42 protein-coding genes and 1 pseudogene (2 of these 43 cut by a window edge) are annotated in these 57,671 nt (G+C 70.4%); 19 read left to right on the top strand and 24 right to left on the bottom strand.

Annotated elements, in window-relative coordinates; genetic code table 11:
- The 3 genes from QSK05_RS23505 to QSK05_RS23495 form a co-directional block, all read right to left on the bottom strand.
- Nucleotides 1-1,263 carry the 5' portion of a carboxylesterase/lipase family protein gene (locus QSK05_RS23505; RefSeq protein WP_285599464.1) on the bottom strand. The gene continues 138 nt to the left of window position 1, outside the view, so only the first 1,263 of its 1,401 coding nucleotides appear in the window; it begins with the start codon at nucleotides 1,261-1,263; the stop codon falls past the left edge of the window.
- Between the two features lie 68 nt (nucleotides 1,264-1,331).
- On the bottom strand, nucleotides 1,332-2,282 hold the full coding sequence (locus QSK05_RS23500) for a hypothetical protein (RefSeq protein ID WP_285599463.1): 951 nt from the start codon (nucleotides 2,280-2,282) through the stop codon (nucleotides 1,332-1,334).
- Between the two features lie 38 nt (nucleotides 2,283-2,320).
- Nucleotides 2,321-3,262 (bottom strand): MBL fold metallo-hydrolase, encoded by a 942-nt coding sequence (locus QSK05_RS23495; RefSeq protein ID WP_285599462.1) that lies wholly within the window; start codon nucleotides 3,260-3,262, stop codon nucleotides 2,321-2,323.
- 159 nt (nucleotides 3,263-3,421) lie between these two features.
- Between QSK05_RS23495 and QSK05_RS23490 the strand changes: the two genes are divergently transcribed.
- Nucleotides 3,422-4,327 carry a helix-turn-helix domain-containing protein gene (locus QSK05_RS23490; protein WP_285599461.1) on the top strand — a complete coding sequence of 302 codons (906 nt, stop codon included), beginning with the start codon at nucleotides 3,422-3,424 and terminating at the stop codon, nucleotides 4,325-4,327.
- Between the two features lie 5 nt (nucleotides 4,328-4,332).
- Here QSK05_RS23490 and QSK05_RS23480 read toward each other — a convergent pair.
- The 4 genes and pseudogenes from QSK05_RS23480 to QSK05_RS23470 all read right to left on the bottom strand — a co-directional run bounded on the left by QSK05_RS23480 (nucleotide 4,333) and on the right by QSK05_RS23470 (nucleotide 6,726).
- Nucleotides 4,333-4,994, bottom strand: a pseudogene (locus QSK05_RS23480) (SDR family NAD(P)-dependent oxidoreductase).
- Between the two features lie 70 nt (nucleotides 4,995-5,064).
- The gene (locus QSK05_RS36445) at nucleotides 5,065-5,280 is read right to left on the bottom strand and encodes a DUF397 domain-containing protein (RefSeq protein ID WP_352302338.1); all 216 of its coding nucleotides are present in this window, start codon (nucleotides 5,278-5,280) and stop codon (nucleotides 5,065-5,067) included.
- 153 nt (nucleotides 5,281-5,433) lie between these two features.
- On the bottom strand, nucleotides 5,434-5,661 hold the full coding sequence (locus QSK05_RS23475; RefSeq protein ID WP_285599458.1) for a DUF397 domain-containing protein: 228 nt from the start codon (nucleotides 5,659-5,661) through the stop codon (nucleotides 5,434-5,436).
- 192 nt (nucleotides 5,662-5,853) lie between these two features.
- Nucleotides 5,854-6,726: a helix-turn-helix domain-containing protein gene (locus QSK05_RS23470; RefSeq protein WP_285599457.1), complete on the bottom strand. Its 873-nt coding sequence runs from the start codon at nucleotides 6,724-6,726 to the stop codon at nucleotides 5,854-5,856.
- 474 nt (nucleotides 6,727-7,200) lie between these two features.
- Here QSK05_RS23470 and QSK05_RS23465 point away from each other — a divergent pair, with 474 nt between their 5' ends.
- Nucleotides 7,201-7,359 (top strand): hypothetical protein, encoded by a 159-nt coding sequence (locus QSK05_RS23465; protein WP_285599456.1) that lies wholly within the window; start codon nucleotides 7,201-7,203, stop codon nucleotides 7,357-7,359.
- A gap of 40 nt (nucleotides 7,360-7,399) precedes the next feature.
- Here QSK05_RS23465 and QSK05_RS23460 read toward each other — a convergent pair whose 3' ends face one another.
- From QSK05_RS23460 to QSK05_RS23450, 3 genes are all read right to left on the bottom strand, one after another.
- Entirely contained in the window at nucleotides 7,400-8,188 is a 789-nt protein-coding gene (locus QSK05_RS23460) for a GNAT family N-acetyltransferase (RefSeq protein WP_285599455.1), read from the bottom strand.
- 132 nt (nucleotides 8,189-8,320) lie between these two features.
- Nucleotides 8,321-9,916 (bottom strand): glutamine synthetase family protein, encoded by a 1,596-nt coding sequence (locus tag QSK05_RS23455; protein WP_285599454.1) that lies wholly within the window; start codon nucleotides 9,914-9,916, stop codon nucleotides 8,321-8,323.
- A complete protein-coding gene (locus QSK05_RS23450; RefSeq protein ID WP_285599453.1) occupies nucleotides 9,909-11,255 on the bottom strand; it encodes an aromatic ring-hydroxylating dioxygenase subunit alpha in 1,347 nt (448 codons plus the stop codon). The genes QSK05_RS23455 and QSK05_RS23450 overlap by 8 nt, the downstream gene beginning before the upstream one ends.
- Before the next feature lie 192 nt (nucleotides 11,256-11,447).
- On the opposite strand from QSK05_RS23450, the gene QSK05_RS23445 reads away from it, so the two are divergent.
- From QSK05_RS23445 to QSK05_RS23435, 3 genes are all read left to right on the top strand, one after another.
- A complete protein-coding gene (locus QSK05_RS23445; protein ID WP_285599452.1) occupies nucleotides 11,448-12,167 on the top strand; it encodes a GntR family transcriptional regulator in 720 nt (239 codons plus the stop codon).
- Between the two features lie 68 nt (nucleotides 12,168-12,235).
- On the top strand, nucleotides 12,236-12,592 hold the full coding sequence (locus QSK05_RS23440) for a cupin domain-containing protein (RefSeq protein ID WP_285599451.1): 357 nt from the start codon (nucleotides 12,236-12,238) through the stop codon (nucleotides 12,590-12,592).
- The gene (locus QSK05_RS23435; protein ID WP_285599450.1) at nucleotides 12,589-13,266 is read left to right on the top strand and encodes an alpha/beta fold hydrolase; all 678 of its coding nucleotides are present in this window, start codon (nucleotides 12,589-12,591) and stop codon (nucleotides 13,264-13,266) included. The genes QSK05_RS23440 and QSK05_RS23435 overlap by 4 nt, the downstream gene beginning before the upstream one ends.
- 98 nt (nucleotides 13,267-13,364) lie before the next feature.
- On the opposite strand, the gene QSK05_RS23430 is transcribed toward QSK05_RS23435, so the two are convergent.
- The 5 genes from QSK05_RS23430 to QSK05_RS23410 form a co-directional block, all read right to left on the bottom strand.
- Nucleotides 13,365-14,291 (bottom strand): PDR/VanB family oxidoreductase, encoded by a 927-nt coding sequence (locus tag QSK05_RS23430; RefSeq protein WP_285599449.1) that lies wholly within the window; start codon nucleotides 14,289-14,291, stop codon nucleotides 13,365-13,367.
- A gap of 89 nt (nucleotides 14,292-14,380) precedes the next feature.
- Nucleotides 14,381-16,294, bottom strand: a complete 1,914-nt coding sequence (locus QSK05_RS23425; protein ID WP_285599448.1) for a primary-amine oxidase — start codon at nucleotides 16,292-16,294, stop codon at nucleotides 14,381-14,383.
- On the bottom strand, nucleotides 16,291-17,406 hold the full coding sequence (solA, locus tag QSK05_RS23420) for an N-methyl-L-tryptophan oxidase (RefSeq protein ID WP_285599447.1): 1,116 nt from the start codon (nucleotides 17,404-17,406) through the stop codon (nucleotides 16,291-16,293). The genes QSK05_RS23425 and solA overlap by 4 nt, the downstream gene beginning before the upstream one ends.
- Nucleotides 17,406-18,641, bottom strand: a complete 1,236-nt coding sequence (locus QSK05_RS23415) for an aminotransferase class V-fold PLP-dependent enzyme (RefSeq protein ID WP_285599446.1) — start codon at nucleotides 18,639-18,641, stop codon at nucleotides 17,406-17,408. Before QSK05_RS23415 ends, solA begins: the two co-directional genes overlap by 1 nt.
- A 240-nt stretch (nucleotides 18,642-18,881) precedes the next feature.
- Complete coding sequence (locus QSK05_RS23410) at nucleotides 18,882-20,342, bottom strand: aldehyde dehydrogenase family protein (RefSeq protein ID WP_285599445.1); 1,461 nt, start codon at nucleotides 20,340-20,342, stop codon at nucleotides 18,882-18,884.
- A 232-nt stretch (nucleotides 20,343-20,574) separates the two neighbouring features.
- Between QSK05_RS23410 and QSK05_RS23405 the strand changes: the two genes are divergently transcribed.
- On the top strand, nucleotides 20,575-23,604 hold the full coding sequence (locus QSK05_RS23405) for a ricin-type beta-trefoil lectin domain protein (protein ID WP_285599444.1): 3,030 nt from the start codon (nucleotides 20,575-20,577) through the stop codon (nucleotides 23,602-23,604).
- Nucleotides 23,605-23,695: 91 nt separating this feature from the next.
- Here QSK05_RS23405 and QSK05_RS23400 read toward each other — a convergent pair whose 3' ends face one another.
- On the bottom strand, nucleotides 23,696-25,453 hold the full coding sequence (locus tag QSK05_RS23400) for a Rossmann-fold NAD(P)-binding domain-containing protein (protein WP_285599443.1): 1,758 nt from the start codon (nucleotides 25,451-25,453) through the stop codon (nucleotides 23,696-23,698).
- 192 nt (nucleotides 25,454-25,645) lie between these two features.
- On the opposite strand from QSK05_RS23400, the gene QSK05_RS23395 reads away from it, so the two are divergent.
- The 4 genes from QSK05_RS23395 (at nucleotide 25,646) to QSK05_RS23380 (ending at nucleotide 29,435) form a co-directional block, all read left to right on the top strand.
- Nucleotides 25,646-26,527, top strand: a complete 882-nt coding sequence (locus QSK05_RS23395) for an urea amidolyase associated protein UAAP1 (protein ID WP_285599442.1) — start codon at nucleotides 25,646-25,648, stop codon at nucleotides 26,525-26,527.
- Complete coding sequence (locus QSK05_RS23390; RefSeq protein WP_285599441.1) at nucleotides 26,527-27,216, top strand: urea amidolyase associated protein UAAP2; 690 nt, start codon at nucleotides 26,527-26,529, stop codon at nucleotides 27,214-27,216. Before QSK05_RS23395 ends, QSK05_RS23390 begins: the two co-directional genes overlap by 1 nt.
- Complete coding sequence (locus QSK05_RS23385) at nucleotides 27,213-28,967, top strand: allophanate hydrolase (RefSeq protein ID WP_285599440.1); 1,755 nt, start codon at nucleotides 27,213-27,215, stop codon at nucleotides 28,965-28,967. Before QSK05_RS23390 ends, QSK05_RS23385 begins: the two co-directional genes overlap by 4 nt.
- Before the next feature lie 69 nt (nucleotides 28,968-29,036).
- Nucleotides 29,037-29,435, top strand: a complete 399-nt coding sequence (locus tag QSK05_RS23380) for a hypothetical protein (protein ID WP_285599439.1) — start codon at nucleotides 29,037-29,039, stop codon at nucleotides 29,433-29,435.
- A gap of 21 nt (nucleotides 29,436-29,456) precedes the next feature.
- Here QSK05_RS23380 and QSK05_RS23375 read toward each other — a convergent pair whose 3' ends face one another.
- Together QSK05_RS23375 and QSK05_RS23370 are read right to left on the bottom strand one after the other, a co-directional pair.
- Entirely contained in the window at nucleotides 29,457-30,302 is an 846-nt protein-coding gene (locus tag QSK05_RS23375) for a calcium-binding protein (RefSeq protein WP_285599438.1), read from the bottom strand.
- A 189-nt stretch (nucleotides 30,303-30,491) separates the two neighbouring features.
- Complete coding sequence (locus QSK05_RS23370) at nucleotides 30,492-31,373, bottom strand: sulfotransferase family protein (protein WP_285599437.1); 882 nt, start codon at nucleotides 31,371-31,373, stop codon at nucleotides 30,492-30,494.
- A 209-nt stretch (nucleotides 31,374-31,582) separates the two neighbouring features.
- Here QSK05_RS23370 and QSK05_RS23365 point away from each other — a divergent pair, with 209 nt between their 5' ends.
- From QSK05_RS23365 to cheB, 7 genes are all read left to right on the top strand, one after another.
- Nucleotides 31,583-33,019, top strand: coding sequence for a flavin-containing monooxygenase (locus QSK05_RS23365; protein ID WP_285599436.1), 1,437 nt, complete (start codon nucleotides 31,583-31,585; stop codon nucleotides 33,017-33,019).
- Nucleotides 33,020-33,095: 76 nt separating this feature from the next.
- Complete coding sequence (locus QSK05_RS23360) at nucleotides 33,096-33,572, top strand: chemotaxis protein CheW (RefSeq protein WP_285599435.1); 477 nt, start codon at nucleotides 33,096-33,098, stop codon at nucleotides 33,570-33,572.
- Between the two features lie 35 nt (nucleotides 33,573-33,607).
- Entirely contained in the window at nucleotides 33,608-35,017 is a 1,410-nt protein-coding gene (locus QSK05_RS23355; RefSeq protein WP_285599434.1) for a CheR family methyltransferase, read from the top strand.
- Nucleotides 35,014-35,490 carry a chemotaxis protein CheW gene (locus tag QSK05_RS23350; RefSeq protein WP_285599433.1) on the top strand — a complete coding sequence of 159 codons (477 nt, stop codon included), beginning with the start codon at nucleotides 35,014-35,016 and terminating at the stop codon, nucleotides 35,488-35,490. Before QSK05_RS23355 ends, QSK05_RS23350 begins: the two co-directional genes overlap by 4 nt.
- Nucleotide 35,491: 1 nt before the next feature.
- On the top strand, nucleotides 35,492-37,042 hold the full coding sequence (locus QSK05_RS23345) for a methyl-accepting chemotaxis protein (protein ID WP_285599432.1): 1,551 nt from the start codon (nucleotides 35,492-35,494) through the stop codon (nucleotides 37,040-37,042).
- A 3-nt stretch (nucleotides 37,043-37,045) separates the two neighbouring features.
- Nucleotides 37,046-39,181, top strand: a complete 2,136-nt coding sequence (locus tag QSK05_RS23340) for a hybrid sensor histidine kinase/response regulator (RefSeq protein ID WP_285599431.1) — start codon at nucleotides 37,046-37,048, stop codon at nucleotides 39,179-39,181.
- Nucleotides 39,178-40,293 carry a chemotaxis-specific protein-glutamate methyltransferase CheB gene (cheB, locus tag QSK05_RS23335; protein WP_285599430.1) on the top strand — a complete coding sequence of 372 codons (1,116 nt, stop codon included), beginning with the start codon at nucleotides 39,178-39,180 and terminating at the stop codon, nucleotides 40,291-40,293. The genes QSK05_RS23340 and cheB overlap by 4 nt, the downstream gene beginning before the upstream one ends.
- Nucleotides 40,294-42,113: 1,820 nt before the next feature.
- On the opposite strand, the gene QSK05_RS23330 is transcribed toward cheB, so the two are convergent.
- Nucleotides 42,114-48,239, bottom strand: a complete 6,126-nt coding sequence (locus QSK05_RS23330; RefSeq protein WP_285599429.1) for a hypothetical protein — start codon at nucleotides 48,237-48,239, stop codon at nucleotides 42,114-42,116.
- Nucleotides 48,240-48,390: 151 nt separating this feature from the next.
- Between QSK05_RS23330 and QSK05_RS23325 the strand changes: the two genes are divergently transcribed.
- Nucleotides 48,391-50,142: a hypothetical protein gene (locus QSK05_RS23325; RefSeq protein WP_285599428.1), complete on the top strand. Its 1,752-nt coding sequence runs from the start codon at nucleotides 48,391-48,393 to the stop codon at nucleotides 50,140-50,142.
- Nucleotides 50,143-50,159: 17 nt separating this feature from the next.
- Here the strand turns inward: QSK05_RS23325 and QSK05_RS23320 are convergent, their stop codons facing one another.
- Complete coding sequence (locus QSK05_RS23320) at nucleotides 50,160-51,176, bottom strand: sensor histidine kinase (protein ID WP_285599427.1); 1,017 nt, start codon at nucleotides 51,174-51,176, stop codon at nucleotides 50,160-50,162.
- The gene (locus tag QSK05_RS23315; RefSeq protein ID WP_285599426.1) at nucleotides 51,173-51,865 is read right to left on the bottom strand and encodes a response regulator transcription factor; all 693 of its coding nucleotides are present in this window, start codon (nucleotides 51,863-51,865) and stop codon (nucleotides 51,173-51,175) included. Before QSK05_RS23315 ends, QSK05_RS23320 begins: the two co-directional genes overlap by 4 nt.
- Before the next feature lie 126 nt (nucleotides 51,866-51,991).
- Here QSK05_RS23315 and QSK05_RS23310 point away from each other — a divergent pair, with 126 nt between their 5' ends.
- A complete protein-coding gene (locus QSK05_RS23310) occupies nucleotides 51,992-53,104 on the top strand; it encodes an Hsp70 family protein (RefSeq protein WP_285599425.1) in 1,113 nt (370 codons plus the stop codon).
- Here the strand turns inward: QSK05_RS23310 and QSK05_RS23305 are convergent.
- The 3 genes in view from QSK05_RS23305 to QSK05_RS23295 are tightly spaced (at most 4 nt apart) and all read right to left on the bottom strand, a layout consistent with a single transcriptional unit that may run on beyond the window.
- A complete protein-coding gene (locus QSK05_RS23305; protein WP_285599424.1) occupies nucleotides 53,101-54,150 on the bottom strand; it encodes a hypothetical protein in 1,050 nt (349 codons plus the stop codon). The genes QSK05_RS23310 and QSK05_RS23305 overlap by 4 nt on opposite strands.
- 4 nt (nucleotides 54,151-54,154) lie before the next feature.
- Nucleotides 54,155-57,571: a right-handed parallel beta-helix repeat-containing protein gene (locus QSK05_RS23300; RefSeq protein WP_285599423.1), complete on the bottom strand. Its 3,417-nt coding sequence runs from the start codon at nucleotides 57,569-57,571 to the stop codon at nucleotides 54,155-54,157.
- Nucleotides 57,568-57,671 carry the end of a hypothetical protein gene (locus QSK05_RS23295; protein WP_285599422.1) on the bottom strand. 3,358 nt of this gene lie beyond the right edge of the window, so only the last 104 of its 3,462 coding nucleotides appear in the window; its start codon lies beyond the right edge, outside the window; it ends in the stop codon at nucleotides 57,568-57,570. Before QSK05_RS23295 ends, QSK05_RS23300 begins: the two co-directional genes overlap by 4 nt.

Below are 57,671 nucleotides of genomic sequence, written 5' to 3'. Positions count from 1 at the left end.
CCGATCGCCGCGCAGGTCCGCGGCACCGGCCCTGCCGAACACGAACGGCAGGTCCACCCCGTGCGCCGCGCCGAGGGTTCCGCCGATCGCCGCGGACGGCCAGGTGAACTCGTACTCGAACGTGGGATTCCGGGCCTCTACGGACGCGGCGCTCAGGGCCCGGGTGCCTTCCCGGAACACCGCCTCGGTGAGGATCGCCGATCTCAGCTCGTCCCAGTTCGTGTGCGGGGGGTCAGCCGGTCCGGAGCCTCCGGGCGAGGCGGCCGCGGCGACGGCGAGTGCTTCTGCCTCACCGCCGGGGACGGGTGCTGTGTAGAGATTGCCCTCGTGGGTGGTCGCTCCCAGGAGAAGTGCTGCCGGTATTCCCCTCCCGGCGCCGATGGTGACGGCGGGCTGCTCGTCCAGCACCGGCGCGAACGGGGTGATGCCGGCCAGGGGATGGCGGACGCCGGGCAGTCGCAGGTCGAGGCCGGTCAGGCAGGACAGGGAGTCGATCAGGGTGGCGTCGTCGATCGTGGCAAAATCACTTGCGGTGGGCCCAATCCCAAGGTGGTAAGCAACACGCTCGGTGACCAGCGAGGCTTGCGCGGGCAGGAGGGCGCCCAGGCCGCTGCCGCTGGCCACGATCGCCTGGCCGAACGTTCCGGCGAAGCGCTGGTCGGCGAGGGCCGCGGCCACGATCATCGCGCCGGCCGACTGACCGGCGAGCGTCACCCGACCCGGATCACCGCCGAAGGAACCGATCTCGCGCTGCACCCAGCGCAGGGCGGCCAGAACATCGAGGAGCCCGCGGTTGGCCGGTGCATCGGGAAGATGGAGCCATCCCGGTACCCCGAGCCGGTAGTTGACGGTCACGCACACGATCCCGGCGCGGGCGAAGGCCGCGCCGTCGTAGAGCGAGGCTGCGGTGGAGCCGGCGACGAATGCTCCACCGTGCACGAACACGAGCACCGGGAGGGGCTCGTGGGAGGGGACCGACGGCGTCCATACATTGACCGTCAGTGGAAGATCGCCCGCTACCCAGCCGGGACCGAAGAACGGGGTCAGGTCGAGGGGGTCGAAGGCACCACCCCGGTCGGGCTGGGGCGAGGTCGGGCCGAAGGCTCTCGCGTCGCGCTCGCCGCTCCAGGCCGGGAAGGGGATCGGTGCAGCGAACCGGTCGGCGCCGGAACTGTTCGTGGCGTAGGGAATTCCCCGGAACGCGAGAACGCCGTCGGCGGCGGTGCCCCGGACGCGGCCGAGCGTGGTCTGTACTGAGCTCATGACGAGATCCTGTCCTGATGGGTGGTGTCCGGCACCGAGCAGATCAGTGCCGGACACCACCGACCGCCTCAGTGCCGGGCGAGATGGGCGACGAGCAGGTTGGGGTCTTTCTGGGTGGTGTAGGCGGCGCTGGGCACGTAGACCGTCGTGCCGCGGACCGCGACCGACGTCGGGTTGGAGAGGCCGTCGTCCTTCGTGAGTACGGTCTTCTTCGTGCCCTTGCCGCTGACCAGGACGACCTCGTTGCTCGGGTTGATCGTGGCCAGGAACTGGTTGCCCCGGCCGGTGAAGGCGAAGTCGTCGATGCCGGTCAGACCGGTGGCGACCGTCGTGAACGTGCCCGCGCCCGCACCGGTGAGCGGACTGCTCAGGACGGTGCCCTGGTCGAGGTTGGTGACGTAGAGACGCTGACCGCGGATCTTGGCGCCGTTCACGCCCAGGAGCCCGGTGGCGGCCAGTTCCTCACCCTGGCCGAACACCTTCACCTCGCCCGCCGGAGTGACGCTGTACACCGCTCCCCCGACCGAGTCGGTGACGTAGAGCACGCCGGTGGCGCGGTTCATCGTCAGGCCGTTGGGCAGACCACTGGCCGGCAGATCGGCCATCTTGTGCGGGGCCTGGCCCTCGGTGAACTTCCAGATGCCGTTCTCGGCCTTGGTTCCCGTGGCGTAGGCGACGTAGAACGTGTCACCGTCGCGGACCAGCCCGGTGGCCAGCGGGAAACCGAGAACCGGGGTCTTGGCCTCGGTGTCCTTGGGTGCCGGGAGGGTGGCGAGGACGTGGGTGACGCCCTGGCTGTCGATCCGGGCGACCTGGCGGCTGCCGGCGAACGTGACGTCGACACTGCCGTTCCGGTCCAGGACGACGTTCTCCGGCATCTGACCGCCGCTCAGGTCGAAGTGCACCTGGACGGAAGCTTTCGAGATGGGTGCCGATGCCGCCTGGGCGCCGATGGCACCCGATCCGAGAACGGCTGCGGCGAGGACGGTACCGGCGATGGTGCGGGTAATGCTACGCATGATGATTTCCTCGGGAAGTGATGACGAAAGGGGTGGTTTCAGGCGCTGGTGAGCGGGGCCCAGTGGTCGAGGGAGAAACCGTCGGCTTCGGCCCTCACGGTGAAAGCGCCCTGGCCGGTGAAATGGGCCGGGAACATGAGAGTTCCGTTGGCCGCGGCCTCGGTGAACACCCTTCGGCGGGTCTGCACGGCCAGGTCCGGGTCTTGGCAGAAGCAGCTGTTCACGGCCGGTTCGCCGACCTGGAGCGGGGTGTGCAGGATGTCGCCGATGAAGAGAACCTCCTCGTCCCCGGAGGTCAGGCGCAGGATCGAGGAGCCGGGCGTGTGGCCGGGAGCTGCTTCCAGCACGAGGTTCTCGTCGATCCGCTCGGTGCCGCTCCACTGCTTCACCTGACCGGCGGCCAGGATCGGGGCGATGCTGTCCTCCCACATGTTCTGCGCGGCCGGGCCGAGCACGCTGGGGTGCCCGTTGGCCGGGTTCCAGAACTCCAGGTCCTCGGTGGTCATGTAGTAGGTGGCGTGCGGGAAGGTGGAGGTCCAGGCGCGGTCACGCAGCACGGTGTTCCAGCCGGTGTGGTCGGGGTGGATGTGGGTGTTCACCACCACGTCGACGTCTTCGGGTCGTACCCCGGCGAAGGCCAGCCGGTTCAGGAAATCGCTGTCGAGGTGCGACCACAGGGGCACGTAGGGGCGCTCCTTGTCGTTGCCGACGCCGGTGTCGACGAGGACGACCTTTCCGGCACTGCGGATGACCCAGGTCTGCATCGCGACCCGGTGAGTGTGCTCGTGCACCGATTCACCGCCCGGGATGAGGAACTCCGGCGCGTTCCAGATGCCCGGGTTCTCCCACATGTGCGGCTGCGAGTTCGGGAAGAACTGCGAGGGCGTCATGTACAGGTCACCGGCGCTCTCGATCACGCGGGTCACGGTGACGTCACCGAAAACTAGCTGGTGGACGTCGGTCACGGCGGGGCTGTTCACGAAAGTCTCCTGGGGGCCGGGTCAGCGGAAGTTCCGCGATGACGACTGATGACGACTGATGACGACTGTGCAGCCCCCGGGCGGTCGGCAGCCAGACCGGCGTGTGGGTACCCCTGGCCGGGATAGGCAACCCGGCCCGGCGGGAGCGATGCTGGTGCCATGAGTCATGACTCCCCGGGATCGCTCGGCGAAGCGTTGCGGGCCTGGCGCTCCCGCGTCAGCCCGGAGGACATCGGGCTGCCCACCTACGGGGAGCGCCGCCGGGTGGCCGGGCTGCGCCGTGAGGAACTGGCCCTGCTCGCCGGGGTCAGCGCGTCGTACTACACCCGCCTGGAGCAGGGGCAGTCACGGAACGCGTCCCCGGAGGTGCTCGACGCGATCGCCGGGGCATTGCGCCTCACCGACGCCGAACGTCAGCATCTGAGCGCTCTGGCTGCGGGTACCCGGCGCCGCACGGCACCGAAGCGCCCCCCGGCCGAGCACGTCGACCCGGCCCTGGCCGACCTGCTGGCTGTGCTCGGCGACGTGCCCGCGATCGTGCTCGGACGGCGCAGCGACGTGCTGGCGTGGAACGCGATGGGCCACGCCCTGCTGGCCGGGGACGTGCCGCTGACCGCCCCGCAGACACCCGGCTCCCGCCCGAACATGGTCGAGCTGATCTTCACCGACCCGCACCACCGGGAGCTCTACACCTGCTGGCCGGTCAAGGCCCGAGCCGTGGTGGGGAACCTGCGCGTGGTGGCGGGGCAGCATCCGGACGATCCGGTGCTCGCCTCTCTGGTCGGCAACCTGTCGATGTCCAGCCCGGACTTCGCCCGGCTGTGGGCCGATCACCGCGTGCAGCCGTGCGCCACGGCCGACTACGAGCTGCAGCATCCGCTGGTCGGCACGCTGACGGTCACCCAGCAGTCGCTGCGGTCCCTGCAGTCGCCCAGCCAGGTCCTCGTCACGTGCACCGCCCCGGCCGGTTCACCGTCGGCCGCGGCCCTGACCCTCCTCGCCCAGCTGGTGCACGCAGGCGGTCACCAGACGCCGGCCACCCGTCCGGCCCCGGCGCGTCCCTGACGGCGTCACCGGCCCGGCAGCATCGACAGGGCCTGCGAGCGCTGGGCGACCAGGTCGGCGTAGGTACCGTCGCGCTCGGCCCAGCGGTGCCTGAGCACACCCTTCACCAGTACCTCGTGCGGTGTGGGCTCGACGGCGAGCAGTTCCATCACCTCGTCCGCGAAATTGGCTACCCGCAGGGCCTCGGAGTACGCGTGCACCGCGGCCTTGGACGCGGCATAGGTCGGCATCGGGGGGGGAAGGGCAGGAACCCGATCCCCGAGCTGACCGTGACGAATGTGCCCGCGCCGCGGCCAATCAGGTGCGGGGTGAAGGCATCGAGGACGCGGATGGTGCCGTACAGGTTGGTCTCGATGGTGGTCGTGGCCGTCTCGAAGTGGGCCGGATCGCGAAGATCCTCGATCAGCAGCACGCCCGACATCGTCACGACCACGTCGAGGTCAGGATGCCCGGTGAGCAGGGCGTCGCGGGCGCTCAGAACCGGCGCCGGATCGGTCACGTCGATGTCGACCGTGCCGAACGCTTCCGAGGCCAGCTCGGCAAGCCTCTGCGCGCGCCGGCCCCCGATGACGACACTGCTGCCGGCCGCCCGGAACCGCCGGGCCAGCTCCAGACCGATGCCTGAGGTGCCGCCGACCATGAGAACGGTGCGAGATGTGATGTCCATGCCCCGATCCTCGGGCCGCACCGCTCTGCGTGGGACGGCCCTGTGGAGACAGGGAGTGGCAGGACCCCCGTCAGCGACCGCTCAGAACGTCCAGTTCCCCGGAGCGACCCGCCTCCAGAAGGGCCGCCCAGGCCGAAGATGCGCAGAGCAGTATCCCCAGGTTCGGCCTTTTCGAATCCCGGAGTACCACGGAACCATCGGGCAACGATGCCATCTGGACACAACCGTTCAGTCCGGAGAACGACGATTTACGCCAGACCAGACCCGCAAGATCAAGGTTTTCCATGATCACTCCACCCTCCGCACCGGGGCTCCCCCATCCCGTACAGAGCCCCGACTCCCAAGCGCAAGGGTAAGCGACGTTCGATCGCCTGCCTATTGCCGGCGGAGGAGAGTGCCATTCGCATGTCTCCTCCGCCGAGGAGTTCACGTGAGGAAACTACTCGTTGCGCGGCAGGAGGAAATCAAACTCACCCCGGGACAGCCCCGCCAGAAACGAACGCCATTCGAATTCATTATACGAAAGGTGGCCACCAGTCGGGTTCTTAGAATCTCTGATCAAAATAGATCCATCGGGCGCAAGCGCAGCTTCAACACAACCGTTGATTCCGGAGAACGAGGACTTCGTCCATTCCAGATCGGCATCGACCGAAACACTCTTATTCATGCCCTGACCATCCATGGTGACCCCCGATATGACAGCCACAACCTCATGTCGTGGCCAGGTGTACTCACATCGGCGCGCTGGCCCGAGGCACCGCACCCGCAGCCAACATACTTCACCCTGGTGGAGCAGCATCAATCCCTGACAAAGCCCGGATCGGGACAAGCCCTTTGTCCCCATCTGAGTCCGCCGCCGTCAGGCCTGATAGGCAGCCAGCCTCGCGGTTAGCAACTGGATCGACTCCGAAGCGTCAAGCGCCTCCGCCCGGAGGTGCGCAAGAACTCGTTTATGCAGGTCAACTTCACTTTTATTGAGATTGAAATCCTGTCCTCGCAACGTATCTGTGTAGACAACGTCCGTGACCCCGTCCTGTGGGAGCGTCAAGGCGGTGAAGGGGCCCACCGGACCGGCCACCGCACCTTTATCCATGGGGAGAACATAGACTGAGACCCATGACTCCTGAGCGGCACTGATGAGCCATTGAATCTGCTCCCGCATCACCGCAACGCTTCCGACAATTCGCATCAGGACAGCCTCATCCAGAATGACGCTGTAGTCCACGGAACCGGCCCGGGCCGTCAGATGACTACGGCGGAGTTCACGGACATCGATTCGCTCATTGTTCTGCCGATCCGTTGGAATGGATTTCCAATAGAGGCGCACTACGTCACGAAAGTAGTGCCAGGCATATGAACGCGTCTGCAGCAGAGCCGGCATGGTGGTGTTCTCGAACTGCTCGATCCGGGTTGCAGCTTCTTCATATCCGATGAATGTGCCGTATTTTTCATCGATCACCTCGTACTCCTCCCACCACCCTGACGCCCGTGCGCCCGCGACCAGAGCCGCCAGCTCCGCAATCCGGTCGTCATTCTGCAGACCGTAGTACCGGCACAGCTCCCGGACGTCGCGGGCCCGGGGGATGCGCCCACCCGTCTCGATGCGGCTGATCGTTGCCGTTGACACCTCGAGGACGTCGGCGGCGTCTTCCAGCGTCTTGCCGGCCTCCAGCCGTAACTGCCGCAGGGTGCTGGCCAGCTCCACCTTGCTGACCAATGGGTTGTTGGGCACGCTCAAAGGTCTCGCCCCCTGAACCGAACGTATGCGTCAATCACTCTTCGTGTGCGCAACTTGCGTTTGGTAGGCCTTCAGTCTGCAATGCGCCGATTTGAACCTTGCTCTCCGCAAGACTACAACGCACTATGTGAATTAGCGGGGTATCGGTAGATCTAGGCCATCAGTGTCCACTGCACGATGGACTCCAGCACCCCGCCTCCGAGGGAGGTGGTGCGCGGCCCGACCGGCCGAGATCAACTGCCCGGCGCCGGTTCATGACTGACCGACGTCTGAGGGCTCTCGAACAAAGCGCTGGGCCCGAAGGTGCTGCAACACCTGGGCCCAGCTGAACTCCACTGGGGAGCACGCAATGACTAACTGTACTCCAGTCCTCTCAACTGAACAGAGGCTGATATCGACGAAGGGGACTGATCTTTACCGGTTCAGTTCCCGGGCCGACTCGTTGAGACCGATCCGGAGGGGTGCCCGATGAGCAACCTCTTCCTGGTCTGTCTGCTGCTCGGCGGGGTCGCGTGTGTGATGTGGCGCGAATTCCTCTATCTCCTGATGGTTCTCGGTGTCGCCATGTTCTGCATGGCGTTCATCTTCATCGCCCTGGGCGTGCAGTCCGTCGTCCAGGCGTCCTGAGGGAGGGCCTTCATGGGTGGGCGACCGCCCATGAAGGTACTCACCCGCTCGGGGGCCGCTGCGCCTGGATCTTGTGTTCGGCGTCCTCGAATCCCAGGGCCCGGTACATCCCGATCGCGTGGTAGCCGGGATCGGCGACGATCACCAGCTTTTCGGCGCCCATGGAGGACAGGCCCCACTCGCCCAGGCGATGCACCAGGGTGGAGGCCAGGCCGCGGCGGCGGTAGGCCGGGTGGGTCTCGACGTTCTGGAAGCGGGCCACGCCGCTGCCGTCGGTGAACAGCCCTGCACCACAGCGCATCTCACCGTCGACGAAGGCGCCGAACCAGACTCCGTGGCCGGCCTGCGTCATCTGCCGGTACTCCGCCGCCTTGCGGTGGACGAACTCGGCGTGGTCGTCGGCCGACGACTCCTCGAGCGACAACCGCAGCAGCGCCATGCTGTGCCAGTCGTCGGAGCTCTCGAGTGGGCGGATCAGCAGATCGGCGGGCGCCGGTGGGGTCAGTTCCGTGGCGGTCAGCACGGCGTCGACCATCACCTCCAGGCCGAGCGCGGCGGCACCCTCCGGGTCCGGGACGGCGCCGTCCACCCCGTCGAGGCCGAGGGCGATGTGGTCGGCGCCCGGGAACTCTCGCTCGAACTCGGCCACCCAGCCGGGCCACTCCCCCACCCCGGGCTGCTCCCGCAGCAGCAGGAAGTTCCCCCACCAGTAGCCGGGGTTCTCCGGTGTCCGCACGACCAGGTGAGACCCGCGGTCGGAGACCAGCGACCCACCCAGCCGGCGCAACACCAGGTCGGTACGGAATCCCAGGGATGCAACGTCGTCCACCCGGAGAAGCCTAGTGACCCCCACCCCTGGGTGATCAGGCCCGGTGTCCCCGAAGCCGGAGAACTACGAGAGTGCGAGTTCCCGATCTTCGGGGACACTTTGCATGATCACGAAAGGTTGAGGGCCGGTGGGTCAGAACATCCCGAGGTATTCGCGCTGCTCCCAGTCGGAGACGTGCATCAGGTAGCGATCGAACTCGCTGCGCTTGATCGCGCTGTACCAGCTGATCACGTCGGCCCCGAAGGCGTCGGCGAAGACCTGGTCCTGTTCCAGCGCGTCCACCGCCTCGCCGAGGGAACGGGGTAGGCGGGGGGCCTCGTTCTCGTACGGATTGCCGGTCGGGGCGCGCAGTTCCAGATTCCGCTCCAGCCCGTCCATCCCGCTCACCAGCTGCGAGGCGATGTACAGGTACGGGTTGGCGGAGGGCTCGCCGGAGCGGTTCTCCAGCCGGGTCGCCGGATCGCCCGGCCCACCGACCGCACGCACCATGGCGCCCTTGTTGTCGATGCCCCAGGCCACCCGGTCCGGCGCCAGCGAATAGGCCTGGTAGCGCTTGTACCCGTTGACCGTCGGGGTGCTGAACGCGGCCGCCGCCCGGGCGTGGGTGAGGATGCCCTCCAGATAGTGCGTCGCCACCGGCGACAGCGTCCCGGTGCCGTTCGGCGGGACGAACACCGGTTCGCCGGAGACTGCCGAGGTCAGCGACTGGTGCAGATGCCAGCCGGTGGAGGCGGTTTCCGCCCCCTGCGGCCGGGACATGAAGGTGGCCTCGTAGCCGAGCCGGCGCGAGATCTGCCGAACGGCGCTGCGGCACAGCACCACCGCGTCGGCGGTGAGCGCGGCGTCGGCGGCGTCCATCGTCAGTTCCAGCTGGCTCGGCCCGAACTCCAGCTCCAGGGAGCGCAGCGGCAGGTCGAGCGCGGTCAGCCCGCGGTAGAGCGCCTGCACCAGGTCGTCCAGGCCGTCCAGGGCCTCCTCGTGCAGCAGCTGGGCGCCCGGGGTGGTCGGGTGCATCGTGCGCGGACGCCCCGGAGCGCCCGGCCGGCCGATGTTCTCGGCAGCGAACGGGGCCTCGTCGGCCCGGAAGACGTGGAACTCCAGCTCGGCGCCCACCGTCATCCGGTAACCCGCGTGCTCCAGCTTCTTCAGGGAGCGGCGCAGCAGGTCACGGGTGCTGAACGCGACCTCCGAGCCGTCCGGGAAGCGCAGGTCGCAGAGGATCCAGCCGGTCCGCTTCGCCCAGGGCAACACGCGGAACGTGGTCGGATCGGGCACCAGGACGATGTCACCGGCACCCGAGAAACGCTCCAGTCCCAGCCCGGCCCCCTCGGTGAAGACCGGGAACACCGACTTGCCCGAGGTGTCTTTCAGCAACAGGGAACTGGGCGCGGTGACGCCCGAGCGCATGGCCGAGGCCACGTTCGAGCGGGTGATCGTCTTGCCGCGCAGCAGGCCGTGCTGGTCGACGAACGCGAACCGGACCATCTCCAGGCCGATCTCGTCCATCACCCGGCGCATCTGGGCCGAGGCCGCATACTGCGCGTCGGTCCACAGGTCGTGACGGTCGATGAACCCGCCGCGGTCCTTCGCCAGCATCGGCCGGGCGTTCCGGCCTCCACCGGCCTCGGCCACGTCGCGCTGGTCCTGGTTGCGTAGCGATGGATCAAAGGACGACAGCACTGCTGGGGGCACCTCCCGGCCCCCCTGGGGCTGGGGGACCTCAAGCATCTGCGTTCTCCTGCGAAACAGCCGGCGCTGTGGTGGCGGCCCACGGGGACGCCTGACGGCGCTCGTCCTCGGCGAACAGCCAGTCGGACTGCCAGTTCTCGTTGGTGGCGAGGGTGTCGACGGCCAGAGGGCCGGTGAAGGTGGCGGCCTCGGTCTCGTCCAGCGGGTGCGCGGGCAGCTTGCCACCGGCGGCGAACGCCTCGATCGCCTTGAGCAGCAGGCGGCGGTTCGCGGTGACGGCACGGTCGGAGACGCCCAGCCGTTCGAGGGTGCGGTCCTGGATCGGGCCCATGCTCTCCACCGCCCACTGGTCGTGGACGTTGATGTCCAGGCCCATCCCGGTGTAGGTCACGTTCTTCTGCTCGACCGGGTCAAAACCCCAGTTGTTGGAACGGTTTCGCAGTGGCCGGTAGTCGGGCAGCGAGACCTCCTTCAGGCGTTGCTGGAGCAGGGTGTCCTTGTCGGTGACCTCGGCGTAGTCGTACCAGATCATGAACCAGTAGTGGTTCTCGTCATCGATCGGCACGTGCCACTGGGCGAACACCTTGGTCTTGCCGAAGGGCACCACGAACGCGTTGGGGAACATCAAATTGGTGACGCGCACATGCTTCAGTTCCTCGGTCAGCTGGCGCACCGCGAACACCCGCAGGCCGTGCTCGGCACTCTCCACCTCGATGTCGGGACGGAAGTTGTCACCGACGAGCTTGGACAGCTTCTGGCCGGTGCCCTCGACCTCCTCGCTGAACTGCTGACCGTAGGTCTCGCGGGGGTCTTCCTCGATGAAACGGTGCAGGAAGGAGACGTGGCTGGGATCGATGCCACCCTCGACGCCCTGCAGCCAGTTGCACTCCCACAGGCCCTTGAAGGCGAAGGTGTACTCGTCCGGCGCCTTGAAGCAGTCGTAGTCGGGGAACGGGGGCGGGTCCCCGGCGCCGAGGTAGGCGAAGATGATGCCGTTCTTCTCCACGCACGGGTAGCTGGCGATGCGGATCTTGTCGGCGAACCGGCTGTGCTCGGGTTCGGCCGGCTGATCGACGCACTGGCCCTGGGAGTCGTAGAGCCAGCCGTGGTAGAGGCAGCGCAGGCCACCGTCCTCCAGCCGCCCGTAGGACAGGTCGACACCCCGGTGCGCGCAGAACCGGCTGATCAGGCCCCACGTGCCGCCGGGCTTACGGAAGAGCACCAGGTCCTCGCTGAACATCCGCACGGCCTTGACCGGTTTGTCCTGCGACATCTCCGAGACCAGGGCCGCCGGCTGCCAGTACGCCCGCATCAGCCCACCGAGCGGGGTACCCGGCCCGGTCTGGGTCAGCTTCTCGTTGTCCTCGCGCTTGAGCACTGACGCTCCTCCGGATAGCGGCTCAGAATGGATCCCAACTTAGCATTGATGGATCCCATCTGACTGGATTCATAGCCAGAACTGTTGGAACGGGGTCCATCTGTGGGTGTTCTGCTAGCGTTTTGACTTCACAGGCGCCGCAGGAGGCGCGCAACGTCGCGCCGGACCGCGCGTGAGGGGAGAACCGCGATCATGGTGGACGCCGCCGATCTGACCGGCACGGAAAAATCCGGCAACGCCCTGGTGGACGATGTCGCCGCCCGGATCCGCGAACGCATCATGTCGGGCGAGATCCCGATCGGCGCCCAGCTACGACAGGCCGAGCTGGCCAGCGACTTCGGCGTGAGCCGCACCCCGATCCGCGAGGCCCTGCGCCAGTTGCAGAGTGGCGGCCTGATCGAGGTACTGCCCAATCGCGGCGCCGTGGTCCGGGTTCCGGCCCCGTGGGAGGTGCGCGAGGCCTACGAGGTGCGCGCCGAGCTGGAGTCCCTGGCTGCCACCCGCGCAGTCAGCCGCATCACCGAGGCCGAGCTGGACGAGCTGCGTCGGGCGAATCAGTCGATGTACGAACACTCCTCGGCCCTGTCCCGCGGCGAGAACCCGGCCTCGACCGATCGCCCGGCGAACGACGTGTTCCACACGCTGATCCTGACCATCGCCGCGAACGCCCGCCTGGCCAAGGCGGTGAACGACATCAACGAGACCTTCCCGCGCAACGTCTCGTCGGCGCTGATCGTGAACGACGCCCGGCAGCGCGAGGAGAACCACCGCGAGCACGAGCGCATCATCGCCGCCCTGGTCGCGGGCGATGTGGAGACCGCCGGGCGGGAGATGCGCGATCACGTGCTGAAAGCCGGCGAGCACCTGGCCCACTGGTACGAGCGGCGGTCGTCCACGATCTTCCGCGGCTGACCCTTACCGCAATGGATCCAATCTGTTAGCTTCGGGATGCATCGTTCCCGCGTCCCCCGGAGCAGCTGATGACCAGTACCAACGTTCCCCTCGACGTCACCGATCTGGCCGAGAAGCCGCTCGGGCCGCCCAGTGCCGAGCCGCTGAGCGGTGAGATCCTGGTCCGCAGCCGGGTCGACTTCGCCACCGACGACCGCAAGGTGGTCTCCGGGATCTGGGAGAGCGACCCGGGCACATCCCGCTGGGAGTTCCTCACCCGTGGCGAGATCATCCACGTGATCGCCGGGCACATGACCGTGCACGAGGACGGCGGCGAGCCGGCCGAGATCACCGCGGGCACCACGGCCTACTTCCCGATCGGCTGGGTCGGCACCTGGACCGTGCACGAGCCCGTACGCAAGGTTTTCGTGGTCTACAAGCCGTGAGTCTTCTTCTGGTGCACGGCGCCTGTCACGACGGGGCCAGCTGGAGCCCGCTCGTGCAGGCGCTGGCCTCGCTGGGGCTGAAGGCGCACACCGTGGACCTGCCCAGTGCCGCCGGGCCGGGAACTCCCCCGGCCGGGGTGGCCGACGACGTGCGGACGATCCGCGAGGCGCTGGCCACCCACCGTCCGCGCGTGGTGCTCTGCCATTCCTACGGCGGCGTGCCCACGACGGCGGCGGTACGGGCCTCGGACGGTGTCGAACTCATCATCTATCTGGCCGCTTTCATGCCGGACACGGGTGAGTCGCTGAACACCGTGGAGGCCGGGGACGAGGAGGACGACGCCTGGGTGGTCTCCGGCGACGAGCTGTACATCGAGGCCGTCGACCCCCTGCATACTTTCTACTCCACCTCTCCGGCCGGCCCCGCCCGGGAAATGGCGGCGACGCTGCGCCCCCATTCCCTGCGGGCCTTCCTGGAAGAGGTGGAACACGCCGCCTGGCGCGAGATTCCGGCCGTCTACGTGGTGACGCGCGACGACGAGGCGATCCCTCCGGCCCGTCAGCGCGCGATGGCGGCCCGGGCCGGTGCGGTGTACGAGATCGACGGCGATCATTCGCCGTTCCTCGGACGCCCGGCCGAGGTCGCCGAATTGGTCACCACCCTTTGTTCGTGATCATGCAAAGTGCCCCCAGCGTTCTAGAACTCTCGAGCCAGGAGTTCTAGAACGCTGGGGACACTTTGCATGATCACGGGAGGTTTTTTGGGGGCCCGTCAGAGGTCGAGTACCAGCAGGCCGGACGCTCTCGACACGCAGACCATCATGCAGTCGCCCGCCTCTTTCTCGGTCTTGGTCAGGACGTAGTCGCGGTGCTCGATGTCTCCCGACACCACGCGGGTCTCGCAGGTTCCGCAGATGCCTTCCTCGCAGTCGCGCAGGATGTCGGCGCCCGCCTCGTCGGTGAGCACGTCGAGCAGGGACCGGTCCGCGTCGACGGTGAGCTCCTTCCCGGAGGCGGCCAGTCGCACGGTGAACGCACCGCTTTCGGTCTCCTCGACGGCGGCCGGGGCGCTGAAGTACTCGACACGCAGATCATCGCCACGCCCCTGCGCCTCGAGAACCTCGCGGACACCGTCCATCAGGCGCGCGGGACCGCAGGTGTAGACGAGCGTCCCGGCCTCGAGTGAGCCCAGAAGATCCGTGAGCGCAGGACGATCGGGGGCGTCAGCGGGCAGGAGGCGCACCTGGTCGCCGTACCCGGCGAGACGGTCGCGGAAGGGCATGGCCGACAGCGTGCGCCCAAAGTACAGCAGCTCCCAGTCGGTCGCCTTCTCCAGCATCGGCAGCAGCGGGGTGATGCCGATGCCGCCGGCCACGAACACGTGGCGCTGGGCCGGTTCCAGGGCGAAGTGGTTGCGCGGACCGCGAACCTGCACGGTCCAGCCCGGGCGCAGCGTGTCGTGGATCCAGGCCGAGCCGCCCTTCCCCGGCATCTCCCGGCGCACGGCCACCGTCAGCGAGCCGGAATCCCCGCCACAGATGGAGAACTGGCGGGTGGTGCCGTCGCCGACCATCACGTCGAGGTGCGCGCCGGGCTCCCAGACCGCAGCAGCCTCCAGGGGTTCGAGCTCGACGAGCATGACCTCGTCCGCCGCCATGCGCATGCCCCGCACGAGATACGGGGAGAACGTCTCGTTCACGTCGAATCCTTCACAATCGCAGACCGAAACAATAGGGGACGCCGGCCCGCTCGAGTCGAGCGGGCCCGCGTCCCCCATTCGTCAGAAAGTCAGTGGCAGCAGGCATCGCCCTCGGACGAACTGCTGTGGCTCATCGGAGCCGGCAGGTCGAGCGAGGGGTTGCGGTCGAAGAAACCGTCCGGCTCCAGGCGCATGCCGATGCGGTGCACCGGCATGATCGGCCATTCCTCCGGGCGGGGCGTGTGGTGCACGCCGATGACCGGCCAGAGCACGAGTTCCGCACCGTCGAGGGAACGGTCGGCCTGCTGGAAGGTCTGCACCCCGTCGGCCCCCAGGTCGGCCTGGTTCGGGTACTCCCCCGCGATGAACCGCTCGTTGCCGTCGAAGACCGTGGCCCACAGGTGCTGGGCCACGAACGGCGCCTTGCGCTCGACGATGCTGCCCGGCTTGGCATACAGGCGCGCGGTGTTCTGGATCGACACCCGGTAGGCCGTCTTGTCACCGAAACGGTTGACGGTGTCGTCGCTCTCGACCAGCCAGTGGGTGGCGGCGGCCGGGTTGGCGCGGCGCGCGGCGGCCTTCTCCGTCAGCAGCGGGGTGCGGACGGTCTTGCAGGCGTTGCCGTACGGGTTGAGCGCCTCGTCCTCCTCGATCTCCGAGTGCACCTCGTACAGCCGGTTGACCGGACCGTCGACGCCCATGTCCAGGCGCATGCCGAAGTAGTGCTGGTGATTGGGAGCCTGCACGTTCGGGCTGACCAGACGCCCGTAGGCCGGCTTCTCACCGTCGGCGATGCCCGAGACCGACATGACGCCGGTGAGCTTGATCTCCAGCTCGATCATGCCGTCTTGGTAGAACGACCAGTAGAAGCCGTAGTCGTAGTTCGCGACCGTGGCGAAGAACGAGACCACCATGCGCCGGGCACGACGCACGTCGGCCTCACCGGTGCGGGTGTTCACGTGCTTCCAGAGGATCGAGTGGTCCTCCTCGTGCATGCAGATGGCGTTCTTGATGGTGCGGGCCTCACCGTGCCCGTTCACCACCGCCGCGTCGTAGTAGCGGATCTCGCCCAGGCAGTCGCAACCCAGCTCGAGCGAGGCGGTGAGCGGGCCGGCGCCGTACTCGCCCCAGTCGAAGAAGTTCTTGCGGTAGGCCGTCGGGTCGGGATCGAGGTAGGGCACGTACATCTCGTTCACCGCGGCGCGCTTCATCACCGGGCGGACCTTGCCGTGGTCGTTGTAGGTGACGTCGTGCAGCACCATGCCCTCGCGGTGCGTGAAACCGACGCGGAACGACCAGTTCTGCCAGGTGACGAGCTGCCCGTCCTGGGCGAAGCCGGGCCCGTCGGGCTGGGTGATCTCCAGGGCCGAGACCTCGCGGTCCGGACCCCAGGTGCCCGAGCGGTAGTTGCCGGTCTCGGAGGCCATCGGCAGCACACCGTGGTCTTCGATCGAGATGACCTTCAGCGTCTCCAGGTCGACGATCGGCACCAGGCCGGCCACCGGGCGGGCGTAGCCGTTGTCGTCCGCGGTCTCGCGGTGCCACACGGTGCCCCACGAAAGGCGGCGGTCTTCCAGGCCTTCGGGCTCGAAGCCGGTGATCGACTCGGGGTCCACCCAGACCAGCGAGACATCGTGGATGCCGCGCTTGGCCAGCGCGTCCTTCATCCCCTGGTCCTCCCGGCAGGCCTGCGCGACCATCCGGGCCTCCTCGCTGGAGACACCGGGGCGCTTGGCATCGACATCCCGCCAGGCCGAGATCGAGGCTTCCCGGTCCGAACCCGCCGTCCAGGCCGCCACCTCCCAGGCCGCGTGCGCGTCCGGGTTCATCACCACGGTGCGAACGGGGCGACCCTGACCGGGGGCCAGCGCGCGGGCGAGGGCCTCGTCCACCGCAATGCCCCAGAACCGGGGCTTCTCCCCGATCCGCTCGTCGGCGCGGACCAGGGCGATCACCGCGGCGATCTCGTCCTCGGTGAGGGGGTCGTTCCAGTGGCGGGTCACGTGAGCTCCTGACTCGAAGGCAGACGGCGCTGGACGCCGATGAATTCCAGATCTGGACGGGCTCTTCCGAGCGCCAGGTCGGCAAGGGCCGCACCGATGGCGGGCCCGAACTTGAAGCCGTGCCCCGAGCAGGCGGCTGCCACGGTCACGGCCGGGGCCCAGGGAAGCGCGCCGATCACGAACCGCTTGTCGGCCGTCATGGTGTAGAGGCAGCTCGCGGCCTCGATCACCTCGGGCGCGATACCGGGCACGTAACTCGTCATCAGGCCGACGAGTTCGGCGATCTCGGCCGGGCTCGCCGGGGCCGTGGGCTCGTCCGGGTCCCAGACCGGGCCCAGATCGATACCGGCTTTGAACCCGTTGCCGGCCGCGTCGGGGATGCCGAAGACCAGGCCCTGCGGCCGGTCGACGGAGAAACAGCCGAGCTGCGGCGGCATTCCGGCCTCCTGACCGGCGGCCAGGGTGACCGTGACGATGCGCCAGACCTCGAACAGGTGGGCCAGCTCGGGCACGAGCCGCCCCGACCACGAACCGCCCGTCAGTACCAGGCGGTTGCAGCGGATCTCACGCTCACCGGTGGTCACGACGCAGATGTCACCCTCCTGGCGCCAGGCCAGCACGCTCTCCCCGAACGACAGGGTGGCGCCGTGCTCCCGGGCCCCGTCCCGGGCCACACCGAGAGCCGCGGAGGCCTCGAGCACTCCGGCGGCCGGGTCGAACACCGCCCCGTACCCGTCCGGGGCACGGAATCCCGGCATCCGGGCGGCCATCTCGGCGGGCTCCGTGATCACCACGGTGTCGGGGCCCTGCATGCTCGTCGCGCCCGTCGCGCCGTCGAAGGCGTACAGGCCGCCGGTACGGTGCACCAGGGTGGTGCCGCTCGCGGCCTCCCAGCGGGCCCAGCCCTCGAAGGCCCGATCGACCAGGGGGTTCCAGACCGGGTTGGGGTAGGCCCGGCGGATCATCCGGGTGCGCCCGTGGGACGACCCGCGGGTGTGCCCCTCGGCGAACTGTTCCAGGCCGAGCACGTCGACCCCCTGGCGGCTCAGTTCGTACACCGTCGCGGAACCGTGGATACCGAGCCCCGCAACGACGACATCGACGTCCACCATCAGTTCTCCCCCGCGATCTCGGTGACCGCCGCTACCAGGGCCGCGATGTCCGACTCGTCGTTGTAGACGTGAGCGGAGGCCCGCACCACGGCCTCCACACCCCGGGCCCCCAGATCCCACTGGGCGTGGGAGGCGGGCACCGACACGGTGCGCACGTTGCGTAGGGCCAGCAGTTCGTTCACGCGGCGCGGCGCCTGGCCGTCGACCGTGAAGGTCACGATGGCCGACGGGGAGGCCGGCGGATCCTGCACCGTCACCCGGGGGATCTGGCTCAGCGCCGTGCGCAGCCGGCCGGCCACCGTGCGCAAGCAGGTCTCGGTCTGCATGCTCCCCCGCTCCAGCGCCTCGGCCAGCGCCACCCCGAGCCCGACCCGGCCGGCGATCGACGCCTCCCAGGTCTCGAAGCGACGGGCGCTCTCCTTGAGTTCCCAGCTCATGGACGTGGTCCAGACCGCACCACGCACGTCGGGGGCGGTGGGGGCCAGGGCGGCGGCGAGTTCGGCACTGATGTAGGCGAACCCGGTGCCCCGCGGGGCCCGGAGGAACTTGCGGCCGGTGGTGACCAGCGCGTCGCAGCCGAGAGCCGCGACGTCGACCGCCACGTGGCCCACCGACTGGGTGGCGTCGAGCACGTAGCGGGCGCCGTAACGCTTGGCCAGGACGCCGATCTCGGCGACCGGCTCGACCAGGCCGGAGGAGGTGGGGATGTGGGCGACGCAGACGACGGCCGGGCCACCGGAGGCCAGCTCGGCGTCGAGCGCGGTGAGGTCGACGGCGCCGGAGGGCCCGTTGGGCACGATCACCAGCTCGATGTCGTGCTCACGGCCCAGGCTCATCAGGTGCAGGGCGTGGCTGACGTAGGTGGAGCGGCTGACCAGCAGTCGCTGGCGGGACTCCAGGCGCAGCGCGTCGATGATCGTGCGCAGGCCGGTGCTGGCGCTGTCGAACAGGGCGATCTCGCCGGGGGTGGCGCCGATGAGCCGCGCGGCATCGTCGTAGACCGCCTCGACCCGGTCGAGGACCAGGTGCGCGGCCTCGTACCCACCGTGCTGTTCCTCCAGCCGCAGGTGGTCCACCACGGCCTGCACCACCGAGGCCGTGGGCAGTGCGGCCCCGGCGGCGTTGAAGTGGTGCGCGAGCGTCGCACCCGGCGTGCGGGCGCGCTCGGCGGCCACGTCGATGCCCGGGCCGCGCACCTGCAGCACGGACGGTCCCGCCTCGAGCGAGCTCTCCACACCAACCGCCTCTACGTCGACTTCGGATCCAAAACTAACATGTTTGGATCCATTCTTGGAACGAGCAGAGGCTCGGGCTCGGTGCCCCGCGTGCGTCGTAGTGAATACGATCCTAAAGGAAATGGATCCAATCTGGATAGACGTGGATGGGTTGACCCCCCAAACCCTCCGTGATCATGCCAAGGGTCCCCAGAGTTCTAGAACTCTGGGGACCCTTGGCATGATCACGGAAAGGGCGTTCTACAGGGCGATGACCACGGCCTTCGTCTCGGTGAAGCCCAGGAGGGCCTCGTCGCCGAGGTCACGACCGATGCCGGAGTCCTTCACCCCGCCGAAACCCAGGGCCGGGTCGAAGATGTTGTAGGTGTTCACCCAGATCGTGCCGGCGTCGATCGCGGCGGCGACCCGGTGGGCGCGGCGCAGGTCGTTGGTCCAGATGCCTCCGGCCAGGCCGTAGCTGGAGTCGTTGGCGATCGCGATCGCCTCGGCCTCGTCCTCGAACCCGATGACCCCGACAACCGGGCCGAAGATCTCCTCCCGGGCGATCACCATGTCGTTGCGGACCCCGGTGAACAGCGTGGGCTCGACGTAGTAGCCCGGACCGGAAGGGGTTCCGCCGCCCGCGACGAGCTGGGCGCCGTCGGCGCGGCCCTTCTCGATGTAGCCCAGCACCTGCTCACGCTGCTCGGCCGAGACCAGCGGGCCGACCGAGACCCCACCGGCCAGGCCGTCACCCATCGGCACCTTCGCGACGGCGGCGGTGAGCCGCGACGTCATCTCCTCCAGGATCGAGTTCTGCACCAGCAGGCGGCTTCCCGCCGTGCACATCTGCCCGGAGTGGCCGAACGACGCGCGCATGGCGGTGGTGACGGCGGCGTCCAGGTCGGCGTCCTCGAAGACGATGTTCGCGCTCTTGCCGCCCAGCTCGAGCGTCACCCGCTTGAAACTCTCCGCGGCGGCCCGGCCCACGATCCGGCCGATCTCGGTGCTGCCGGTGAACGACACCTTCGCCACCCCCGGGTGGGCCGTCAGCGCGGCCCCCACCCGGCCGTCACCGGTGAGCACGCTGACCACCCCGTCGGGCACACCGGCCTCGCTCATGATGGCGGCCAGCCGGAGCATCGTGAGGGGCGTCTGCTCGGCCGGCTTCACCACGATCGAGCACCCCGCGGCGAGCGCGGGGGCGATCTTGAACGAGCCGGTCATGATCGGGAAGTTCCAGGGCAGGATCAGCGCGGCGACCCCGACCGGATTCAACGTGGTGTAGACGTGATGCCCGTCACCGATCGGGACCGTGCTGCCCGCCAGGCGCGACGGCGCCCCGGCGAAGTGCCGGAAAGTGCGCGCGGCGTTGGCGGTGTCGGCCCGGGAGCGCTCGATCGGCTTGCCGTTGTCGCGGGTCTCGAGGATCGCCAGGTCTTCGAGCTGGGCCTCGATCAGGTCGGCGATGCGGTTCATCACGCGGGCCCGCTCGAGCGGGTCCAGACCGGTCCAGGACCTCTCGACCAGCGCGCGGCGGCCGGCGGCGACGGCGGCATCGACATCCTCGGCGGTGGCCTGGGCGACCTGGGTCAGGATCTGCTCGGTGGCGGGGTCGGTGACGTCGAACAGCTCACGCCCCTGCGCCACCCACTCCCCTGCCAGCAGGAACGGGCTGACCTGGGGCAGCGCGGGCAGACCCGCGCGCAGCGTCTGGGACACATGAACTCCTCGGGGCGGGGCCGGTGGGACTAGCTGGATCCTAACAAAACAACTTTGGATCCAAATTGTTGCCCAAAACGAGAACCTCTTCTGCCCCGTTATCGTCGTTCCAACAATCGGGCCAATGGTAGATTTCGGGCTTTCGCCGTGGGCCTCCCCCACGCATAGTCCTGCACCCCAGGCATTTTCGCGCTGGCCGGAGAACCCTGACCTTCCACCGAGGACACCAGACTTGACGAGAAATACCGCCGGGCGACGACGCCTCGCCGTACTGGCCGCCGGAGCCGTGACGGCCGCAGCCGCCGTGACCACCGGCTACCTGACCTGGCCCGGGACATCATCGCCCGCCGGCACCACAGCCGGTGCCGACGACACGATCGTCGGCCGGGACGACCTGACCGACCGGTCCGACCTGCTGACCTCGAAGAAGACGGCGCAGAAGGCGGGTGACCCGATCCCGGGCAGCTACCTGGTGCGTCTGGCCGACCGGCCCGGGCTGCGCACGCCCCGGCAGATCCGCAAGGCCGCCGATCGCCTGGCCGGTCAGGTCGACGGTGAGGTCACCTACGTCTACACCGCCGCCCTGCACGGTTTCGCGGTGAAGACCTCCGACGCCAAGGCCCTGGCCGCGGCCCCGGAGGTGGCGAGCGTGTCGCAGGACGTGGTGATGGCGGGTCTGGAGACCCAGACCCAGTCCCCCGCGCCCTGGCACCTCGACCGGATCGACCAGCCCGACCTGCCGCTGAGCGGCAGCTACGACTCCGACGACGACGGCTCCGGCGCGAACATCTTCGTGCTGGACACCGGCGTCCGCACCACGCACCAGGAGTTCGGCGGCCGCGCCGTGCCCGACGGCCCGACCCCGGCCGACTCCGGCGACTGCGCCGGTCACGGCACCGCCGTCGCCGGTGCCGCGGCGGGCTCCACCTACGGGGTGGCCAAGAAGGCGAAGATCCACGCCATCCGGGTGCTCGGTTGCGGCAACACCGGCCCGATGACGAGCGGTCTGCAGGCCATCGACTGGATCACGAAGAACGCCCCGCGGCCCACCGTCGTCAACCTCTCCTGGGGCACCAGTGCGCAGGACGAGCTCGACAACGCCATCCGCGCGTCGATCAAGGCCGGCATCACCTACGTGATCGCGGCCGGGAACAGCAACGCCGACGCCTGCAACAGCTCCCCGGGGCGGGTGCGGGAGGCGATCACGGTCGGCGCGAGCGACCAGAACGACAACCGGGCCGGCTTCTCCGAGTACGGCGAGTGCGTGGACCTGTTCGCCCCCGGCACCGACGTCGCCACCTCCGCCTGGGACAGCGACACCGCGGTCACCTCGGCGAGCGGCACCTCGCTGGCCTCGCCGATCGTGGCCGGCGCCGCCGCCGTGTACCTGTCGCAGCACCCCTCGGCCACCCCGGCCCAGGTGAGCGCCGCCCTCAGCGCCTGCGCCGATGCGGACATCCTCGGCGACCCCGGCACCGGTTCGCCGAACCTGCTGCTGAACAGCCGTTGTGGCACGGCGGGCCTGACCCTGGGCAACCCGGGCCACCAGACCAGCGGGATCGGCCAGGACGTCACCCTGCCGGCGATCACGACGCGGGGCGCGACGGGCACCGTCAGTTTCCGGGCCACCGGCCTGCCGGCCGGGATCACGATCAACGCCGCCACCGGTGTCCTCTCCGGAACGGTGAAGGCTTCCGCGCAGGGCGGTCTGGTGCGGATCAGCGCCACCGACAGCGCCGGCACGGTCGCGACGACCTTCCAGTGGGACCTCATCGTCGGGATCGGCTACCTGACCGGCCTCCAGGGTCTCTGCGCGGACAGCAACAGCAGCGGGACCACGGACGGCAACAGCATCCAGATCTGGGAGTGCAACCAGAAGTGGATGGCCGCCACCGACGGCACCATCTCGTTCTACGACCGGGACAACGGCAAGTGCCTCAGTGCCCGCGGCGGCTCCTCGGACGCCGGGAAGCTGATCGTGATCGGCACCTGCGACGGTGGGACCGACCAGATCTGGAAGGCATCGGCGGCGGGCCAGCTGGTCAACCCGGCCACCGGTGAGTGCCTCACCGCGCCCAAGGCCGACTGGGGTACGCAGCTCACCCGGGCCGCCTGCACGGATGCGGCCGGGCAGCAGTGGAAACTGCCGACCGGGATCCCCGACTCGGTGACCCTGACCGCCCCGGGCGACCAGGTGACCATCGTCGGGCGGGCGGCCAGCCTGCGGGTGCGCGCCACCAGCACCAGCACCTCGACGACGTTCACCTACGCGGCGACCGGGCTGCCGAAGGGCCTCGTGATCAACCGCACCTCCGGGCTGATCACCGGTACCCCGGACACCCACCAGGCCACCGCCACCGTGAACGTCACGGCGACCGGGAGCACCGGCGTCACGGCGACGAAGGCGTTCTCCTGGAAGGTCACCGACGGTCTCATCAGCGGCCCCTCGGGCTGGTGCGCGGACGACTACTACGGTAAGACCGACGCCGGGAACCCGATCGTGGTGTGGCGCTGCGACGCCCAGAGCAACACCCAGCTCTGGACCGTCGGCGACGACGGCACCCTCGAGGTCAAGGGTGTCTGCATGACGGCGGACGGCACCAAGATCGTCGTGGGTGAGTGCGCCACGGCCGCCTCCTGGACGCAGAAGGGCACGGCCCTGGTCGAGAAGGCCTCGGGTCTCTGCCTGACCGCCCCGGCACTGGACTACGAGAAGCAGTTCAGCCTGGCCACGTGTGACGGTGGCACCCTCCAGCAGTGGAAGCTGCCCACGACGAAGGACGCGACCCCCTCACCGTCCCCGACGGTGACACCCACCGCCGGGCCGACCGCGTCGCCGACCCCGGACCCCACGCCCACCAGCACCCCGACGCCCACCACCCCGGTGCCCACCGCATCGCCCGTGGTGAGCGGGAGCATCCCGCACCCGAGCGGTAGCTGGTGCGTCGACAACCGCAGCGGCGCGATCGGGCTGTGGGACTGCAACCAGACCCCGGCCCAGACGTTCACCGTGCTCAAGAGCGGACGCCTGGCGCAGTCGGACCTGTGCGTCACCCCGACCCTGAGTAACACCCGGGTCGGCATGGTCGCCTGCTCCGACGCCGACACCTCCCAGGTCTGGCAGCAGGCGGCGGACGGCACCGTGCTGAACCCCTCGTCGGGCCTGTGCCTGACCGCCACCGGGTTCGGCTACACCTCGCCGTTCACGCTGCTGAAGTGCAGTGGGAGCAGCGAACAGCTCTGGGCGCTGCCGACCGCCTGACCCTCGTCCGCCCTTTCCGTGATCGTGCGATCCCCCAGCCTTCGGCCGGGAGGTTCGCACGATCATGGTGGGGGGCTTTTGGACGTAGATGTCAGTCCGGCGCGCTCGTCGCCTTCTCGGTCGTGTAGGTGACCTGGGTGAGATGCCTTTCGCCGTGCGCCAGTTCGGCGACAAGAGCGGCGGGGGCGGCGTCGGGGTCGGCCTGCCAGTGCACGGTCAGGCAACGCTGACCGGTGGCGCGGGCGAAACGATCGCCGAGGCGACCCAGGGCGTCCGCGACGGCCGCGGCCACCACCTGATCGGCCGGCGCGTCGTGCGGGTGATGGGTGGGGGCGCCCAGGTTCAGCATCAGGATGCAGCGGGGTGGGTCCTGCGGATCGGCTCCGCGCAGGGCATCCAGCAGCGACCGGGCACTCTCCACCTCGTTGTCGTACACCCGGGCGAACGACCCGGCGGCGTCGGGGGCCTCGGGACGGATGCGTCCGTACTCGATCATCCCGGTCACGTGGATCACCAGGTCGAGACGCCCGCGGTCGGCCAGCACGGTCTTGACCAGGCGCGCGGTCGCGGCGTCGTCCCAGACGTCGAGCCGGTGGTGCACCACGTCGGCACCCGACCGCTCCAGGCCGTCGAGCAGCTGGTGCACCTCCTGGCCGGCCAGGGTCTGACGGGCCTGGAGATCGAGCGGGCCGGGCAGGAGGTCACCGAACCGGGCCAGGGCCGCGTGCAGTTCGGCGAGGCCCGCCGCCCGCCGCGAACCGGCGGTGGACGGCGCCGGAGTTGCCGGGCCGAGCGAGCCTGGGCCCACCGATACCGGGCCCACCGATACCGTGCTCGCCGGGACGGGAACCACCGCGCCCGCCAGGTCGACCCGGCATCCGGCCGCCGTCAGTTCGCGCACCAGATCTGCTGCGGCGCCGTGAAAACCACCGGTCATCAACACCACCCGACCCGGCCCGAGCCCGGCGGCCGCGAGGAGGCCGGCGGTGTACGAAGGGCGGACAGGACCGGATTGGTCCACCGCGCCGGTAGCGCCGGAACCACCGCTCAGACCGGCGAGACCGGTGGCGCCCACCAGACCGGTTCCGCCGGTGGAAGTGGCGTCATGCGTGGGACCAGGTTCGTTCAGGAAAGCGGCGGCCGGGTCGTCACCCAGCGGCTGGGGCGTCATCTCGGCGCGGAACAACCGCCCGCCCCAGCGGGTCACCTCGGCGGGGCCGGGGTGCAGCAGGTGCGTGACGACGTCGGTGGGCAGAGGGGCGCCGGGTGGGCGGTCGGTGATGTCGAGGAGCCGGACCGAGATGCCGTCGGGTTCCGGCGCACGCGTCTGCCGGACGGCACGCAGCAGACCGGCCACCCCGTCGGAACCCGCCTCCCCGCCGGTCAGCGCCACGAGATGCCGCACCCCGGACTTCAGCGCCCGCGTGACCAGGGCGAACACGTCGGGCAGAGCCGCTGCGGCCGCTGCGGAACCGTGGGAGAGCGCTCCGGCCAGGAGGATGCCGTCGACGTCCACCGTTGTCTCGGGAAGCACCGCACCGGTGACCCGCACGACCATCCCCTGATCCCGCAACCGGCCGGCGAGCTCCTCGTTCTCGGGGCCGTCACCGACCAGGAGCCACGAGGCACCGGGAGCCGGGAGGTCCGTCACCGGGCGCTCGTCGAGCAGCCTCAGGGTTCGCACCCGGCGCACCGGGCCGGACGCGGTGGGGGCCGGGTCGTCGTCGCGCAGGTAGGCGAGCATCACCTCGCGCTGACCGGTCAGCATCTCCTCGCTGACCCGCAGGTACTCGGCCATGAGCTCGTCCCGGACGCATCCCGGCGTCGTGCGCGACCGCGAGTCACTCATGCACCCTCCTCCGGGTTCAAGGCTGGGCTGGACCTGGCCGGGATTTCCCCCCGAGACGGTACCGGGAACCAGTTCCTGACATCAGGTCAAACGCGCCGAAGATGCCGGTATGACGTTTTACCCACGTCCAGAAGACCTAGTCACGGGATCCGTCGGTGGATAAGTTGGATCCACATTCCTCGGAGGAGATACGTGGACACTCAACCCGCCGCTCGCGACAGTGAGCGCGACACTGAGCGCGACACTGAGCGCGACACCGGCAGCGTCACCGCTGCCCGGGCCGACGCCCGCGCGCAGGGCGACCAGCAGTCCGAGTGGATGCCCTATCTGCCGGCCTCGAGCACACCGCATCCGCCCGAGGGAGTGGATCCGGCGACGCTGACCTGGGCCCAGACCGTGGCCCCGGGCGGGTACACGCACAAGGTGCTGGCCCGCGGCACGCGCATCCGCCTGGACGACCCGACCGGCGACGCCTGCGCCCACGTGCTGCTGTTCAACGCCCTGGAGCAGGTGGAACGGCTGAACGTGGCCGACACCCGGAAGATCCCGTGGCAGGCCTATCTCAGCGACGGGCACCCGCTGCTGAGCGGCGACGGGCGGGTCCTCGCGACCGTCGACCGGGACACCTCCCACCGTCACGACACCTTCTGCGGCACCAGCAGCGACGCCTGGAACCGGCACAAGTACGGCGATGCCCGGCCGGAGGGCCCGACCCCGTCGGGCCAGGCCCTGTTCACCCTGGCCGCCGCGAAACATGGCCTGGGTCCGCGTGATCTGGTGCCGGCCGTGTCGTTCTTCCAGGGCGTCACGGTCGAGGCGGACGGATCGTTCGCCTGGCTCGGCTCGGCCGGTCCGTCGTCGGTGGACCTGATCGCCGAGCTGCCCCTCACCGTGCTGATCGCCAACGTGGCCCACCCGCTGGACCCGCGTGAGCAGTACCAGGTCGGGCCGCTGCGCGTGCACGCCTGGACGAGCTCGCCGACCGGTCCGGGTGACCGCGCCTACGAGGCCTCGCCGGAACGAGAACGCGCCTACCTCAACACGATCGACTATGCCCAGGCCCGGGGGTTGTGATGGTTTCCAGTACGGTTCCCGTGGGTTTCTCGTACGGTCCGGACTCGGTCCTGGACTGGTCCCAGCCGTTGGCCGAGGGCGAGATCGTGCTCGACGAGCAGATCGCCGCGCGCGGTGCCTGGTCGGCGATCATCCGGGCGGGCGACGTGCTCACCCTCGTCGACGTCGGCGGCAACCAGTCCGGCGACTGCCTGATCTACTCGGCGGCCGACACCGCCGAGCACTACAGCGTGCCCGACACCCTGCACTGGCAGGGAAATGCCTACGTGCGCACCGGAACGGTGCTGCGCAGCCAGTTCGGCAACCCCCTGATGACGGTCGTCGCGAACGAGGTGGAGCGGCAGGACACGATCGGCGGCGCCTGCAGCAAGGAGTCGAACACGCTGCGGTACGGCCACCACACGCATTTCGAGCACGGCTGCCGGGAGAACTTCCTGGCCGAGGGCATCCGGCACGGTCTGGGCGCGGGTGACCTGGTGTCCAACCTGAACTTCTTCATGAACGTGCCGGTGGAGGCCGACGGTGCGCTCGGCATCGTCGACGGCATGTCCGCGCCCGGCAAGCGAGTGGCCCTGCGCGCCGATGTCGATGCCCTGGTGCTGATCTCGAACTGTCCCCAGATGAACAACCCCTGCAATGCTTTCAACCCCACGCCCCTGCGGGCCGTCGTCACCCGGAGCATTCATTGAGGACGCCGTCGGTCACCCGGGTAGCGACGGCCTTCCGGTCGATCGCACAGTCGGCTCACCCGGCGATCTGGATCGCCCTCCGGAGTGAGACCGAGGCACTGGCCGAGGCGCAGGAGATCGACCGGCGCCTGGCCGCCGGCGAGCACCTGCCCCTGGCCGGGCTGGTCGCGGCGGTGAAGGACAACATCGACGTGGCCGGGCTGCCCACCACGGCCGGCGCCCGTTCCTACTCCTACGAACCCGCCGAGGACGCGACCGCCGTGGCCCGGCTGCGCGCCGCCGGGGCCGTGGTGATCGGCAAGACCAACCTCGACCAGTTCGCCACCGGCCTCGTCGGCACCCGCAGCCCGTTCGGCGCGGTGCCGAACGCCTTCTCCGCGCAGCACATCTCGGGTGGATCAAGCTCTGGCTCGGCGGTCTCCGTAGCCCTCGGCCAGGTCGACTTCTCCCTCGGGACCGACACGGCCGGCTCCGGGCGCGTTCCCGCGGCGCTGAACGGCATCGTGGGCGTGAAGCCGACCCGTGGCCTGATCCCCACCACGGGCGTCGTCCCGGCCTGCCGAAGCCTGGACTGCGTAACGGTTTTCGCCCGGCGACTTGATCTGGCCCGCCTGGTCGCGGAGCTGCTGTCCGGCCCGGACGAACAGGACCCCCTGACCCGCAGCACCCCTCCCGCCGTGATCAGGCCAAGTGTCCCCGGGGACACTCTGCCTGATCACGACCAGGATGGGAGTGAGGGTCAGCGCCGCCGGCCCGGGGTTTCGCGGATTGCTGTGCCCACCGCGGAGCATCTCGAAGGGCTGGCCGACGGGTGGGCGCAGCGCTTCGCCGTTGTGGTCGACGGGCTTCGCCAGGGGGGTGCGCAGATCGTCGAGGTCGACATCGCACCGCTGCTGGAGGCCGCGACCCTGCTCTATGGTGGGGCTTTCGTGGCCGAGCGGACTGCGGCCGTGGGTGACCACCTGGCCGCGCACGCCGATCTGATCGGCACCGACCTCGACCCGACCGTGGCCGGGATCATCAACGCCGGACGGGACATCAGCGCGGTGCAGGTGTTCCGCGACCTGGAGAAGCTGGACCGGCTCGGGCAGGCCGGGCGCCGGCTGTTCGAGGATGTCGACGCGCTGCTGACCCCCACCACCACCTGGCACCCGACGCTGGAGGAAGTGGCGGCCGACCCGGTCGGGGCGAACAGCCGGATGGGGCGTTTCACCAATTTCGCCAACCTGCTCGACCTGGCCTCGCTCGCGGTTCCCGCCGGAGCGGTGAACGGTCTGCCGTTCGGCGTCATGTTCACCGGCCCCGCGTTCAGCGACCAGCAGCTGGCCCACCTGGCCTCCCGCATCGGTGCGGACGACATCAACCTGCTCGTGGTCGGTGCGCACCTGTCCGGCCAGCCACTCAACGGCGACCTGGTGCGCGCCGGCGGCTCGCCGGTCGGGCCGGTCACGACCACGTCGTCCTATCGCCTCTACGCCCTCTCCACCACGCCGCCGAAACCGGGACTGGTCAGGGACGCCTCCGGCAGCCCGGTGATCGGCGAGGTGTGGCGCCTGCCGGCCGCCGGGTTCGGCGCGTTCGTCGCCGCCCTGCCACAGCCGATGGTGATCGGCAAGGTCGACCTCGACGACGGGAGTCAGGTCAGCGGGTTCCTCTGCGAGCCCGCTGCCCTCGAGAGCGCGACGGAGATCACGGCGCACGGAGGCTGGATCAGCTACCTGAATGCGCTCAAAGGGCACGAGAACCCATAGTGATCCAGCCGTGGCGGACCGTACAGTGGCCTGATCGACGGTCCGTCACGACGAGATTGACCAGGGGCAATGATCACCGAGCTGATCCTCGTGGGCACGGCCACCGCACTACGCGCGCTGAAACCGTGGCGACGGCGCAGTGACCCGGGCAACCTGAGCAGCCTGAGCACCGACCCCTTCGAGGCCCTACGGGTGCAGATGCGCCTGCAGGCCCTGGCCGACGAGATCCGGCGCTTGCACCGCGACGAGTCGGTGTTCGCCCGCGCCGCCCGGTTGGAGGCCAGTACGAGGGCCTACGACGATCTGCTCGGCCGTGCGTGCCACCTGGCCGGGGTCAGCGAGACCGCTGAGATCACCGCTGTGCCGGGTTTCGCCACGCCCACCCCGGTGCGGCTGGCCGGGCGCGACCTGCGCGCCCGGCGGGAACTGCTGCTCGCCGAGCGCGGCTGGTCGTGGTGCTCGGTGTGATGGTTCGACGGGCAGATCTTTTCAGTTCTGCTTGATCAGGTTCTTCCCCGGCCCGCCGAACAGGGTGTCATTGCCCGGTCCGCCGTACAGCTGGTCGTTGCCGCTGTTGCCGTAGATCGTGTCGGCGGCCGCGTCGCCGTAGAGCCGATCGTTGCCCTGGCCACCCCAGATCATGTCGACCCCGTTGCCACCGTGGATCAGGTCGTCACCCTCGCCTCCGTCGAAACGCTGTTCACCGGAGCCACCGGTCAGGCTGTCGTCACCGGGACCGCCCAGAGTGGTGGCGAAGCCGTAACTGCCCTCCGAGAAGATCGTGTCGTCACCGTTTCCCCCGTCGGTGAAACCGATGTCACCGTCCTGGTGCTTCACGCTGATCGTGTCCTCACCGATGCCGCCGTACACCCCGTTGCCGTCGATGTACTTGCTGGAGTAGGTGTCATCGCCCGGGCCGAGGTAGACCCGGGAGTCCCAGTACACGTCGCCGGTGAGGTTGCGCCACCGGAACCGGTCGTTCCGGTCGCCCAGCCAGAAGTTCGAGTCGAAGAAGGGATCCTGCCGATCGAGGTACGGCTGCCGGCAGACCACGACGGTACGGTCGCCGGAATCCGGGTACACGCACCCCTCACCCGCCGAGATCGGCACGACATCGTCGATCCGGAAGATCGCCTCGCCGGTGTCCGTATCGCTGGTCTTGGTCACCAGGACGTCATTGATCTGACCGGCGGACGCCGTGTAGGTCAGCCCGTGGGTGACGTCGGCCGTGGCCGGAGCCGGGGCCGCCTGCGCCGGGACGGCCAGGAGAACCGGTGAGATCCCTACCGCCAGCAGCGACAGCAGGATCGTCGAACGGTGCGTGGGTGTGACCATGAGACCCGGCCTCCAATGGTCGAGAGTGGTCGAGGTGCCTGCTGACAACAGCACCCTGCCAGATCGTTCACACCCACGAAACAACCGAACGGCGAACGTCTCTCATCCGTACGGCCACCCAACTGCACCCAACGATCGAGGACGTTGTGGAGACCGGGTCTCCGCGACGTCCTCCATCAGGTGTAAAGGTCAGTAACCCCAGCGCTCGACCATCGGGCGCAGTTCGACCGGCACGTCGGAGAGGTCCGGGAGGGGACGACCCTGCTGGACGGTGCCGGTCCTGATCTTGTCCTTCCAGTCGCCGATGCCCTTCACGAAGTCGCCGTGGTCTTTCTTGCCGTACTCCAGCATCGCGGGTTCCCACTCCAGGCCCAGGAACTCGCAGATCGCCTGGGTCTGCTTCACCGGGTCGGAGGTGAGGTCCTCGTAGCGAAGCGTGAGGCCGGTCCGCTTGTTCCGGGCCCGCTCCAGGTACTCCATGTAGTTCAGGGTGTGGGTGATGGCCATCTTCACCGGGCGCCGCTCCGGGTCACCCTCGTGCCAGGACTGCGCAATCGACCAGGGATGGCGGATCAGATAGATGAACTTGCCCTTGGGCCACGCGGTGGCCAGCCGGTCGGCGACGAACACGTTGCTCGGAGTCTTCTCGACCAGCACCGACTTACCGCTCATCGTGAGCTCACGGTGGAGCAGGCGGTCCCACAGCAGGTGCTCCAGGTCGCGCTCGTTGAGGTCGACCTGCTCCAGGGCCTGCTGTACCGGGGTGGTGTAGGCGATCACCTGGGTGCGCCGGAAATGCATCTCGTGCGGCGCGTGAATCTGCGAGTGACTGTTGAGAATCACCCGGAGAAGCGTCGAGCCGGAACGCACCGACGAGAGAACGAAAACCGGCCGCTGGACCAGACGGTCACGCGGGTCGGACGGCCGGCGCACGGGAACCCGGGCTGCCTTCGGCTCCTCGACGACCTCGACGGGCGCCTCGTCCTCTTCCTTGATCCTCACCACGCGGAACCCGAAGCGTTCCTCGAGTTCCCGGTTGACCGCTGCTACCACCTTGCGTCGCTGTGCCACGCGAGCAGAGGTTACGCAGTTTCTCTGTGCGTTGTACATGTAGAACCTGTGCCGAGACGGAATTGGCACACATTTTCAACGCGCCCTGAACGAAAGCCGTTCCTGGTTGTCCGTTCGGTGGACGGGAGATGAAGACGAACGGACGTGGGTGAAGCCCGGGTGAACGGATTCCGAGGGCCGGTCAGGCCGACAACCGCAATGATGGGCCGATGGAACACCTCGACGTCCTGATCGTGGGAGCCGGACTGTCCGGGATCGGCACGGCGTGCCACATCACCCGATCGTTTCCGGGCGGATCCCTCGCGGTCCTGGAGGCCCGGCCGGTGAGCGGCGGGACCTGGGACCTGTTCCGGTACCAAGGAGTTCGGTCCGACTCGGACATGTTCACCCTGGGGTACGCCTTCCGGCCCTGGACCTCGCCCACCGCGATCGCCCAGGGGCAGGCGGTGCTGCAGTACATCCGGGAGACGGCCGAGGAGTTCGGGATCGCCGCCCGCATCCGGTACGGGCACCGGGTGGTCTCGGCGTCGTGGTGCGGTGAGCGGGCCACCTGGGTCGTCCGGGTCGCAACGGACGCGGGTGAGCTGCTTCTCGGCTGCGGTTTCCTCTATCTCACCACGGGTTACTACGACTACGAAGAACCGCACCGTCCCTCGTTCCCGGGCCAGGAGGGCTTCACGGGGCGCCTGGTGCACCCGCAGTTCTGGCCCGGCGACCTGACCTGGGACGACCAGGACGTGGTGGTGATCGGCAGCGGCGCGACCGCCGTTTCCCTGGTTCCCGCGCTCGCTCCCCGGGCCCGGAGCGTGGTGATGCTGCAACGCACGCCCGGGTACGTGATCTCCCTGGCCCAGCGCAACGCCGGGGCCCGGTCGCTGTTCGGCCGCTTCCCGCCGCCCCTGGCCTCCCGCCTGGAACGGGCACGCAGTGCCACGGTGACCAGTCTCTTCTGGCACCTGTGCCGGCTGGCGCCCCGCACCAGCGCCGCGTGGCTGATCGGCCGGGTGCGCGCGCTGTTGCCGCCCGGCTATCCGGTGGAACGACACTTCACACCGCCCTACCGGCCGTGGGACCAGCGACTGTGCGTGGTGCCGGACGGCGATCTGTTCACCGCGATCGGCGCGGGTGACGCCGAGGTCGTGACCGGGCAGATCGCCTCGTTCGGCGCGCGCTGCGTGGTGCTGGACGACGGCACGGTCCTGCCCGCCGATCTGGTGGTGACCGCGACCGGACTACGGGTGCGGATGCTCGGCGGTATCACCCTGGACGTGGACGGGGTACCCGTCGACCCGGGGGCCGCCGTGATGCACCGCGGGACGATGCTGTCCGGTGTGCCCAATCTGGCCGTATCGGTGGGTTATGCGAACAATTCCTGGACGCTGAAGACCGAGCTGTCGGCCCGCCTGGTGGTGCGGACGCTGCGGTACCTGCGCCGGCACGGGTACCGCACGGTGGTGGCCGCGGCCCCACCCACGGCGGGCCGCACACCCCTCATGCCCCTGCAGTCCGGATACCTGCAACGGGCGCACGGGGTGCCCACCCAGGGACGCCGCTGGCCGTGGCGGCTGACCTCGTCGTACTGGATCGACGCCCTGCTGATGCGAACGGGCCGCACCGCCGGCCGGGGCCTGACCTTCCTCCCCTGAAGCGGGGCATAAGAACCCTTCACCCCCACCGGGACCGGAGGTCAAGACTCACGCCGAATCCGCCGACAATGCGCAGGTGACGACGGGGGATGACCGCAGCGGACCGAACATTTCGCTGCTGGTTTGCGGGGCGGGAGACAAGACCTTCGCCGTTCCGCTGACGAGTGTGTGGGAGACGCTGCGCCCGCTGCCGGCGTCCCCTTTTCCCGGGATGCCCCCGTTCGTTCTGGGAGTGGCCCGGATTCGCGGATCAGCGGTTCCGGTGGTCGATTCCGGGGTCCTGACCGGAGGGCCTCCGGTCGCCGCCACCCGCTGGATCACGTTGCACACCGACGACCACCGGTCCGTGGCCCTGGCGGTAGAGACCATCACCGGTATCCGGACGGTGGACGAGAAGGAACTGGAAGAGCTCCCGCCCTTGCTGGAAGGTAAGGGCCCTCGGCTCTTCTCAGCCTTGATCGCCCGGGACTCGCACCTGCTGCTGGCTCTGGCGGCCTCTCACCTCCTGCCGGCCGAAACCTGGCAGAGGCTGACGGAGGTGACCCCATCCTGACCGACAACCGGCCGCGCGACGCGGTGGTGGACAAGTTGGCCGACCTGGTCGAACGCCGGCTGGGGCTGACCTTCGGCCCGGGCGACCGGGATCGGCTGGGCCAGGCCCTGTCGCACCGTCTCCCGGCCCACCGGGACGGGTTCCGCTACCTCGACGAACTGGAAACTGACTGCGAGGCTGGAAATTCCGTCGCGCGGGACGAACTGGCCGCGCTGGCGTCCGAACTCACGGTGGGAGAGACCTACTTCCTGCGTCAGCCCGATCAGTTCGAGGTGCTCGCCGGGACCGTGCTGCCCGACCGGATGTCGCGCCCCGATCGTCCCCCGGTTCCCGCCCGTCTGCTGTCGGCCGGATGCTCCGGCGGTGAGGAGGCCTATTCCCTGGCCATCACCCTGGCCGAGGCCGGCTACAAGGACGCGCAGATCACCGCGATCGACGTGAACCCCACGGCCCTGGCCAAGGCCCGGACCGGCCGGTACACCGAGTGGTCGATGCGGGCCGTGCCACCGCCGGTGCAGCGCCGCTGGTTCCAGGCCGTCGGGAAGCACTACGAGGTGGACCCGGACCTGCGCGCCTACCTGGACTTCCGCCCCGCCAACCTGGTGGATCCCGATCCCGGGCTCTGGCGACCGACCTTCGACGCCATCTTCTGCCGCAACGTGATGATGTACTTCTCCCCGCCGACGATGTCCGAGGTGGTGCGCCGGCTGGCGTCGGCCCTGATGCCGGGCGGATATCTGTTCCTCGGGTCGGCCGAGACGTTGCGCGGGGTGTCGGAAGAGTTCGACCTGCGCGAGACCAACGGCACCTTCTACTACCAGCTCGCCGAATCACCGAATGGGCAGGGTCTTTCGCCGGTCGAAGCGATCGCCGGCCCCCGCCCGGGGCGGTCGCGGCCCGCCGAGCCCGACCGGGAGTCGTTCGACCAGGTCCTGGACCTGATGCGGGCCGAGCGGTTCGGCGCCGCCCTCGGCGCGATCGAGGTGGTCGACGTGCCCACCTCACCTCCCGCCACCCCGTGGGAGACGGAGGTGGTGCTGGTGCGGGCCATCCTGCTGAGCCACGCCGGTGACCTGACCGCGGCCACCCGCGACGCGCACCGCCTGCTCGGCCGGGGTCTGGTGTCGGCCGACGCCCACGCCGTGCTCGCGAACTGCCGGGAGGCGGACGCCGACACCCGTGGGGCCGTACTGCACTGGCGGGCCGCCGCCGACGCCGACCCCCGGTTCGCGCTGGCCCACCTTCATCTGGGCCGGCTCAGCCGGGCCACCGGCGACCGCTCGGGGGCCGGACGGGCCTACGACCGGGCCATCGACCTGCTCCCCTCCGAGACCGACCGCCGCATGCTGCTCTTCGGCGGCGGGTTCGACCGGCAGGCGCTCCTGTCGCTGTGCCGCACGATGTCCCGCCACGACCGCAGTCTGCACGGCGGTGAGCCCGGATGAGCCCGAACCGGGGTGAGCTGGCGGAACGCGCCGCGCAACTACGGGCCGAGTTCGACGCCTCGTTCGCCGAGAGCCCCGCACCGGTGGTGCTCGATCTCGAGGACGTGCTGGCCGTGCGGATCGGCGACGAGGAACGAGTGATCTTCCTGGACGAGGTGGCCCGGGTGATGTCCCGGCCGGAGCTCACCGCGCTGCCGACCGCGCACCCCGCCATGATCGGCGTGGTCAGCGACCGCGGATCGGTGGCGGCGGCCTGGGACCTCGGCCAGCTGTTCGGTCAGCCCGCGCAGAACCCCTACTGGCTCGTGATTCCCGCGGCCGAACCGGGAGTAGCCATCGCCTTCGAGCATTTCACCGGATTCCGCCGGGTCGACCCGGCCCAGATCCGTGACGACCAGAAGCTTCACCTGAGCGACCTGATCGAGACCATCCGTGGCCTCGTCGCCGGTGTCACGGCGGACCGAGAGGGCTGACATGAAATCGAGCTGGACCTTCGGCCGGACCCTGGCGGTCGGCTTCGCCGTGGTGCTGCTGCTCAACGTGATCGGCGGCGTGGTCGCACTGTCCGGGCTCGGCGAGGTGGTGCGGGCCAAGAACCGGGTGATCGAGGTGGACAACCGGCTGGAACTCGTGGCCCAGAGCATGATCGCGGCCCGGGCCGAGCGGGCCGCCGACGTGCGCGCGTACCTGCTCACCCGGGAACCCCAGTACCGGGCGGCCGCGCAGGACAGCACCGAGCGGTTCGAGACGCTGATCGACGAGGCCGACCGGCTGGTGCACACCGCCCGGGGCCGGACCCTGATCGCCACGATCAAGGCCGCCGAGGCCGAGGCCCGCACGGCCCAGGCCGACCTGATCGCCGTACGCATGGACGGCAGCGCGAACGACGCGGCCAAGGCCTTCCTCACCGTCACCCCCACCCGGATAGCCCTGCAGGGCGCCCTGACCGCGTTCGCCGACTACGAGCATCAGCTCGCCGTCGAGGGCATCCAGGCGGCGGACGCGGCCGAGCGGCGCGACATCATCACCATCGTCTCGGTGATCGGCGGTGCCGTGCTGGCCACCGCCCTGATCGGGATCTGGATCACCCGTCGGCTGCGGCAGCGCATCGGCACCGCGGTGGGCGAGGTGCAGACCTCCTCGGCCGAACTCCAGACCACCGCGAACCAGCAGGCCGTGGGCTCGATGGAACAGGCCACCGCGATGAGCGAGATCTCCACCACCATCACCGAACTCCTGGCCACCTCCCGGCAGATCACCGAGAGCGCCCAGCGGGTGGCGGCGGTGGCCGACCAGACCAAGGACGCGGGCGGCACCGGACGCAGCAATGTGGCCACGGCTCAGGAGTCGATGGCCGAGATCCGCGGCCAGGTGCAGGAGATCGTCACCCACATGATGGCGCTGGGCGAGAAGTCGCAGCAGATCGGCGCCGTGCTGGACATCGTCTCGGAGCTGGCCGAGCAGACCAACATCCTGGCGATCAACTCGACCATCGAGGCGGCCGGGGCGGGTGAGTCCGGGCGCCGGTTCGGGGTGGTGGCCGATGAGATCCGCAAGCTGGCCGACCGGGTCGCGGAGTCGACCAAGGAGATCCGCTCGCTGATCGGCGTGGTGCGTGAATCCGTGCACACCACGATGATGGCCACGGAGATCGGGGCCAAGTCGGTGGACGCCGGCAGCGCCCAGTTCGCGAGCGTGGCGGCCCAGTTCGAGCAGATCGTCGAGCTCATGCAGACCACCACCGAGGCCGCGCGCGAGATCGAGCTCTCGACCAAGCAGCAGAGCACGGCCGTGGAGCAGGTGAACTTCGCCGTCGCCAACGTCACCCAGACCACCCGGGAGAACGAGGCCAGTTCCACCCTGACCCTGGCCACGGCGTCGCAGCTGGCCGAGTTGTCGGCGAGACTGCGGCGTCTCATCGAACCGGAGACGTCCGGCGGACCGGTGCCCGCCGGTTCGGCACCCTACGGTGCGGCCTCGGGCTGGTCGTCCGACTGGCACAACCGTACGGATTCGGGCGACTGACCCGTGAGCGACCTCCTCCACTACTTCCGGATCGAGGCCCGCGAGCTCATCGACGAGCTCGCCGGGGCCCTCTCCGGACTGGCCCGGGGCGGCCCGGCGGCCGGGCTGGCCGGCACCGGCCTGCGGCACGCCCATACTCTCAAGGGTGCGGCGCGGGTCGTGGGCTTCACCGGGATGGCCGACCGGGTCCACGAACTCGAGGAGATGCTCGGCCCCTACCGGACCTCGGCCGGCCCGGTGCCGGCCGAGGTCGTGCAGCAGATGCAGGCCCTGGTGGACCGGTTGAGCGACGAGCTGGGAGCACCAGAACCGTCGTCGGCGCCAGAGCCTCTGGGGGTGGTCCCGGCGCCACGGGCCGGGCCCGCCCTCGATCCCGTCGACCTCGCCGCGGTGCCGGCCCTTTCGCCGGTACCGGCTCCGGCCACCGCCGTCGAGGCGACCCGCGCGCAGGAGCTGGCCAACACGGCTCAGACCGCCCGGGCGTCGCTGCTGGAGATCGACAGCCTGATCGACGGGGTGGGCCAGACCCGCACCCAGCTGGGGACCGTGCGCGAAGGAGCCCGGCGGGCCCGGCGACTGCGGACGACGGCGCAGGACCGTCTCACCGACGAGCAGGCCGACGAACTCTCCTGGCTGGCCCGGAACCTGGAGACCAGCGCGGACCGGATCGAGCGGGAACTGCGCGAGGTGTACACCACCGCCGAGCGGTTACGCCTGATCCCGGTCGAGACCATCGTGCCCGACCTGGAACGGGGTGTGCGGGACGTGACCGCCGCCCAGGGCAAGCGGGCCCGGCTGGAGGTGCACGGGGCCGAGCTCTCGGTGGACGCGACGGTGCTGGCCGGGGCGCAGACCGCGCTGCGGCAGATCGTGCGTAACGCGGTGGCCCACGGCGTGGAGACCCCCGAGCAGCGCACGGCCGTGGGCAAGGACCCCACCGGGCGGGTACGGGTCGAGATCACGCACGGGGCGCACGGTGTGCGGTTCCGCTGCGCCGACGACGGGCGCGGCGTCGACCTGGCGGCGGTGCGGCGCCGGCTGGTGCAGGCCGGGAGGGCCGGCGAGGCGACCCTCGACGACGAGGCCACACTGCGGCTCCTGCTCGGCAGCGGCATCAGCACGGCCACCACCGTCAGCGAGATCTCAGGTCACGGCATCGGTCTCGACGTGGTGCAGGACGTGGTGCGACGGATCGGCGGACGGATCGAGATCAGCACCGTCCCCGGCGAAGGAACCACCATCGACCTGATCGCCCCGGCCTCGATGACCGCGCAGGAGGTCGTCCTGGTGCGGGCCACGAGCGACCCGCCCGAGGAACTGGACCGGGCCGGACGCGGCGGATCGGTCGTGGCGGTGCCGTTGCGTGCGGTCCGGCAGGCCCGGCGGGTCAGCGCCCAGGACTTCTCCGGCCCCCTCGCGGTGATGCACGACGGGCGGCGGATCCCCTGGATGCCGCTGGCCGATGTCCTGGGACCTCTGGCCGGGTCGGGCGGCCCGGACGGAACCGGCCGGACGCGCACCGTGCTGGTGCTCGACGGTCAGGACGGCCCGGTCGCGGTCGGGGTCGACCGGCTCGTCGGCACCGCCGAGATCGCGGTGCGCCCTCTTCCCGCCCTGGCTCCGGTACCGCCTCTGGTCTGCGGCATCTGGATCGACATCGACGGCCGTCCCCGCCCGGTGCTCGATCCCGCCCACCTGGCCACCGAGGCCGCCACGCGGCGCGTCCGTCGTCCGGCCTCCCTCACGGCCCCGGTTGCCCGGCGTACCAGCATTCTCATCGTGGACGACTCGCTGACCAGCCGGATGCTCGAGCGCACCATCCTGGAGAGCGCGGGATACCAGGTGGATCAGGCCGGTTCGGCCGAGGAGGGTCTGGCGATGGCCACCCGTAAGCGGTACGCGGTGGCGGTGGTGGACGTCGAGATGCCCGGCCTGGACGGCTTCGCCTTCATCGAGCAGACCCGCACCCGGCGCGAACTACGACACATGCCCTGCATTCTCGTCACCACCAAGGCCTCCCCCGCCGACCGCGAGCGGGGCCGGGCGGCCGGGGCGCGGGGTCACATCGACAAGGGCCAGTTCCATCAGAGCGCCCTGCTGGACGCGGTGGGCGAACTGGTCGCCGAGGGGGACTCATGACTGCGGGCAGAACCATCCGGGTGCTGGTGGTGGAGGACTCGCGCACCGTGCGGGCCCGGATCGTCGCCGCCCTGCGATCGGACCCGGCGATCGAGGTGGTGGGCGAGGCCGCCGACGGTGCGGCCGCGATCGACGAGTGCACCCGGCTGCGACCCGATGTCGTGACGATGGACATGATGCTGCCCGGGCTGACCGGCCTGGCGGCCACGGAACATCTGATGCAGCACTGCCCCACGCCGATCCTGGTGATCTCCAGCGCCGACAACCGGGCGGGGTTCATCGACACCATCGCGGCGCTGGACGCCGGCGCGGTGGACGTGCTGGAGAAGCCGGTGGGACGGGATCCGGACGGCGGCAACGACGCCTGGGACCGGGAGTTCCTGCGCACGGTGAAACTGGTCGCGAAGATCAAGGTGATCCGGCGGGTCGGCCATCGGGGTCTCCCCACGCCCAGGACGGCCGGGACGGCCGCTATCTCCGAGTCTTCCACCCCGGCCCCGGCCCCCGGGCGCCCCTACACCGTGGTGGCGATCGGGGCGTCCACCGGTGGGCCGACCGCCGTGGCGACCGTACTGCGCACCCTGCCCGCCGCTTTCGCCCTGCCGCTGCTGCTGGTGCTGCACGTGCACGAGTCGTTCGGCACCGCCTTCGCCAGCTGGCTCCAGGAGGTCACCGAGCGGCCGGTGCACCTGGTGGTGAGCGGTGAACCACTCAGCCACGTCGGACCGGGAGAGGTGGCGATGGCACCACCCGGGCAGCACCTACGGGTGCAGGGCAGCACGCTGATCCTCACCTCCGAGGCCGAGAGGCATTCCTGCCGGCCCAGTGTCGACATCCTTTTCGAGTCGCTCGCGCTGTCGCACGGCCCGCGGGTGGCGGCCGTCCTGCTCACCGGCATGGGGCGGGACGGGGCCACCGGGCTGCTGGAGATCGACCGGGAGGGCGGCCTGACCATCGCCCAGGACGAGGCCACCTCGGCCGTGTTCGGCATGCCGGGCGAGGCTGTCCGGCTGGGCGCCGCGCAACACGTCCTGGGCATCGACGCGATCGGGCCGGCCCTGGGCCGGCTGACCGTTCCGTCCGACCTGGCAGCCAGGGTGAGGTACCGATGACGACCAAGGAACGGCAGGAACGACAAGAGACGGTCGGTACGGTCCTGATCCTCGACGACAGCCTGACCGTGCGGATGGATCTGGTGCACGCGTTCGAGGAGGCCGGCTGGATCACCGTGCCCTGCGCCACCGTGGCCGCGGCCTGGGTGGAACTGGCGGCGCGGGAGGTGGACTGCGTGGTGCTCGACGTGGTGCTGCCCGACGGCGACGGGGTGGACGTGCTGCGGCAGTTGCGCACGCAGACCGCCACCGAGTCGCTACCGGTGCTCATGCTCAGCAGCGAGGCCGAGGTGAAAGACCGGATCCGGGGCCTGAGCACCGGTGCGGACGAGTACCTGGGCAAGCCGTACGACTCCGGGTACCTGGTGGCGCGGGCGCAGGAGCTGATCACCTCGCCCGAGCCGGAGTCCGCCGACCACGTGGTGCGGGTGCTGGTGATCGACGACAGCACGCAGGTGCGGGACCGGTTCGCCGACCTGTTGCAGCGCAGCGGTTACGAGGTGTTCCAGGCCGACTCGGGGCTGGCCGGGCTGCGGCACGCGGCGGTGCGCCGGCCCGACGCGGTGCTGGTCGACGCCGTGCTGCCGGATATCGACGGGGCCACCGTGATCCGTCGGATCCGGCTGGACTCGGCGCTGCGCGGCATTCCCTGCCTGCTGCTCGCGGCCTCCGACGACGCCGGGGCCGAGCTGACCGCCCTGGACGCCGGCGCGGACGCGTTCGTGCAGGCGGGTACCGACGACGACGTGGTGCTCGCGAAGCTGTCCGCGGCGTTGCGGCAGACGTCGATGGCCCTGCCCGCGGTGGACACGGCCAGCCTGCAGCGGCTGAAGAAGGTCGTGACCATCGGCACCTCGGTGCTGACCGGGAGCACGGCGCGGCTGCGCAACGAGGGTTTCGACGTGGTGCAGGCCCAGACCGGGCAGGAGGCGCTGGAACTGCTGGCGTTCCAGCGGTGCGACTGCATCCTGATCGAGCTGGAGATCGGCGCGCAGGACAGCCTGGACGTGTGCCGTCAGGTGAAGGCGGCGCCCGGTGTGCGCGACGTTCCCCTGATCGTCATCGGCGACGACGACCATCGTCAGACCATGATCGACGCGCTCGACTCGGGGGCCGACGACTACGTGAGCAGCGCGGCCGATCCCCGGGTGCTCCTGGCCCGGATCCGGGCCCAGCTGCAGCGCAAGCAGATCCAGGACGAACACCGGCAGATCCGGGAGAGCCTGCTGCGCAAGGAGATCGAGGCGGCCCAGGCCCGGGCCGACGCGCAGATCGCGCAGACCCGGGCCGCGATGGTGGAGGAACTGGAGCGCAAGAACCAGGAACTGGAGTCGTTCAGCTATTCGGTCTCGCACGACCTGCGCAGCCCGCTGCGGGCGATCGACGGCTTCACCACGATGCTCATCGAGGTGGTGGACGAGCACCTGGACGACTCGGGCCGTCACTACTCCGAGCGGATCCGGGCGTCGGTGAAGCGGATGAACGAGATGATCGACGACCTGATCGAGCTGTCCCGGGTGGGCCGCGCCGCGTTGTCCCGCCGTCCCACGGACGTCGGGGCGATGGCCGCCGAGATCCTCAGCGACCTCGCGGCCGGCTCACCCGAGCGCACCGTGGAGACCACGATCGAGCCCGGCCTGACCGTCTCGGCCGATCCCCGGCTGCTGCGCAACGTGCTGGAGAACCTGCTCGGGAACGCCTGGAAGTTCAGTGGCCAGGCCGACCGGGCGCAGGTCGAGGTAGGACGCGCCCCGAACGGAGACTTCTTCGTGCGGGACAACGGTTCCGGGTTCGACATGAGCCAGGCCGGCCGGCTGTTCTCACCGTTCCAGCGGTTGCACAAGCAGAGCGAGTTCCCCGGCACCGGCGTCGGCCTCGCCACCGTGCACCGCATCGTCGAACGGCACGGCGGGCGGATCTGGGCGGAGTCGGCGCCGAGCCAGGGGGCGACGTTCTGGTTCACCCTGCCGGAGTGAGATCGGGGTCGACACCTGGACCTGCGGGGCCCGGGTCGCGACGGGGCCGGAGGCCGGGGCCTCCACCACCGTCACCGGTTCCCCGAGCAACGACGCCAGCCGGCCCGAGAGGGCGCCCAGACCGGCGTCCACCGCTCCCCCGGACGTCCGCTCCCCCGGCACCGTCACGATCGTCACGGGCCGCTCGTGCAGTCCGGCGTCGATCAGGTCACCGGCCAGCGCCTCGGCGCTGATCCGGCCGGTGGCGCTCCACGCCGAACCGCCCCAGCGGCGCACCCAGACCAGGGTCTGCCCAGGGGGCAGCGCACCGGCCAGTTCCCGGCCGATGCCCTCGTCGTACCGCAGGCCGAGCACCTCCCCGTCGCGCCGTCGCACCCGTACCGGGATGAAGCGCTTCCCGGCCTCCGGATCGCGCAGGAAGTCACGCGGATCCGGCGATCGCAGGCGGCACGGTTCAACCGACTCGTCCAGCAGCCAGACCGGCTGCCCGGGCACATTGATCCCGACCCCCAGCCAGCCGTCCGGCCGGGGGTAGCGCACCAGCAGGGCCTCGGCCTCCGGGGGCAGTGCCACCACGTCCATCCGGCCGCTCTCCGCCCAGCGGCTGTCGGTGACCGAGGTGATCATCGGGATCCGGCCGATCCGGCGCAGCTGGGAGATCCGGGTCAGGACGGCGATCCAGGCGGCGTCCGGGTCGGGCAGCGACGCGACCGTCGGTGCGACCTCGCTGAGATAGAGGTTGCCCCGGCGGTTCACGAGCTGACGGGAGAGCACGGTGACCACGTCGATCAGCCGCTGCACGCACTCCTGGGGATCCGGGTCGTCCAGCAGTTCGGGAGCGTTGCCCGGGGCCCAGCTCAGCTCGCTGCTGTGCCGCACGTACGGGACGACCCGGACCAGCAGCTCGCTCCGGGGCGCCAGGTCCAGGAGGCCCAGCACCAGGTGATGCATCCGGCCGGTGCGGTGCACCACCGAGTACCGCAGCAACGTGCGCCGCGCCGGGATGAAGCGCTCGGTCATCCGGTGCACGCCGCCGAACAGCTCGGGCTGGTCGGGCAGGTACCTCTGCCGGGCGACCTCCCGCCACAGCCGCAGCGCCGGATGCCCGGCGGGGGCGACGATCACGTCGTTGGCCACGCCCTCCAGCTCGTCCAGGACGTGCATCGTGAAGCCGGGCACCGACCGGGCGACCTCGTCGAACATCCGCGGCAGGGCGTCGCCACCGACGAAACCGTTGTCGCCGTCCACGTAGGCGCCGCCGAGCAGATTCACGATCTCCACCCGGAAGTGGTCGCTGGCCGCGGCGTACCCCCGGGGGATGCGCTTGGCCCGCTCCGCGGCGATCTGGTCCCACAGCACCATGTCGGCCTGCTCGTGGAACACCTCGTCCAGGGGCACGACCAGCACCCCGTTCTCCCGGGCCCAGGTGAGCATCGAGAGGATCCCACCGGCCCGGCGGGAGGGCCGCTCGAGGGCCGCCGCCGCTTGTTCCCGGGTGACGTCGGTCCACAGCACGAAGTCAACGCGTCCCGCGTACTCGCGCGCCGCGTCCGCGAAATGGGCCCGGAAACCGCCGTGCTCGGGCAGCGGGCCGCCCAGCCAGATGCCGTGCACGAGGTGCGGCACGGCCCCGTGCTCGGGCAGCCGCGGGGCACCCTCGGGCTGGGCCCAGGCCCGGGCCTGCTCGTCGCGGTGCACGGTGGTGACCGGGCCGGTCTCACCCAGCATCAGCCGCACCCCCAGATCTCCTCGGTCCGGCGGGCGCGACGCCTGGGTGGGATCCAGACGGCCGAGGTCGAGCCAGCGCAGGAAGATCGCCACCCCCTCGGGCGGCAGGCCCGCCGGGTCGACGGTCAGCCACGCCGGACGCGGTGGTCGCGCCCGCCGCCGGTACGGGTCGGGACCCATCGAGGCGGCCAGCGCCGCCTGCGCCCCGGCGGTGTACGCCTGGGGACCGATCAGTTTCCGCAGCCAGGGCAGGATCTCGCGGGTGGCGGGAGGTACGTCGACCTCCCGGTCGGGCTCCGCGGTGTCCGCCACCGGGATCAGCGGGACCGGGCTGGGAGCCAGCCGCTCCAGCTCGGCCACCAGGTCGCCGGCCCGCCGCACCCGGCTGCGGCGGTTCACGTCCACCCGCATCCGCAGCTCGACGGCGGAGCTCACCGGGCTCGTGGCCGAGCCCGACTCGGTACCGTGTGCCACGACCACCGCTCGACCCAGCAGGGTGGACAGACGGGCCGCGAACCAGGCCCGGCCGTGTTCGGCCCCGCCACTCATCCGCAGCAGCACCGGCCCGGTCAGGGTGCCGACGCCGCTCAGCCGCACGGCGAGGTCCTCGGGGATGATCCGGTGGCCGTCCGTCCAGGCGGTACCGAGCCGTCCGGTCAGCTCGATCCCGGTGAATCCCGGCGGCAGCCAGTCGGCATCGGCGGTGACGGCGTGAGCGGCCGCGTCCCGCCGGGACCGGGCCTTTTCCCGGGCCTGCGCCGGGGTCAGCAGGCGCACCGGCACCACGGTCTCGTCGAGCACCCAGGCGGGCTGGTCGAAGGCGGCGGAGTCCTCGCCGAACCAGTCCTTCGCCTGCGGATCGGGCTCGAGCATCGCCTCGACCTCGGCGGGCAGCCCCAGGTAGTCCGGGCTCCCGTCGTCGGCCCAGCGGAAGCGGGTCACCGAGGTGATCCGGGGCCCGGCGTCCTGCTCCTGGAGCAGCACGAAGAACCGCATCACGGCGAGCCAGACCGCGTCCGGGTCGGGCATCGCCGCCACCACCGGCGCGACCGCGCTGAGATGCAGGTTGCCGGGCCGGGCGATGAGACGGCGCATCAGGGAAGCGATGACGGACGCGGTGCGCACGGTGACGGCGTCGAGCGAGGCGGCCGCCCGGCGGGGCGGGCGGGCCGAGCCGGTCCAGCTCCGGGCGCTCTGCTCCCGCACGGCACCCATCACCCGCACCAGCTGCGGGTCCGAGTGGCTGAAGCCGAGCCGGGACATCACCGTGAAGTGCACGTGCCCGGCCCGTTTGGCCACGGTGTAGCGGTGCCACAGCCGGTAGGCCGACGCATTGGCCCGGCGCTGCACCAGATCGGCCTCGCCGAACAGCTGCGGCTGGCTGAGGGAGCACGACAGCCGGTCCAGCTCGCGCCACAGCATCAGCGCCGGATGCCGGGCCGGGGCCACGATCACGTCGCAGTTGACCCGGGCCGGGGGTGTGACGTGCGGGGTGAAGGCGGGCACCGAGCGGGCGACCGCGGCGAACACCGCTGGGAGACTCTGCGGCCCCTGCCTCTCGTGCTCGTCGCGCTCGTCCCCGGGGAACAGGAAGCGGTCGTCGCTGTCCACGTAGGCGCCGCCGAAGCGGGTCATGACCTCCAGCCGCAGCCGGTCACTGGCCCCGGAGTACCCACGCGGCAACAGCTTCACCAGGTCACAGACGTACTGCTCCCACAGCCGCATCGGCGATCCGGCGTGGAACACCTCGGCCACCGACACCACCGAGATACCGTGTTCCCGAGCCCATTCCATCATCGACACGATCACCGCAGCGCGGCCGGAGGGCTCCGGCGCGGCCATTGCCCGGGCCACCTCGGCCCGGCTCAGGTCGGTCCAGACCACGAAGTTCACCCGGCCCGCGTAGTGCGCGGCCGCGGCACCGAAGTTGGCCCGTAGCAGACCGTCCTCGGGGGCCGGTCCGCCCACCCAGATGCCGTGCACGACATGAGGGATCGCGGCCCGGGCCGGCAGCCGGGGCGCGTCCGGCACGCCCCAGTCGCCCCCCGGCCGGACCCGGCTGACGGTGCCCCGGGCCAGCCGACCGACAGCCAGCTCCCCCGCCTCCGGCACCAGGAACGTGCCGTCCAGGCGGGTCAGGCTCATCCCGGCCAGGAACGCCGCCACCCGCTCGGGCGGCAGGCGACGCGAGTCGGTGCCGGTCAGGAAGGCCGGTTCCGGGGCGGGACGACGGAACCCGAACAGGTCGGGGCCGAGCTGGGCCATCACCCGGCGCTCGTGCTCCGGGTCGCCGATCCGCAAACCGGTCAGGCTCCGCAGCCAGGCGAGAACGGCCTCGCCCCGGGCCCCTTCGAGTTCGGCGATGTCGGTGGGCAGGGGCACCAGGGGCCGGTTCTGGTGCTGGCGCACCGTACGGGCGAGCCCGGCGATGATGACGGAGGCCGCCTGGCCGGACGCGTCGGCCGCGGCCCGGGCCCGATCGGTCGCCAGGCGCAGAGGGGCGACGGGCCGGTACGCGACCGGCTCGCGCAACAGCCGCGCCGGGCGCACCAGCTCACCCAGCATCCAGACCGGCCCGCCCTCGGGCGAGAGCTCCGCCCCGAGCCACGGCTCACCGTGCGGCGCCCGGCGCAGCAGAGCCTCCACCGCTTCCGGGAGACGGGCCTGCTGCACCCGGCCGTCGTCGTCCAGACGCACCTCGGTCACCGACCTCACCGACGGAATACCCGACGATCCGGCCAGTTCCGCGATCAGCGCGAGCACGGCCCACCACAGCGGCGCCGGGTCGGGCTGGGCCTCGATCACCGGGGCGATCGCCGACAGGTGCAGGTCTCCGTCCCGGGCGATCAGCCGGCGCACCGTGGCCGTGACCAGGTCACGGGCCACCACCACCGGATCCGTCCCGTCCTGCGCGGGCAGGTCGGTGCGGGTCCAGGAGCGTTCCTGCGCGGGACGGACGGCGGCCTGCAGCCGCACCAGCCGGGCGTCGTACGGTTTCACGCCCACCTGCTGCAGGGTGATCCCGAGACTGCGCCCGGCCCGGCGGGGCACGCAGTAACGGCGCCACAGGTCGTTCTCCGGCAGCCCCGGGCCCAGACCCGTCATCGTGCGCACCCCGTCGAAGAGCGCGGCCTGCGAGCGCGAGCCTCCGAACCGGGTGACCTCCAGACACAGTCGCAGCACCGGGTGGCGGGCCGGGGTGACGACCGCGTCGGTGACCACGCCCTCGCCCCGCACGTGCACGGTGAACCCGAGCGGGCCCTGCGCGACCGCCTCCAGCACGGCGGGCAACCCCTCCGGGACCACCGCCCTGACCCCCCGGGCGATCTCGCGGGGTCGGGGCCGGGCGGCGGCGCCCGGATCCGGCTCGCAGGCCAGGTCGCCGTCCAGGTAGATCCCGCCGAACCGGTTCAGCACGTCCAGCCGCAGGTGGTCCGAGGCCCCGGCCAGGCCCCGGGGCAGGCGCTTGGCCAGTTCCAGGAGGTAGTAAGGGTGCAGCAGCATCGGGGCGCCGGCGTGGAACACCTCGTCCACGTTCACCAGGGCCACCTCGTGGGCGCGGGCCCAGCGCACCCACGAGCCCACCGCGGAGTCCGGTGCGGCGGCCTGCGCCTGCGCACGGGTGACGTCGGTCCAGACCACGAACTGCAGCTCGTCACGGTACCGGGCCGCCGCGGCCGCCAGGTTGGCCCGCAGGCTACCGTCGGCCGGGGCCGGGCCACCTAGCCAGATGCTGTGCACGACATACGGAATGCCGTCCAGGGTGGCCGTCCCGGGCCAGTCCGGCGGCAGCTCGCCGGTGATCGCGGCGACCGGGCCGGGGTCACGCAGCAGGTTCTGCGGGGTGAGGGCGTCCGCGGAGGGACGGGGCGCGGTCAGGCTGAGCGCGCGCAGGAAGGGGGCGACCGCTGCGGCCGGGAGCTGTTCAGCGTCCAGGCTGTCCAGGAAGTCCGGCGCCGGGTGCGGCACGCGGGTACCGAACAGATCCGGTCCCAAGGCCGCGGCGTAGACCGCCTCGGCCGCGTCGGTGTAGAGACCGGCCTGGCAGACGTGGCGCAGCCAGGTGAGCAGTTCCGCGTCAGGTGTCCGGGGCGCTGCCGGGTACGGCACCGGGCCGTCCGGCGTTCGCAGTTGCGAGCGCAGCCGTCGCAGGAGATGGGCCGCGCGCTCGGCCCCGGCCCCCGTGACCGGCGCGCCCCCGGTCCCGACGGCCTGCCGTTCCCCGGAAACGTTTTCCTTCACGACCGGTATCACGGATGGACCCGGATCCGACGTTCACCCGCCCTCGCGGAACCCGCCGTCGGGAGCTAGGGTTTTCCCCACGATCCGCCGCTTTCACCGGTGATGAACTGTGGTGAAAGAGCATCCGGCATGCGGACGGGACGGAGCACGATTGCCTGGCCAGGTCCCACCCCTGACCCCGTCCGGGTTGCCGCTGATCCCCGTCCCGGCCCCGGCCGCGCTCGCGGCGACCCGATCGGCGTACAGCGCTCTGGCCTGCCTCGATCCCCGCCTGCCGGTGCCGCTGGCCCGCCGGGCCCTGCTGCGCCGCCTGGCCGAGGTGACCCGGGCCGACCACGTGCAGCTCTGGTTCCCGGCTCCGGACGGTTCCGGGTCGCTGCGCTCGGTGATGTGCTGGCCGCCGGACGCCGCGCCCATCGAGGATCTGGACCCGGCGCAGTTCCCGCACCGGCCCGACCTGCGCAGTCACGCCCTGCTGGCGGACGACGGCCGGGTGCACACGGCGATCACCCTGACCTCGGGCCGGCCGGCCGGGGGGCGACGGCGCCGGGAGCTGGACGACACCGCGAACTGCCTGATGGTGCTGCACCGCCGGGAGGAGCTGCAGACCGAGGTGCGTCACCAGGTCGGCTACACGGCGCAACTGGCCGGGGAGGTGCTGGACTCGGCCCGGCGCCTGGCCGGGGTGCGTGAGCTGGAGCGGCGCCGGGTCGCCGCCGAGGTGGTCTCGTTCAGCCGCGGCCGGCTGACCCCGCTGCAGACCGGGATCGACCGGTGGTCGGGGCAGCCCGACCTGATCGGCCGGCTCGGTGAGCTGCGGGCGCAGCTGGACCGGCTGGTCGCGGACTTCCGCTCGCTGGTCCGCGGCATCCATCCGCAGGTGCTGTACCGCCACGGGCTGCGGGCCGCCCTGGCCGAGGTGGCGGCGGCGCACCCGGGGCGGGTCCGGATCACCGGCTCGGTGCCGGCCCGGGTGGATCACGAGGTGGCCGCGGCGCTGTACTACCTGAGCGCCGCGGCCGTCCACGCGCTCGCCCGGAGTCGTACCGACCTGGAGATCACGCTGGAGCACCGGATCCTGGTGACCCGGGCGGCCGGGTTGCAGGTGACGCTGGAGGCCCCGGCGGCACCCGTCGGGAGCGGCCCGGCCGCCAAGGCCGAGATGCGGGCCGCGCTGGCGGTGGACGCCGACCGGCTCGGCACGATCGGCGGCTGGGTGGAGGTCGACGGCGAGGCGGACCGGATCCGCGTGACGGCCTGGGTGCCGGACCGGCTGGAACCGGTGGCCCGGGCGGCCCTCCTCGCCCGCGGCAATCTGCACGCCCGGGTGCGGGCCCAGGCCCTGGGCCTGGTCGCCCGGTACGGCGAGGGGCCGGGCTCGGCGCGCGCCCGGCGTCTGCTCAGCCGCATGGACGAGCCGGTGCACGTGGCCGTCATCGGCCTCGAGGAGACCACCCGGCGCGCCGAGAGAATCACCGAGACCGTGCGCACCCGGCCGGATCTGGTGCTGACGCCGGTCATCCCGGGCAGCGGTGTCACCCCCGCCCACGGAGCGCCCAGCCTGCGGGGCGACCTGTCGATCGGCATCATCGACACCGTGGCCGACGTGATCGTCCGCCCCTCGCCCGGGGCCCCGGAGAAGAGCTTCGACGTGGTGCTGCCCGGCGCCGGGGTGCTGCTGGCCGGCGCCGACTGGCGCGACCTGCCGCAGGTGCTGACCACCGAGGTGGTGGCCCGGGCCGATCTGCTGCGGGCCCGCACCGCCCTGGGCACGATGTTGCGCCTGGCCCGGCTCACCCCGCCGCCGGCCGAGCGGCTGGGATCGCTGGAGCAGGATCTGGAGGAACTACGGCTCGGCGCGGGTGAACTGGCCGACCTGGAGTCACAGGCGTCGGCGCTCTGACAACGATGCCCTGATGGTCAGAACGGGATGAAGCCGTGCACAGCGGTGCCACCCGCCGGCGCCGAGCGCAGCTGGATCCGCCCGCCGACGGCCACGATCCGCCGGCGGATGTTGACCATGCCCGAGGATCCCTGCAGGTCACGCCGGTTCAGCCCGGGGCCGTTGTCGGTCACCGAGAACGCCAGCCCGGCCGGGGAATCGGCGACGCGGACCACCACCTCGGCGTCGGAGGCGTGCTTGCGGGCGTTGTTCACCGCCTCCAGGCAGATGAAGTAGACCGCCAGTTCCACGGCCGCCTCGTAACGCCGGGCCGTGTCCCACTCCCTCAGGTCGAGCCGGACCTGGCTACCGGCGTCGCGGAACTCGGCCAGCAACGCCGGATAGATCCCGGCCTCCTGCAGCAGTGGGCTGCCGCCGGTCGCGGTGAGGAAGAGCGCGCTCTCGGCCCGGTCCAGCCCCTTGCGCAGGCGCCGGAGCTGTTCCTGCAGGGCGGTCTGGTCGTTGTTACGCGCGTGCAGTTCCAGCAGGCCGAGCGTCATCCCGAGGGCCACCAGGTGGTGCTGGGCCCCGTCGTGCAGGTCACGTTCGATGTCCCGGCGCTCGGCGTCCCGCTCGGCGAAGGCCCGGCGGCGCACCGCGGCCACCCGCTCGGCGTGGCCCCGGGCCGACTCCAGCGACCGGTCGAGCTCGCTCTGCAGCACGGCTGCGCGCAGTGCCGGGCCGAGCAGGTCGGTCACCTCGGTCAGGAGCCGCTCGCGCCGGCGACCGAGCGGGAGGAACCGGAGCTCCAGGAAGAGCTCGCCCACCCTCTCGCGGCCCGCCGTCAGCGCGACCCGCCGGGACCGGCGGAAGGGGGCCGGCCGACCGGGCCAGGCGAACTCACGGCCGTCGGCCAGGACCAGACGGACCCGGGCCGCGCCGAGTCCCGACCGCAGCCACTGGCACAGCTGGGTCAGATGCACCCCGCCCGGGCCCGGCCGGATCGCCGCGACCAGGGCGAGCAGCTCGTCCCGGCCCGTCGGGAGTGAGCTCATCGCTCTCGCCGCGCCCGCAGATATGTCAGAACCGCCAGCACCCGGCGGTGGTGGGAGGTCGCGTCGGTGGGCAGGTCCAGCTTGGAGAAGATCGCGGCGACGTTCTTCTCCACCGCTTTCGGGGACAGGAACAGCTCCCGCGCGATGCCGGAGTTCGACCGGCCCTCGGCCATCAGTTTCAGCACCTCGGCCTCGCGACCGGTCAGCGACCCGAGTTCGTCCGGCTGGCCGGCCGGGTGACCGACCAGCTGACCGGCCACCAGCGGCTCGATGACGATCTCGCCGTCGGAGACCCGGCGCACGGTGTCCCGCAGGGCATCGGCGCTGGAGACCCGCTCTTTCAGCCGGTAGCCGATGGCCTCCGTGCCGATCTTCAGGATCTCCATCAGGTAGTGCGCCTCGGCGTAGTGCGACAGCAACAGCAACCCGATGTGTGGGTGCAGCGCGCGCAGCCGCCGGGCCGTGACCAGCCCGCCGTCCGGCTCGGGGGGCATCCTGATGTCGAGCACCGCCACGTCGGCCGGCGTGTGCTCGAGCAGAGTCACCAGCTTGTCGCCGCCGTCCACAGCGCCGACCACCGTGTGGCCGGTGGCCTCGAGCAGCAGCACCAGGCCCTCACGGAACAGCGCGCCGTCCTCTGCCACCGCCACCCGCAAGGGGGTGGGCCGGTCGGCACTGGGCTCGGTCATGTGATCGCCATGGGTCTTGTTGATGAACTTCCAGGTAGCCGGGGCAGGGACAGCAGGGCAGATTACTGAGTGGGATTATCGTAAACGTCACTAAATCCTGCATTTTTCACGTACGCAAGGAGATCTTTGAGCTACGGACTGGGCATCGACGTCGGTACCACGTTCGTCTCCGCGGCCGTCAGCCGCCGCGGAGCTGCGCAAATGGTACGGGCCGATGGCGGTTTTCCACTCATGCCCTCCGTGGTGCAGATGTCGCCGGACGGATCGCTCACCGTCGGTGAACCCACCTCCGTGACCTCGGGACTGCCCGAGATGGCCGCTCACCTGTTCCGTCGTCGCCTCGGCGACTCCACGCCGATCCAGCTGGGGGGCCGGGCCACTACTGCGGGCGACCTGCTGACCGCTCTGCTCTCCGGGGCCCTCGAACGGGTGACGGCGCTCGAGGGTGGTCCTCCCGCCCACGTGGTGGTGACCTGTCCCGCGGTCTGGGGACCGTATCGTCGCGAACAGTTCGCCGAGGTCACCCGGCGGGCCGGTCTGGGCCGGGACGAGGTCACCCTGCTCACCGAGGCCGAGGCGGTGGCCATCCACTACCTGGGCAGCCGCCCCCGCGGCGGACCGGAGCCGATCGCCGTGTACGACGCCGGCGGCAGTTCGTTCGACGCGACGGTGATCCGGACCTCCCAGGCCGGACCGGCCGGCCGGACCGGGACGAACTCGATCGGGGTGCTCGGCGTGCCGGAGTCGCTGGAGTGGTTCGGCGGCGTGGACATCGATGCCGCGGTGATGGCCCACCTGGACCTGGCCTCGGACGGTGTGGTCGGCCTGCTCGACACCGGCCGCCCCGACGATGCGATGCGGTGGCGCCGGGTGCGGGACGCCTGCGTGCGGGCCAAGGAGTCGCTGTCGACGGTCGCTGAGGTCGTCGTCGACCTCCCGTTCACCGGACCGGGACGGCGTACGACGCTGCGCCGGGACTGGCTCGAGGAGTGGATCCGACCACAGCTCGCGGCCGGCTTGCCCGCTCTGCGCCGGGGGCTCGACTCGGCCGGCATGCGCGCGGCCGACCTGGGCGCCGTTCTGCTCACCGGGGGTACCGCGCGCATCCCCCTGGTGTCCCGGATGCTGACCGAAGACCTCGGGCGGCCCGTCGTCATGCTGCCGGAACCGCAGCACTGCGCGGCGCTCGGGGCGGCGCTGGTGGCCGGGCGCACCGGGCCGCCCGGCTGGCGCCGCTAGTCGTTCTTCTTCCGGGCCTTCGTGTTCTTCTTCTTTTTCTGCTTCTTCGCCGTCCGGGCCGGGGCCTTCTTCACCTTCTGGGTACTCGCCCCGGTCACGGCCGGGGTGGTGTCGTTCGCCGGGCGCTGGGCGTAGAGGAAGTCGCTGTCGGCCACGTTCCAGTGGGTGTCCAGATAGCTGCCCGGCGCCGGATCGGTGTTGAAGTAGTCGTCGCCGTTGCAGTCGATGATGTTGGCGGCGTAGCCGTTCTTCGGCTGGCCCGCGGGCAGCCGGCAGATCTGCTGCAGGCCCCCCGCCGGCAGGTCACCGTCGTCGTAGCAGAGCACGTCCTCGTCGTCGTAGCAGTGCCCGGCGTCGGTGGCGTGCGGTGCGCTGCTGTTCACCGCGCCCAGGGTGTGCAACAGCTCGTGCAGTGTGGGGGCCCAGCCCCAGCAGCCGGTACCGATCGCGGCGTAGTGCGGGCCGTAGTTGGAGAGGTTGAACCACTGCGGCTGGTCGTTGCCGCCCGCCCCGAAACCGACCCCGCAGGCGTCCTGGTCGTACCAGACGATGTACTTGCGGTCCGCGCGGTCGTACCCCATCGACTTGAGGGCGACGGTGATCGTGTCGGTGCTCTCCATCGACGCCTGAGGCACCACCACGTCGTCGATCACCTGCCGGCAGTCGGCGTCCCGCACGTACCGCACCTTGCGCCAGCCGCCACCGTTGAGCTTCGCCGAGAACACGAACGCCCCGTCGATCGTGTCCAGCCAGCCCCGGAACCGGGCCTCGTAGGCGCCGAACCGGTCGGTCTGCTCGTCGCCCCGCACGTACAGCGCCATCACCCGCTTCCCGGTGGTGCCGTCGTCCACACACTGACTCTGGGGGGTGGGCTCCGGGGAGACGAACGGGGCGGGGGCGGGGGCGGCGGCCGCCACCGGGGCGGACTGTGCGGCCCGGGCCCCGGCGGCGAACGGAATCAGACCCAGGCACACCAGTGCCCCGATCACCGGGATCAGTGCGGGCCCACCGGCCCGTCGCAGAGCCGTCAGCAGCTTGGTCCTCATCAGCTCAACGCCTTCCCAGCGCCGCCACGACATCGGCCTGGGTCAGCAGCTGCATGTCCTGCAAGGAGGGGTTCGGGATGGTACGCAGCCGGCTGGCCTGACGGGTGATCGCCTTGTCCATCACCTGGCGGGCGTACCGGCCGTTACCGAACGTGTCGCCCCGGTCGACCGTGGAGAAGTGCTGGCGCAGCACGTGCAGCGTCTGCCCGGAGGCCTCGTAACCGCCGGCCGCGGACATCGTCTGGAAGATCGCGACGAGCTCGTCCGGGCTGTACGAGGCGAAGTTGATCTGATGGCTGAACCGCGACGCCAGACCGACGTTCGCGTCGAGGAACTGCTTCATGTCACCGGTGTAACCGGCCACGATCACCACGATCTCGTCGCGGTGGTCCTCCATCAGCTTGACCAGGGTGTCGATCGCCTCGCGGCCGAAGTCGTTGCCGCCCCCGGGCGGCGACAGCGTGTACGCCTCGTCGATGAAGAGCACCCCGCCGCGGGCCCGGTTGAACACCTCCAGCGTCTTCTGCGCGGTGTGACCGACGTACTGCCCCACCAGGTCGGCCCGGGCCACCTCGACCATCTGGCCGGTGGCCAGGATGCCCATCGCGTTGAGCAACTGGGCGTAGAGCCGGGCCACGGTGGTCTTACCGGTACCGGGCGGCCCGGCGAAGACCAGGTGCCGCGACATCGACGGTGCCGGCAGACCGGCCTCGACCCGGGCCTTGGCCGAGGCGATCAGGTCGACCACGTCGGCCACCTCACGCTTCACCTCGGCCAGACCGATCATGCCCTCGAGCTTGTGCATCAGGTTGTCCACCACCGTGCGGCTTCCGGCCTGCGCGGCGTCGCTCTGTTCGGCGGTGTCGGACAGGTCTTCCGGCAGCAGCCGGGCCAGCTCGATCTCGGCGACGTCCGGGGTGGCCGCCAGCCGGTAGGCCTGGCGTCCCAGCATCTCCTCGAACACCAGCCGGGCGGCGCGGGCGTTACCGAAGGTCTCGGTGCGCGGCATCTTCTCGAAGACCGCGCGCAGCGCCTCCTGGGTCTCGTACTCCAGGGCGTAGTGGTTCTTGCGGCACAACCGCTCGACGATCGTCACCAGTTCATCGCTGGAGTAACTCTCGAACTCCACAGTCTTGGTGAAACGTGAATCCAGACCTGGGTTCTGGGACATGAAGGCCCGCATGTTGGGCGCGTAACCGGCCACGATGACGACCAGCTCGTCGCGATGGTCCTCCATCAGCTTGACCAGGGTGTCGATCGCCTCGCGACCGAAGTCCTGACTGCTGCCGTCCGGCGGGGCGAGGGTGTAGGCCTCGTCGATGAAAAGGACTCCGCCCAGGGCCTCCTCGATCTTCTTGGTGGTCTTCACCGCCGTACCACCGATGTGCTCGGCGACCAGGTCGGCCCGGGCCACCTCCACCATCTGGCCAGACTTGAGCACGCCGAGACTCGCCAGGATCTTTCCGTAAAGCCTTGCCACCGTGGTCTTACCGGTACCGGGCGGTCCGGCGAAGACCAGGTGCCGGGACATCGGCGGCGCCTGCAGGCCGGCCGAGGACCGGCGCTTGGCCACCTGGTGCAGGCCCACCAGCGTGCCCACCTCGCGCTTCACCGGGTCCAGGCCGACCAGCGCGTTCAGCTCGGCGAGCAACGCCTTGATCGGGTCGACGTCGTCCTTCTTCGCCTCCTCGCCGTCCGCGGGCTTCTTCTCCGCGACCGGCTTGTCGTAGGCGCTCAGGCTCACCCGCTCCCCGTTGTTCTCCGGCCGGCCCTCGGGTCGTTCCGGGTTGCCCGGCCGGTCGGGCTTGCCAGGCTGCTTCGGCGTCGCCGGACGGCGCGGCGTGGTGGGCGAGGGCCGGACGCCGTTGTGGCCGAGGTCGAGATCCGAACTGTCAACGATGATGCCGGAATTCGCGGTGGTGAGACCTTCACCCCCGTTGCCCCGCAGGGTACAGCCGCGCACCGCGACCGGGCGGTTGGTGCGGATCTCCACACCGTCCCGGGCATTGGACACGATCTCGGAGTCGGCCAGGACCCCCTGACTGCCCTCCGCCCAGATCATGCCGCTGCCCTGCGAGTCGCGTACCCGGCAGCCGGTGAACTCCGCCACGGCGCCGTCGCCGACCTCGACGCCGGTGCGTTCGGAGGCGGAGACGTCCGTGGCGCTCACCGTCGCCTTGGAGCCCGCAGTCAGTTCCAGACCGGTCTTGTTGTCGCGGATCTGGGAATTACTGAGGATCAGCACGGTCTCCCCGGCCACCCGGATCCCGGCGCGGGTGGCCGCCTCGACGATGCATTCCTCCATCGTGATCACCCCGCCGGCCGTGTGCACGCCGTACTGACCGCCGCTGACGGTCAGGCCCCGCAGCACCGGCTGGGCCGTCTCCTCGACCGACACCCCGACGTCGTTCCCGGTCAGCACCGTGCCGTCGACCGTCGCGGTGGAGGTGCCGAGCAGCAGCATCCCGACGCCCTGGGAGTCGGAGACCGAACCGCCGGCGAACGCCGGCGTTCCCTCCTCGGTCACGGCCACCCCGGCCGCCCCGGAGCCGCTGAAGGTGCAGTTCTGGAACGTTCCGCCGGCCCCGCCGGAGATGTGCAGGGCGTGCCCCTTCGAATCCTGCACCGTGCAGCCGTTCAGCAGCGGGGCCGAGGACTCCCGCAGCACCACCCCGTGGGCCCCGGCAGCGGTGAAGGTGCAGTCGTCGACCTGCGGAGCGGCGTGCCCGGCCACGTAGAGACCGACCTTGGCGTCCTCCACCGTGACCCGGGTCAGGTTCAGGCGGGCATCCTGCTGCACCACCACCCCGGCGCCTTCCACCCCGGTGATCCAGCAGTCCCGCAGCACCGCGGCGGTGGCTCCCCCGGCCATCACCCCGCTGCCCTTGACCTTGCTGATCGTGCAGTCCTCGAACACCGGCGACGTGTCGCCGGCCAGCAGCAGGCCACCGTTGCCGAGGTCTTCCAGCGTCACGCCCTTGAACTCGCCCGAGCCGTCCTCGACGATCACGCCGGCACCGCCCGGGTTGCGGATCGTGCCGCCACTCATCCGGATCCGGCCGCCGCGCACGTGCACCGCGGCCACGCCGTCGGCCTCGACGGTGCAGTCGGTCAGCCGGGCGTTGCCGCCGAACATCTGCACGGTCGGCAGTTCGCGGTCACCGCCGCGGATCGTCAGACCACTCAGCTCGATCCGGCCGTGCGCCACGAGAATGCCCTGCCCGGGCGGAACCTCGACAATGACCGAACCCGGGCCCTCCTCGGCCACCACGGTCACGTCCTGACGGAACGTGAGCTGCTCACGATAGGTCCCGGGCCGTACCGCGACCGTGGCCCCCGGCGACGCCGCGGCCAGGGCCCGGCCGATACCGGTGACGCAGTCGGAGTCCGTGGCCGAGACGGACAGCACTGCGACGGTCATGACCGTGCTCCTTCAGGTTGGGGGCTGAGCGCGAAGAGGGTTCCGTCGGAACGCATCCCGAGCGGGTACCGCCACTGCTCGGGGATCCTCGGCTGGGTCG

Origin of the sequence: Kineosporia sp. NBRC 101731 (assembly GCF_030269305.1) — a bacterium.
Taxonomy (GTDB): Bacteria; Actinomycetota; Actinomycetes; order Actinomycetales; family Kineosporiaceae; genus Kineosporia.
This window is presented reverse-complemented; position numbering and strand designations above follow the sequence as displayed.

Coding starts and splice junctions, on each gene's coding strand:
- QSK05_RS23500 (WP_285599463.1), bottom strand. CDS start 2,282: ATGCGTAGCATTACCCGCACCATCGCCGGTACCGTCCTCGCCGCAGCC.
- QSK05_RS23490 (WP_285599461.1), top strand. CDS start 3,422: ATGAGTCATGACTCCCCGGGATCGCTCGGCGAAGCGTTGCGGGCCTGG.
- QSK05_RS36445 (WP_352302338.1), bottom strand. CDS start 5,280: ATGGAAAACCTTGATCTTGCGGGTCTGGTCTGGCGTAAATCGTCGTTC.
- QSK05_RS23475 (WP_285599458.1), bottom strand. CDS start 5,661: ATGAATAAGAGTGTTTCGGTCGATGCCGATCTGGAATGGACGAAGTCC.
- QSK05_RS23465 (WP_285599456.1), top strand. CDS start 7,201: ATGAGCAACCTCTTCCTGGTCTGTCTGCTGCTCGGCGGGGTCGCGTGT.
- QSK05_RS23455 (WP_285599454.1), bottom strand. CDS start 9,916: ATGCTTGAGGTCCCCCAGCCCCAGGGGGGCCGGGAGGTGCCCCCAGCA.
- QSK05_RS23445 (WP_285599452.1), top strand. CDS start 11,448: ATGGTGGACGCCGCCGATCTGACCGGCACGGAAAAATCCGGCAACGCC.
- QSK05_RS23440 (WP_285599451.1), top strand. CDS start 12,236: ATGACCAGTACCAACGTTCCCCTCGACGTCACCGATCTGGCCGAGAAG.
- solA (WP_285599447.1), bottom strand. CDS start 17,406: ATGGTGGACGTCGATGTCGTCGTTGCGGGGCTCGGTATCCACGGTTCC.
- QSK05_RS23400 (WP_285599443.1), bottom strand. CDS start 25,453: ATGAGTGACTCGCGGTCGCGCACGACGCCGGGATGCGTCCGGGACGAG.
- QSK05_RS23390 (WP_285599441.1), top strand. CDS start 26,527: ATGGTTTCCAGTACGGTTCCCGTGGGTTTCTCGTACGGTCCGGACTCG.
- QSK05_RS23380 (WP_285599439.1), top strand. CDS start 29,037: ATGATCACCGAGCTGATCCTCGTGGGCACGGCCACCGCACTACGCGCG.
- QSK05_RS23375 (WP_285599438.1), bottom strand. CDS start 30,302: ATGGTCACACCCACGCACCGTTCGACGATCCTGCTGTCGCTGCTGGCG.
- QSK05_RS23365 (WP_285599436.1), top strand. CDS start 31,583: ATGGAACACCTCGACGTCCTGATCGTGGGAGCCGGACTGTCCGGGATC.
- QSK05_RS23350 (WP_285599433.1), top strand. CDS start 35,014: ATGAGCCCGAACCGGGGTGAGCTGGCGGAACGCGCCGCGCAACTACGG.
- QSK05_RS23345 (WP_285599432.1), top strand. CDS start 35,492: ATGAAATCGAGCTGGACCTTCGGCCGGACCCTGGCGGTCGGCTTCGCC.
- cheB (WP_285599430.1), top strand. CDS start 39,178: ATGACTGCGGGCAGAACCATCCGGGTGCTGGTGGTGGAGGACTCGCGC.
- QSK05_RS23320 (WP_285599427.1), bottom strand. CDS start 51,176: ATGAGCTCACTCCCGACGGGCCGGGACGAGCTGCTCGCCCTGGTCGCG.
- QSK05_RS23315 (WP_285599426.1), bottom strand. CDS start 51,865: ATGACCGAGCCCAGTGCCGACCGGCCCACCCCCTTGCGGGTGGCGGTG.
- QSK05_RS23305 (WP_285599424.1), bottom strand. CDS start 54,150: ATGAGGACCAAGCTGCTGACGGCTCTGCGACGGGCCGGTGGGCCCGCA.
- QSK05_RS23300 (WP_285599423.1), bottom strand. CDS start 57,571: ATGACCGTCGCAGTGCTGTCCGTCTCGGCCACGGACTCCGACTGCGTC.